The following is a 56,975-nucleotide window of genomic DNA, read 5'->3' as shown; positions in this document are numbered from 1 at the left end:
TGTTTCCGCTGCCGCGCTTCGTGTTCACGACCGCGCCGCTAGCGTTTCTGTTGTTCGGACAGAACCTGATCGCCGCCTCGCCGCTGGCCATCCTGGCTTATGCGGGGCCGCACATCGTTCATTCGGTCGGCACCAACAGCCGCCTGCAGGGCATGGTGCGGCACAGCTTCTGGTCCGAGATCTACGAGACCGTGCTGACCCTCTACCTGCTGCCGGTGGTGCTCGCGACGCTGTTTGATCCGCGCAAGGGCAAGTTCAACGTCACCGACAAGGGCGGCATCCTGGCCGAGGGCTATTTCGACTTCCGCGCCGTGGCCGCCAACTTCGTGCTGGCCGTGGTGCTGGGGATCGGCCTCATCTCCGGGGTGGTCGGCATGGTGGTCCATCCCTGGGGCAGCCTGGAATTCCAGGCCTACGCGCTGAACTCGTTCTGGGTGGTGCTGTCGCTGGCCATCGTGATGGTGGGCCTCGCCGTGGGCCGCGAGCGCCGCCAGGTCCGTGAGCGCCACCGGGTGCATGCGAAGCTTCCGGTCAGCGTGGCGCTGCCCGATGGCACCCGGCTGGACGGCGAAAGCCAGGACGTTTCCCTCGGCGGCGCCGCCGTGCTGCTGGCGGAGGCCTCGAGGCTCGCCATCGGACAGCGCGTGATGATGGAGTTCGATGTCGGGCCGGACCGGCTCGCCATCCCCTGCGAGGTGATGCGTGGGGAACATGAGCGGCTGCAGGTGCGCTTCACGCCCGAGGAGCTGATGGACGAAGGCAACATCGTGCGGGTCGTGCTGGGCCGCGCGGATTCTTGGCTGGATTGGGACCATGTGCGGCCGGATCGCCCGCTGCGTGCCCTTTGGGAGGTTGCAGTGAGCATCGGTGGCCTGTTCCGTGGCGACAGCCAGCTCTCGTTGCGTGGCCGGCGGGAGCGCAAGGCGCGGGCCCGCGCCGCCGCCACCGCAGCGGCCAAGGTGGCCGCCGCCGCCGTTCCGAAGCCGATGCCGGTAGGCGGCAAGAGCCGCCGGGCCGCGGGCTTCCTGCTGATGGCGGGCTCCGGCCTCGCCATGGCCACGCCGGCCCAAGCGCAGCGGCAGCAGGTGCCCGCCCTGCCGCCGGTGATCGCCGCGCAGGCCCCCCAGGCCATGCCCCTGGCCGCGCCGCCGGCCGCGCCCCTGCCGCCGGCGGCCCAGCCGGCGCTGGACCCGTTCGCGCCGCCGCCGGCCGCGCTGCCGGCCAGCACCGCGCGGGTCGAAAGCCGCACGCTGCGGCAACTCGGCCTCAGCGGCCCGATGCAGCTGCGCGGCACCGCCGACCTGCAGGGGGTGTTGTTCGGCATCCGCGGGGACGAGGTGGTGACCGGTGCCAAGCTGGTGTTGCAGGGCGCCACCAGCCCTTCGCTGATCCCCGATCTCAGCCAGATCGGCCTGACCATCAACGAGCAGTTCGTCGGCACCATCACGCCGGACCGCACGCGCCCGACCTTCGGGCCGCTCGAATTCCCGATCAACCCGGTCTACTTCGCCGATGCCAACCGGCTGAATTTCCGCTTCACCGGCCGCTACACGCAGGAATGCAACGACCCGATGTCGGGCCTGCTGTGGTCCACCATCTCGGACCTGTCCACGCTGCAGCTCACCGTCGAGCACCTGCCGCTGCCGCGCGACCTGGCCCGCCTGCCGGAGCCGTTCTTCGACCAGCGCCTGCGCAACGAGAAGCTGGTGCTGCCGGTGGTGCTGCCCGACAATCCCGGCAACGACCTGTTGCGGGCGGCCGCGGTCGCGTCGTCCTGGTTTGCGGTGCAGGCGGATTACCGCGGCTCGGATTTTCCGGTGAGCACCGCGGTGCCGCCGCGCGGCAACGCGATGGTGGTGCTGGCCGGCAATGAATCCGTGCCCGGCATCAGCCTGCCGCGCATCGAGGGCCCCACCTTGGCCGTGGTGCCCAACCCGGCCGATCCGCAGGCGGTGCTGCTGGTGGTGGCGGGCCGCACCGGCGCCGAGGCGACGGTGGCGGCGCAGGCGCTCGCGGCCGGCAAGCAGGCCCTGTCCGGCGAGATCGCGATGGTGCAGGCGCCCGAGCTTGCGCCGCGTCTACCCTACGACGCGCCGCGATGGATCCGCACTGACCGGCCCGTGCGCTTCGGCGAACTGATGGACCCGTCCGAGCTGCAGAGCTACGGCTTCGCGCCCGGCGCCATCTCGATCCCGTTCCGCACTGCCCCGGACCTGTACACCTGGCGCGACCGCGCGCTGCCGGTGGATGTGAAGTTCCGTGCCCCGCCGGGCCCGGTGACCGATGTGTCGGTGTCGCGCCTCGATGCGACGCTGAACAATGTTTACCTGAAATCCTTCCCGCTGCAGGCTTCCGAGCCGAGCTGGCCCTGGAACTGGGTCGCCCGCCAGACCGGCATCGGCACAGTGCCCGATGTGGGGGAAGGCGGGGTGGCGCTGCCGCCCTACCTGATCTTCGGCCAGAACGAGCTGGGGCTGCGCTTCGACATGCGGCCGCTGCACCGGGGTGACTGCGTCGCGATCCCCTCCGATGTGCGCGCCTCGATTGATCCCGACAGCACCATCGACCTGTCGCGCGGCTATCGCTTCGCCGAGTTGCCGAATTTGGCCTTCTTCGTCGGCTCCGGCTTTCCGTTCACCAAGATGGCGGATCTGTCGAGCACGGCGGCGGTGCTGCCGGACCGGCCGAACACGCTGGAGATCTCCAGCTTCCTGACGCTGCTCGGCCGGCTGTCCGCCAATGTCGGGCACGCCGCAACCGGCATCCAGGTGGTGCGCGCCGCGGCGCTGGAGCAGGTTGCCGACAAGGAATTGCTGGTGATCGGCGCGCTTGGCCGCCAGCCCGCCCTGGCGGCGCTGCTGGGGCGCGACGGCGCGCTGCGCATCGACGGCAACCGCGTCTCGCTCTCGGTGCCCGACACGCTGGGCGGCTTCCGCAACCTGTTCCTGAGCGACGATGTGCGCCAGGAGCGGCAGCGGGCCGAGGCGCTGCTGGCTTCCCCCGGGGAGGGCACCGGCATGCTGGCCGGCTTCGAGAGCCCGCTGCGCGCCGGCCGTTCGGTGCTGGCGCTGTCCGGCACCACGCCCCAGGGCATGGAGGCGATGCTGGCGGCGCTGCGGGATCGCGACCAGCAATCCCGCATCCAGGGCGATCTGGCGCTGCTCTCGGGCGGGCGGGTCGATGCCTTCAAGCTCGGCGAAACCTATACGGTCGGCTCGCTGCCGCTGCATCTGTGGCCGCAATACTGGTTCGGCAAGCGGCCCGACATGCTGCTGGCCCTGGCCATGCTGGCCGCGCTCTGTGTCGCCACCCCCGCTTACTGGCTGCTGCGCCGTCGCGCGGCGCTGCGCCTGAGGACCCGGACGCAATGATCCCGCTTCGCACCCGGCTGCTCGCCAGCGCGTTCTCGGCCGCGCTGCTGCCGTTGCTCAGTCCCGCTCCGGCAGTGGCGCAGGGCAGCGCGGTGTCCGTGCTGATGGAACAGGCGGGATATTGGCGCGCCCAGAACCGCCCGGACCGCGCATTGCAGACGCTGGAGCGCGTGCTGGCGGTGGAGCCGAACAACGTCGATGCCCTGGCCGCGGCGGCTCAGGCGCAGGCAGAGGCGGGCAACCGCACGGCCGCGGATGGCTATCTGGCGCGGCTGCGCCAGGTGGCGCCGGCCGATCCGCGGGTTACCACCGCTTCCCGCTCGGTGCGCGGCGCCACGGCGGATCCCGCCGCCCTGGCCGAGGCCCGCAGATTGGCGCAGGCCGGCCAGCAGGCGCAGGCTGTGGAGCGGTACCGGCAGATCTTCGGCAGCGACACGCCGCCGGACAACTACGCCATCGAGTATTACCAGACGCTGGCGGGCACCCAGCAGGGCTACAATGCCGCGCGCGACGCCATGGAGCGCCTGTCCGAGGCGAATCCGGGCAACCGCCGCCTGGCCCTGGCCTATGCGCAGATCCTGACCTATCGCGAAGCGTCCCGTGCCGAGGGCGTGCGGCGGCTGCAGAACCTGGCCGGCCAGCCCGACACGGCAAACAATGCGCGCGCCGCGCTGCGTGACGCGCTGCTGTGGGAAGGCCCCGACCCGTCGGCGGCCCCCGCCATCGAGCAGTACCTGCGCGACAACCCGAACGATTCCGCCCTGGCCCGGCGGCTGGAGGAGATCCGCAACCCGCCGGCGGGCCCCACCGACGCGGTCGGGCTGGCCCGCGTCCAGGGCTTCAACGCGCTGAACGCCGGCCGCCTGGGCGAGGCGGCGCAGCAATTCGAATCCGTGCTGCAGCAGCAGCCGGGCGATCCGGACGCCAAGGGCGGCCTCGGCCTGGTGCGGCTGCGCCAGGGCCGCACCGCCGATGCGCGCCGCCTTCTGGCCGAAGCGATCGCCGCCGATCCGCAGGAGGGCCGGCGCAAATGGGGCCGCGCGCTGGATGGCGCCAACTTCACCAGCGAGGTGACCCAGGCCCGCAACCTGATCCAGCGCGGCCAGGCCGATCAGGCGGAAGCCATTCTGCAGCGTGCCGCGCAGCGCGATGGCGGCGAGCGTGCCGATGCCGAGGCGCTGCTCGGCGACCTGGCGCTGCAGCGCAACGATCCGGCCGGCGCCGAGCAGCGCTACCGTTCCGCCCTGGCGCGCCGCCCGGACCTCGCCCCCGCCCTGGCGGGCTTGTACGACGCCCTGCAGCAGCAGGGCCGCTTCGCCGAGGCGGAACAGTTGGCCGAGCGCCGTGGCGGCCGCTTCGCCAGCACCGTCGGCGCCCGCCGTGCCGAGTCGCTGCGGGCCGAGGCCGCCCGCGCATCCGATCCGCAGACCGCCCTGGCGCTGCTGCGCGCGGCACAGGCCTCGGACCCCGAGAACCCGTGGATCCGGCTGGACCTGGCCCGCAGCCTGGCCCGGCAGGGGCAGGCCGCCGAAGGCAGCCTGCTGGTCAACGAACTGGCCGCCGGCGGCAAGGCTGAGGCGGTGCACGCCGCCGCGTTGTTCGCCTCGGAACAGGGCAACACCCAGCAGGCGGCGCAGCTGATCGAGCGCATCCCGGCGCGGCTGCGCAGCGCCGACCAGACGCGGCTGCTGCGGCAGGCGCAGATCCAGGCTCAGGTCGCCGCCGCCGCCGAGCCCGCCTCCTTCGGCCGCGCCGACGAGGCGCGGCGCCGCCTTCTGGCGCTGGCCGCGCGTCCCGATCCCAGCGGCGAAACGGCGGCGCAGGTGGTGCGTACCCTGGGCGAGCTGGGGGACACCGCCGGCGCCACCGAGGCGGCGCGGGTGGGCCTCGCGGTGAACCGCAACGCGCCGCCCTCCGGCCGCATCGTGCTGGCCAACGCCCTGCTGGCCGGCGGGCTGGAGCAGGAAGCGGCCACCGTCGCCAGCCAGCTCAGCCAGGACAGCCGCCTGTCCGCCGATGAGCGGCGGCAACTGGCCGGCCTGCGCGCCGGTGCCGCCATCCGCGCCAGCGACCGGTTGAACGACGAAGGCAACCAGGCGGCGGCCTATGATCGCCTGGCGCCCGCCCTGGCGCAGGATCCGCAGAACCCTGACGCCAATCTGGCGCTGGCCCGCCTTTACCAGGGCGCACGCGAGCCCCGGCAGGCGCAGCGCGTGGCCGAGGCGGTTCTGGGCCGCGACCCGCGCAACCTCGACGCGCGGGTCGGTGCCGCCGATGCCGCCATCGCCGCCGGCCAGCTGTTCCGCGCCGAGGCCCTGCTGGCGGAAGGCCGCAGCTTCGCGCCGAACGATCCGCGGCTGAGCCTGCTGGAAGCGCGGCTGGCCCGGGCGCGTGGCGATGGGCGCCGGGCGCGGCGGGCGCTGCTGCTGGCCGCCGAGCAGCGTCGTGGCCAGCTCGGCACCAGCGGGGCAGGCTTCGCGCCGGGCACCACGGCCTTTCCGCAGGGCGCCGCCGGTCCGGAGGCCGCGGTTTCGGGACAGGGAGGCAACCCGTTCCGCCGGGTGTCCCTGGCCGGGCCGGGCGCGGTCGGGCAGGGCCTCGGCGCGCCGGGCTTCGGCACCGGCACCAGCACCACCATGCTGCCGGCCGACCCGATGCTGGCGGAGATCAACCGGGAGCTGGCGGCGGTGCAGGACGAGGTGGCGCCCCGCGTCACCCCCGGCTTCGCCTTCCGCACCCGCTCGGGCGAGGCGGGGCTCGATCAGCTGACCGAGTTCGGCGCCGGGGCCGAGGTGTCGACCTCCATGCCCGGCGTCGGAGGACGGATCGCGCTGCGCGCCCAGGCAGTCAACATCGACGCCGGCAGCATCAGCCAGGATGCGGCCACGTTGCGGCGCTTCGGCAGCAACGCCCTCAGCCTTCCGGGCCAGAACACCGGCCTCACGCCCGCCCAGGCGCGCTCCCTGACGCCCTCCGACAACTCGGCCTCGGGCGTGAGCCTGGCGGCGGCCTATACGCGGGACAATTTTTCCCTCGATATCGGCTCCTCGCCCCTGGGCTTCCGCAAGCAGAACCTGCTGGGTGGCGTCGAGGTGGCGCCGGCCCTGAGCAGCAACCTGCGGGTCCGCGTCACCGCCGAGCGCCGCGCGATGACCGACACCATGCTGTCCTGGGCCGGGATGCGCGATCCGGTCACCGGGCAGCTCTGGGGCGGCGTGATGCGCAACACCGCGCGCGGCCAGCTCGAGATCGGCGCCGGCAACACCAATTTCTATATCGGTGGCGGCTACTCGACGATCGAGGGCGACGGCGTGGCCGACAACACCCGCATCGAGGCGGGTGCCGGGCTCAGCCACGCGCTGTTCCGCGATGCCGAATCCGAGCTCGTCACCGGGCTGGACCTCGTTTACCAGGCCTACGACAAGAACCTGCGCCTCTTCACCCTGGGCCATGGCGGCTATTACAGCCCGCAATCCTATGTCGGCGCGACCATTCCGCTGGATTACCGCGCCCGCAGCGGGCCGTTGTCCTATCGGGTCGGCGGCACGGTCGGCATCGCGTCCTGGCGCGAGGACCGGGCGCCGTTCTTTCCGACCGATGGCAGCCGCCAGTCGCAGCTGGAGGCCCTGGCGGCGGAGGATCCCACCCTCACCGCCTTCTACCCCGGGCAGTCGCAGACCGGCTTCACGGGCGGGCTGCGCGGCGACCTGGAATACCAGGTCACGCCGGTGCTGCGGCTCGGCGCCGCGCTGCGCTACGACAAATCGGCCGATTGGAGCGAGGCGCGCGGCCTGGTTTATGCGCGCTACCGGCTGGACCAGTGATGGGCGCGGGGGCGGAAAAAATCCGCATGGAGGCGAGTCCGATGACCGACCCGGCGGCCCTGGCCTATCTGGCCCGGCGGGATGTCAGCCCGCAATGGCGCGGCTTTCTGCAGGCCCTGATCGGCACGCTGGAAGCCAACATGGACCCGGCGGGGCGGGAAGCGCTGCTGCGGGTGGTGGGCGGCCGCATCGCGGCCGATGCGCCGCTGCGGACCGCGTCGACGCTGGAGGAACTGGAGGCGGCGATGAACGAGGCCCTAGCCGGCATGGCCTGGGGCTACGTCGCCTTGCAGCTCGACGCGGCGGATGGCGGCCTGCGCCTGGTGCATTCGCTGCTGCCCAGCCTGCCGACGGGCCAGGACCGGGAAGGCCGCTGGCTCGTGCTGGTGCTGGAAGGGCTGTACGGCGCCTGGCTGGCGGTGCAGCAGGGCGGCCAGACGGCCGATGCCCGGCTCATCCTGCTGCATGCCGCGCCCGGCCGGGTGGTGTTCCGCTTCGGCACCTAGGCTGCTTCACCCCCCGTCGAGCCACCTGGCGAGCCGCCCTGCGCTTCGTCGCCCCGGCAGGAATTGCTTGCCGTGAGCGCGGCGGGCCATCATCGTCCGCGACCAACAATTCAAGTCGTGGAGGATGGGGCGAATGCGCCTTGCGGTTCTGAGGGAGCGGCGCTCGGGTGAAACGCGAGTGGCGGCCACGCCGGAAACGGCCAAGAAGCTGATCGCTCTCGGCAACAGCGTCGCGGTGGAGGCGGGTGCGGGCTTGGCCTCCGGCTATCCCGATGCTGCCTACCGCGAGGCCGGCGCCGAGGTCGCCGCCGATGCCGCCGGCGCGCTGTCCGGCGCAGGCATCGTGCTGAAGGTGCGGGCGCCGCTGGCGCAGGGCGAAGGCGATCTGGACGAGCTGTCCTTGATCCCGCGCGGCGCCCTGCTGATCGGCACGCTCGACGCGGTGTCCGATCCCGCCCGCGCCGGTGCCTATGCCGCGGCCGGGATCGAGGCCTGCTCCATGGAGCTGCTGCCGCGCATCACCCGGGCGCAGAGCATGGACGTGCTGTCCTCCCAGGCCAACCTCGCCGGCTACCGCGCCGTGGTCGAGGGGGCAGGGGCGTTCGACAAGGGCTTTCCCATGCTGATGACGGCGGCGGGCACCATTCCGGCCGCCAACGTGTTCATCATGGGCGCCGGCGTCGCCGGGCTGCAGGCCATCGCGACGGGCCGGCGCCTGGGCGGGCGGGTTTCCGCCACCGATGTGCGCCCGGCGGCCAAGGAGGAGATCAAGTCGCTCGGCGCCAGCTTCGTCGGCTACGAGGACGAGGAAAGCCGCGCCGCCCAGACCACCGGCGGCTACGCCAAGCAGCTTTCGGCCGAGTTCTACGCCAAGCAGGCGGAGGTGGTGGCGGCGCATATCGCCAAGCAGGACGTGGTGGTGACCACCGCCCTGGTGCAGGGCCGCCGCGCGCCGACGCTGATCACCGCGCCCATGGTGGCCTCGATGAAGCCAGGCAGCGTGATCGTCGACATCGCCGCCGATGCGGGCGGCAATTGCGTCATGACCCGGCCCGGCGAAGCAATCGTCACCGAGAACGGCGTGAAGATCCTGGGCTACCGCAACTGGCCCGGCCGCATCGCCGGCGCCGCCAGCGCCTTGTATGCCCGCAACCTGCTGACCTTCCTGACCACCTTCTGGGACAAGGACGCCGGCGCGGCCAAGCTGCCACAGGAGGATGAGATCGTCCGCGGCGTCACCCTGACGCGCGGCGGCGCGGTGGTCCACCCGATGCTCGCCGCCCAGCCGGCTGCCTGAGGAGGAACTTTCCCGATGAACCCCACCGAACTCGCCAACCAGGCGAGCGCCACGGCGGAGCGCGCCCTCGCGCTGGCTGCCCAGGCGCGCATCATGGCCGAGAGCACCGCGCCGGCCGTGGTGCAGGCCGCCGGCCACGCCGAGCCGTTCCTGCTGTTGCTGACCATTTTCCTGCTGGCCTGCTTCGTCGGCTACCATGTGGTGTGGAACGTGACGCCGGCACTGCATTCGCCGCTGATGGGCGTCACCAACGCCATTTCCTCGGTGATCGTGGTGGGCGCCATCCTGGCCACCGGCCTCGGCGACTCCATCGCCGCCAAGGTGTTCGGCTTTCTCGCCGTGACGCTGGCCTCGGTGAACATCTTCGGCGGCTTCCTGGTGACGCGCCGGATGCTGGCCATGTTCAAGAAGAGGGGCTGACGCGGTGGCCCAGACCTTCTCCACCCTCGCCTATATCGTCGCCTCCGTCCTGTTCATTCTGGCGCTGCGCGGCCTGTCCCACCCCGAGACCAGCCGGCGCGGCAACCTCTACGGCATGGTCGGCATGGGCATCGCCATCCTGGCGACCTTGTTCCACGCCGGCATGGGGGTGGGCGGCTTCGGACTGATCATCGCCGGCCTCGCCATCGGTGGCGGCATCGGCGCCTATCTGGCCAACCGCATCCAGATGACGGCGCTGCCGCAACTGGTCGCCGCCTTCCATTCGCTGGTTGGCATGGCGGCGGTGCTCGTGGCGGCGGCCGCCTTCTACAACCCGGAATCCTTCGGCATCGGCCATCCAGGCGACATCCATGCCGGCTCGCTGGTGGAAATGTCGCTCGGCCTTGCCATCGGCGCCATCACCTTCTCCGGCTCGGTGATCGCCTTCGCCAAGCTGCAGGCGCTGATGTCGGGCGCGCCGATCACCTTCAAGGGGCAGCACTGGCTCAACCTGGGCCTCGGCGTGCTGTTGCTGGTGCTGGTGATCGCCTTTGTCGCCACCGGCAGCGCGGTGCTGTTCTGGCTGATCGCCCTGCTGGCCTTCGCGCTCGGCTTCCTGCTGATCATCCCGATCGGCGGCGCCGACATGCCGGTGGTCGTCTCGATGCTGAACAGCTACTCGGGCTGGGCGGCGGCGGGCATCGGCTTCACCCTCGGCAACCTGCTGCTGATCGTCACGGGCGCGCTGGTCGGCGCCTCGGGCGCGATCCTGTCCTACATCATGTGCAAGGGCATGAACCGCTCCATCGTCAACGTGCTGCTGGGCGGCTTCGGCTCCGACAGCGGCGTGGCCTCGCCCGCGGGCGGCGGTGGCGGACCGGCGCGGCCGGTGAAGTCCGGTTCCCCGGAAGACGCCGCCTACATCATGAAGAACGCGCAGAAGATCATCATCGTGCCCGGATACGGCATGGCGGTGGCGCAGGCGCAGCAGGTGCTGCGCGAGATGGCCGACCTGCTGAAAAAGGAAGGCGCCGAAGTGTCCTACGCTATCCACCCGGTGGCGGGCCGCATGCCCGGCCACATGAACGTGCTGCTGGCCGAGGCCAACGTGCCCTATGACGAGGTGCACGAGCTGGAGGAAATCAACCCGGAATTCGCCGAGGCCGACGTGGCCTTCGTGATCGGCGCCAATGACGTGACGAACCCGGCGGCCAAGACCGACAAATCATCGGCTATCTACGGCATGCCGATCCTCGATGTGGAGCGCGCCAAGACGGTGTTCTTCATCAAGCGCGGCATGGCCTCGGGCTATGCCGGCGTGGAGAACGAATTGTTCTTCCGCGACAACACCATGATGCTGTTCGGCGACGCCAAGAAGGTGACGCAGCAGGTGGTGCAGGCGCTGCAGCACTGACGGCATGGCCGGGGGAGGGTTCCCCCGGCCAGCTGACTCAATGCCGGCGCGGCGGCCCGGCCAGGAAGGCCAGCATTCCCACCGCCGTCAGCCCCACCATCATCAGGCCCAGCGTCGGCACCTTGTTCAGCGCCATCTGCGGGCTGAAGCGCAGCGACTCGCTGCCGAATGGCCCGTGCGTGCCGGACGGGCGGCTGGAGGGCTCGAACAGGCTTTCGTCCCGCTCGGCCCGCACCTCCTCCTTGTGCGAGGCCTGCATGGCAGGGCCGAACTTGCCGGCCGCCCAGTCCACCAGCCCCGGCGCCAGCGTGTTGGCGATGGCGAAGGCCACAGTCTCCCCAGTCACCTTCACCTCCCGGCGGCCGGTGGTGACCGCCAGGTAGATGGCATCGGCCACGATCTCCGGCTGGTAGACCGGCGGCGGCGGACGCGGCACGCCCTCCTTCAGCTTCGACAATGCATGGTTGAAGAACGGCGTGTTGGTGGAGGGCGGATGCACGATGCCGATCTGCACTGCGCTGTTTTCGTGGATCAGCTCCGAGCGGATCGCCTCGGTGAAGCCGGCCACAGCGTACTTTGCCGCGCAATAGGCCGATTGCAGCGGCATGGCGCGCATCGCCACGGCGGAGCCGACATTGACGATGTTGCCCTGGTTGCGCTGCCGCATCCGCTTCAGCGCAGAGCGCGTGCCGTGCACCTGACCGAGATAGGTGACAGCGGTGACGCGGGCATATTCCTCCTCGGTCATGTCGATGAAGCTGGCATAAACGCTGATGCCGGCGCCGTTCACCCAGGCGCGGATCGGGCCGAGCTTGCTCTCGATCTCGGCGGCGGCCTGTTCCAGCGCGGCGGGGCTGGCGACATCGGCCACGGCGTAGCAGCCGAGGGCGCCGGCGGCGCGCACCTGCTCCAGCGCCGATTGCAGGGCAGGTTCACCGCGGGCGATCAACCCGACGGACCAGCCCTCCCGGGCGAAGCGGAGGGCGGCGCAGAGGCCGATACCGGAAGAGCCTCCGGTGATCACGATGACGGGGCGGGACGATGTGTCGGCCAAGCGGAAACCTCCCTTGCCAGGAATCAAGGGGCCGCGAACACGGCCCTCGGCAGGAAAAGCCCGTGGCGGCGCCGCAAGTTGCCCACGCCCGGCCGGAAGCCGGCGCGGCCCGGGTGGCGCCTCGGGGACGGCATGATCACGATTGCGCCATGGCGTTCCGCCGCCCATGCGGCGCAGTCGCGTGGCACGGCGGAATGCCTTCGCATGCCATCTGCCCGCGCAGGCTCGGCCGCGCCTCTCGCCTTGAACGGGGTTCCTGCGCGGTGGAGCGGCATCCGGAAACGCAGGTCGTGACGACTGGCGCGGGAGATCAGGCCCGGGCCGTCCCGACCTTGCAGGGTCAGCCTGCGCTGGAAGCTGCCCTGGGAGTTACCCTGGGAGCTGCCGGTGTATCGTCCTGGCCAGGGACATGGCCGGGATGGCTCACTCTCCGGACAGGCGCGCCGCCGTCGCCAATTGGTCGGCACGCTCGTTCATCGGGTCGCCGGCATGGCCGCGCACCCAGAGCCATTCCACCTTGTGCGGCTTGGCGGCCGCCAGCAGCCGCTGCCACAGCTCGAAATTCGCCACCGGGTCCTTGGCCGCGTTGCGCCAGTTGTTGCGCACCCAGCCATGGATCCAGCGGCTGATGCCGTTGCGGACGTATTCGCTGTCGGTGTGCAGCGTCACGGTGCAGGGGCGCTTCAGCGCCTCCAGCGCCATGCAGGCGGCGGTCAGCTCCATGCGGTTATTGGTGGTGGCGGGGTCGTAGCCGGACAGCTCCTTCACCGCCTCGCCGAAGCGCAGGATGGCGGCCCAGCCGCCGGGGCCCGGGTTCGGCTTGCAGCCGCCATCGGTCCAGATTTCCACCACCCGCCCGGCGGCCTCGGGCGATCCCGAGTCGAATACATCAGAGGCCATAGGCGGCGACATCCCGTGCCTGGGCGTGGAAGCGCAGGCGCTTGAGGTATTCCAGAGGGTCCTTGCGGGTCACCAGCGCCCCGGGCGGCGTGTGCGTCCAGTCGTAGAGCCGGGTCAGCAGGAAGCGGATGGCGCTGCCGCGGCACAGCACCGGCAGCGCGTCCAGTTCTTCCGGCGTCAACGGGCGCAGCGCGTTGTAGGCGCTGATCATCGCCCGCGCCTTGGTGACGTTGAAGGCCAGGTCCGGCTCGAAGCACCAGGCATTGAGGCAGATCGCCAGGTCGTAGGCCAGAAAATCGGTGCAGGCGAAATAGAAGTCGATCAGCCCCGACACCACGGGGGAGCCGCGCCCGGTTCCCAGGAAAAACACGTTGTCCGGGAACAGGTCGGCATGGATGTGGCCGCGCGGCAGGCCGCAAGGCCAGTCGCGCAGGATGCCGCTCAGGTGTCCGTCCAGCTCGGCGATCAGGCCCGGTTGCAGGGCGTCGCCACCGCCGCGGCAGCGCTCCAGCAGCGGGGTCCAGGCGCGGGGGCCCAGGGTGTTGGGCCTCTCGGCCCGGAAGCCCTCGCCGGCGGCGTGCAGCGTGGCCAGCGCGGCGCCGAGCGGCGCGCAATGCTCCTGCCGCACGCGGCGCGGCCAGACGCCAGGCAGAAAGGTGCAGATCGCCGCCGGTCGCCCGGCCAGTTCGCGCAGCGCCACGCCGTCGCGCCCGGCCACCGGCAGCGGGCAGGACAATCCCTGCGCGCCCAGGTGTCGCATCAGCCCGAGGAACCAGGGCAACTCCGCCGGGTCCACGCGCTTCTCGTACAGCGTCAGGATGAAGTCGCCATTGCTGGTCTTCAGGGCGAAGTTGCTGTTCTCCACCCCTTCGGCAATGCCCCGGAAGGCCAGCAATTCGCCCAGATCGTATTCGGCCAGGAACAGGCGCAGCGCCTCGTCCGTGACCTCGGTATAGACGGCCATCCGCGTCCCGTGGTTGGAAGTTGCTGCCTCAGCGGTTCAGGAGCGCGGGCAGTTTGAAGGTGATGTTTTCTTCCGCCACCACGACTTCCTCAAGGGTCAGGGTGAAGCGTTCGCGCAGCCGGTCCAGCACTTCCTGCACCAGCAGCTCCGGGGCGCTGGCTCCGGCGGTGATGCCGATCATGGCCATGCCGTCGGCCAGCGACGGGTCCAGCTCGGCGCCGCGCTGCACCATCAGGGCGATCGGGCATCCGGCGCGCTCCGCCACCTCGCGCAGCCGCACCGAGTTGGAGGAGTTAGGCGCGCCCACCACCACCACCATCTCCGCCCGCTCGGCGATGGCGCGCACCGCGCCCTGCCGGTTGGTGGTGGCGTAGCAGATGCTGTCCTTGTGCGGCTCGGTCAGCTGGGGAAAGCGGCGGCGCAGCGCCGCGACGATGCCGGCAGTGTCTTCCACCGAAAGGGTGGTCTGCGTGGTGTAGGAGAGCGGCCCCTCGGGAACGGTGATGCGCTCGGCATCCTCCTCGGTTTCCACCAGAGTGAAGGAACCGGGCGGAAGCTGGCCCAGCGTGCCCACCACCTCGGGATGGCCGGCATGGCCGATCAGCAGGATGTGGCGCCCGGCCGCCGACTGGTGCTCGGCCTCGCGGTGCACCTTGCTGACCAGCGGACAGGTGGCGTCCAGATAGATCATCTGGCGCCGCTTGGCTTCCGCAGGCACCGCCTTGGGAACGCCATGGGCGGAAAACACCACCGGCGCGTCTTCCGGCACCTCGTCCAGCTCCTCGACGAACACGGCGCCCTGGGCCTTCAGGCTGTCCACCACGAATTTGTTGTGAACGATCTCGTGCCGCACATAGACCGGCGCGCCGAACTTGCGGATCGCCTCCTCGACGATCTTGATGGCGCGGTCCACGCCCGCGCAGAAGCCGCGCGGCCCGGCCATCAGCACATGCAGGGCGGGCTTGACGCTCGGGACGGCGTGGCCGAGAGGGGCGGTGTGGTTCATGGCGTCGTCCAAGTCGCAAGGGTTGCAGGCGCGGCGGCGGGGTGTCCTCCCGGAGATCCCGTCGGGCATCCGGCCAGGGCTTCCGGCCCGAACACAGGACGGCGCACTAAGGGGAAGACAGGCAGCATGGTCAAGGCGCGGAACCTCCGGGGAGCGAAAATGACGGGCGGCGCGGCCCTGGCGGCGCTGCTGGCCTTGTCCGGCTGCGGCGGCTCCGGCGCGCCGGCCGACCCGTTGCGCAACGCGCAGGCGCCCTGCCCGAACATCGGCATCCTGTCCGACGCGGCCGAGCTGACGCGGTTCCGCCAGGGCGGCGGGCAGGATCTCACGGCCATGGAGCTGAACGCCTCCCTAATCGGCTTCGAGGCCAAATGCGACTACGCGCCGGAGCGCGCCGGCCTCGACGTTACGCTGACGCCGCGCTTCACCGCGGAGCGCGGCCCGGCCGCCAGCGGCCGCGGGGCCAGCATTCCTTATATGGTGGCGGTGCTGGACGGGCAGCAACACATCCTGTCGCGCGAGGCCTATAACCTCCAGGTGGCGTTTCCCGCCAATGTTTCGCGCGCACAGAGCCAGGACGAGGAACTCAGCATCCGCATCCCTGGCACGCCGCAGGCTGCGGCCGGAAAGAACATCCTGCTGGGCTTCGTGCTGAGCCCGGAGGAGCTGGCGCTGAACCGCCGCCGCGGCCCCCGCTGAACTCCACGATAGCGCTTGCGCCTGGACCGGCACTGGGGCACAGAAGCGGCACCCGCTAGATCCCGCGCGGGAGAGAATGGCGCCATGCCATCGCCGAAGGCGCAACCGGCCCCCGGAAACGCTCAGGCAGACGAACCGCGTGGGAAAGGGACCTCTGGAAAGCCCGGCGCCTGGCAACAGGCACCGGCACCGACGGAGTAAGGCGCGCAACGCCCGCGCTGAATCTCTCAGGTTTTCGGGACAGAGGGGGGCCACAACCCTTGCCCCGCCACGCGCAAGCGCGGCGCTGGAGGTTCTGTGGCCGATACACTGCTCGAAACGCCGCTGGCGCCGCTGCACCGCGAACTGGGGGGCAAGATGGTGCCCTTCGCCGGGTACAGCATGCCGGTGCAATATCCCGCCGGCATCCTGGCCGAGCACCTGGCCACCCGCCGCGGCGCCGCCCTGTTCGATGTGTCCCACATGGGGCAGGCCGAACTGCGCGGCGAGGGCGCGGCCGCGGCGCTGGAACAGCTGACCCCGGCCGATGTGCGGATCCTGAAGCCGGGGCGGCAGAAATACGGCCTGCTGACCACCCCCTCGGGCGGCATCCTGGATGATTTCATGGTTGCCAATCTGGGGGACCGGCTGTTCCTGGTGCTGAACGCCAGCCGCAAGGATGTGGACTGCGCCGCCATCGAGGCGGTGCTGCCGGCCGGCGTGTCCCTGCACCGCCTGCCGGACCGTGCCCTGCTGGCCTTCCAGGGCCCGGCCGCCGTGCCGTCGCTGGCGACGCTGGCGCCGGCCGTGGCCGCGCTGCCCTTCATGGGCGTCCTGGCCACCGAGGTGCAGGGCATTCCCGTGCTGATCAGCCGCAGCGGCTATACCGGCGAGGACGGCGTCGAGATCGGCGTCGCCGGCGAACAGGCGGAACGCCTCGCCCGCGCCCTGCTGGCGCTGCCCAGCGCGAGCGCGGCGGGCCTCGGCGCCCGGGACTCGCTGCGGCTGGAGGCCGGGCTGTGCCTCTACGGCAACGACATCGACGAGACCACCAGCCCGGTCGAGGCCAACCTCACCTGGACGATCGGCAAGCGCCGCCGCACCGAATGGAACTTCCCCGGCGCCGAGCGTGTTCGGGAAGAGCTGGACAATGGCCCGAAGCGCCTCCGCGTCGGCCTCCTGCCGGAAGGTCGTCAGCCGGCCCGCGCCCACACCGTTATCGCGGCGGGCGGCGAATCGGTGGGGGAGGTGACCAGCGGCACCTTTGGCCCGTCGCTGAACGGACCCTGCGCCATGGGCTACGTGGCGCGCGAGCATGCCGCCGACGGCTCGGCGCTCGAGCTGATGGTGCGTGGCAAGGCGATCCCCGCCCGCGTCGCCGCCACCCCCTTCATTCCCCACCGCTACGCCCGATAAGGACCGCAAACAATGGCCGAGCTGAAATTCTCCAAGGATCATGAATGGGTGCGGCTGGAGGGCAATGTCGCCACGGTCGGCATCACCGATCATGCGCAAACCGCATTGGGCGACGTGGTGTTCGTTGACCTGCCGGAAGCCGGCCGCGAAGTGGCGGCGGGCGAATCGGTCGCGGTGGTGGAAAGCGTCAAGGCCGCGTCCGACGTGTACGCCCCGGTGGCCGGCACGATCACCGAAAGCAACGCCGCGCTGGCCGACGACCCGTCCCTGGTGAACGGCGCCGCGCAGTCCGAGGGCTGGTTCTTCAAGATCGAACTCGCCGACGCTTCCGAGCTGGACGGGCTGATGGACGCCGAGGCCTACCAGACCTTTGTGGACAGCCAGTCGTGACGGGCGCCTCCGTGAGCGCCGCCCTCGACGAGCTGAACGGGCTGGAGGACCACGCCGCCTTCGCCGCACGCCATATCGGCCCCTCCGAGGCCGAGGTGGCGGCGATGCTGAAGGTGGTGGGCGTGGACAGCCTGGACGCCCTGGCCGAGCGCACCGTGCCCGCCGCCATTCGCGGCCAGGATTTCTCGGCGCTGCCGGCCCCGGTGAACGAGGCGGAGGCGATCGCCGAGCTGCGGACGCTGTCCGAGCTGAATACCCGCATCCGCTCGCTGATCGGCATGGGCTATCACGGCACCCATGTGCCGCCGGTGATTCTGCGCAACGTGCTGGAGAACCCCGGCTGGTACACCGCCTACACCCCGTACCAGGCAGAGATCGCCCAGGGGCGGCTGGAGGCGCTGGTCAATTTCCAGACCATGGTGACGGATCTCACCGGCCTGCCGGTGGCCAACGCCTCGCTGCTCGACGAGGCCACCGCCGCGGCCGAGGCGATGGCCCTGGCGCTCGCCGCCACCAGGGCGAAGTCGCACACCCTGCTGGTGGCGTCCGACATACACCCGCAGACGCTGGCGGTGATCCGCACCCGGGCGGAGCCGCTGAAGCTGGAAGTCGCGGTGGTCGAGCCCGCCGGGATCCCGGCGGCCTGCGCCGCGCGGAAGCCCTTCGCCCTGGTGCTGCAATATCCCGGCACCAGCGGCGCGGTGCGCGACATCGCGCCCGAGATCGCCGCCGTGCAGGGGGTGGGCGGCCTCGCCATCGTCGCCGCCGACCCGCTGTCCCTGGTGCTGCTGACGCCGCCGGGCGAGATGGGCGCCGACGTGGTGATCGGCTCCTCCCAACGCTTCGGCGTGCCGATGGGCTATGGCGGCCCGCACGCCGCCTTCATGGCGGTCAAGGATGCCTATAAGCGCCTGATGCCGGGGCGTCTCGTCGGCGTCTCGGTGGATGCCGCCGGCCGGCCGGCCATGCGCCTGGCGCTGCAGACGCGCGAGCAGCATATCCGCCGCGAGAAGGCGACCTCCAACATCTGCACCGCGCAGGTGCTGCTGGCGGTGATGGCCGGCATGTACGCGGTGTGGCACGGGCCGGAGGGGCTGGCCCGCATTGCCAGGCGCGTCGCCCTGCAGGCCCGGCTGCTGGCCGACGCAGCCGTGCGGGCCGGCTTCGGCCTGCGCCATGACGGCTTCTTCGACACCATCGCCATCGAGGCCGGCGACAAGGCCGATGCGCTGATGCAGGGTGCCCTCGCCGACGGCTTCAACCTGCGCCGCATCGACGCCACCGGCATCGGCATCGCGCTGGACGAGACGGTGTCGCGGCGCGAGTTGGAAACCCTGGTGGCGTTGTTCGCCGCCGTGGGCGGGGGCAAGGCCACGCTGGAGGAGCTGGCGCCGCGCGGCGGCATCCCCGACGCGCTGGCCCGGCGCTCCGCCATCCTGACCGCCGCGGTGTTCAACACGCACCATGCCGAGCACAGCATGCTCCGCTACCTCAAATCGCTTGAGGACAAGGACGTGGCGCTGAACCGCAGCATGATCCCGCTCGGGTCCTGCACCATGAAGCTGAACGCCACGGCCGAGATGATCCCGGTCACCTTTCCGGGCTTCGGCGAGATCCATCCCTTCGCGCCGGCCGACCAGGCCAGCGGCTACATCGCGCTGATCCGCCGGCTGGAAACATGGCTCGCCGCCATCACCGGCTTCGCCGGCGTGTCGCTGCAGCCCAATGCCGGCAGCCAGGGCGAATATGCCGGGCTGCTGGCCATCCGCGCCTATCACCGCGCGCAGGGCCAGGATCAGCGCGACATCTGCCTGATCCCGTCCTCGGCGCACGGCACCAACCCCGCCTCGGCGGTGATGGCCGGGATGCGGGTCGTGGTGGTCGGCTGCGACCGCGACGGCAACGTGGACCTCGCGGATCTGGACGCCAAGGTCGCGCAGCATGCCGAGAAGCTGTCGGCGCTGATGATCACCTATCCCTCGACGCATGGCGTGTTCGAGGAAGAGATCATCCGCATCTGCGACGCGGTGCATCAGGCCGGCGGGCAGGTTTACATGGACGGCGCCAACATGAACGCGCAGGTGGGCCTCACCGCCCCCGGCCGGATCGGCGCCGATGTCTGCCACCTCAACCTGCACAAGACCTTTTGCATCCCGCATGGCGGCGGCGGGCCCGGGGTCGGCCCGATCGGGGTCGCGGCGCATCTGGTGCCGCATCTGCCGAACCATCCGCTGCTGAAGGAAGCGGGGCCGGCCACAGGTTACGGCCCGGTCTCGGCGGCGCCCTTCGGCAGCGCCTCGATCCTGCCGATCTCCTACGCCTACATCCGCATGATGGGCGGCGAGGCGCTGCGGCGTGCCACGCAGATCGCCATCCTCAACGCCAACTACATGGCGGCCCGCCTCGATGGGCACTTCCCGGTGCTGTACAAGGGCGCGCGCGGCATGGTGGCGCATGAGTGCATCCTGGACTGCCGCGGCTTCCAGCAGGGCGGCGGCGTGCTGGTCGAGGACATCGCCAAGCGTCTGCAGGATTACGGCTTCCACGCGCCCACCATGTCCTGGCCCGTCGCCGGCACGCTGATGGTGGAGCCCACCGAGAGCGAACCCAAGGCGGAGCTGGACCGGTTCTGCGACGCCATGATCGCCATCCGCGCCGAGATCCGCGCGGTGGAGCAGGGCCGCATGGACAAGGCCGACAACCCGCTGAAGAACGCGCCGCACACCGCCACCGAGATCGCGGCGACGGAGTGGGCGCATCCCTACAGCCGGCAGGAGGCCGCCTACCCGCTGCCCTTCGTCGCGGCCCACAAATACTGGCCGCCGGTGAAGCGCGTGGACAACGTGTATGGCGACCGGAACCTGGTCTGCACCTGCGCGCCGCTGGAGGAATACGCCCAGGCGGCGGAATGAACTGCCGGCGGCGGGCCACCGGAGTTGCCCGCCGCCGTCCTTTCGGACTTTTCCGGCCTTTCCCGCCGGGCGCGACGATGGGCGCCGCCTCAGGCTTCCAGCGCCAGCACCGCGAAGCTGGCCAGCCAGTGCTCGCCCATGTAGTCGCCGGCGACCTGATCCAGGCTCGCCTCCAGGTGCAGCGCGGCGACGCGCCGCATCAGGCCGCGGCGCGGATCATCCGCCGGCAGGCTGCGGGCCAGGGCGCGCCAGCACCAGGCGCGGCTCAGATTCAATCCGTCCAGATGCGCGATCTTGCCGTCGCTCCGGTCGCTCACCGTGACCGGGCGGAACAGGGTGGTCGGCTGCGCGGTGGCGAGGCGCGGCAGGAAACGCTCGAACCAGGGCACGAATTGTTCCGGCGGCAGCAGGCGGCGCATGCACTCCGCCTCGATCAGCGTGCCGGACAGGAAGTCATCGCCGCCCGGCTCGCCCCAGGCGGGGCAGTCCTGGTCCTCCCTGTACCAGCGCAGCGCCGTGGCCTGCAGCAGGTGCCGCAGGGTCTCGTCCGCGCTGTCATCCGCGTAATCGGCCGCCAGGCGCAGGGCGAAGGCGGTGTTGAAATGGATGCCGACGCGGATCGGATAGGTCGCCTTCGGCAGAAAGGCGCGGAAACGGTCGGCCACGGTCAGGGTCAGGGGCTGCAGGGTTCCGGCCCAGGCTGTTCCGGGATGGGCCGCCAGTTCGGCCGCCAGCTTCAGCAGCCAGCCCCAGCCATAGGGACGCTCGAAGCCGCGCGCCGTGGGCTGGTCGAAATAAGCGCATTCGCCCCCGATGGCGTCGGCGGTCAGGCGGCGGTCGAACAGGGCCCGGATCGCCGCCGCTTCCGGAATCCCGGGGAAGCGGCGCAGCAGGTGCGCCAGCATCCAGTAGCCATGCACGCAGGAATGCCAGTCGAGGCTGCCGAAGAACACCGGGTGCAGCGCCGCCGGGCCGCGCGCATCCTCGGGACCGGCCAGGCCGTGCGTCAGCTTGTTCGGATATTCGCGCTCCACATGACCCAGTGCGATTCCCGCGAAGCGGCTGGCCTGGGCTTCGGTCAGGCGAACCGTTTCGGTCGACCCTGCGGCCTCGGTCAGGGTGGCGGGCATGGCGGCATCCTCCTGCGGTGGGCGATCGGGTTTAGGCCCTGGCGGCGCGGCTGGTAAGGCCCGCGGACGGCGCCGGCCCTGGAATGTCATGCGGCGGCGATGGACGCCGCGGCGGTGGATGCCGCATGTTGCACCGCATGAACGACACGCCGACCGACCGCTTCGCACCCTGGGAGGTGCTGTCGAGCCGCACCGCGCTGCGCGACCGCTGGATCAACGTCACCGCCGATGCCTGCCGCGACGCGCGCGGCAACGTGCTCGACCCGTTCTACACCTTGTCCTACCCGGACTGGGTGAACGTGGTCGCCATCACGCCGCGCGACGAGCTGGTGCTGGTGCGGCAATACCGCCACGGCGCCCAGCGCCGCACGCTGGAACTGCCGGCGGGCGCGGTGGACCCGCAGGAAGCCGACCTCGCCGTTGCCGCGGCGCGGGAACTGCGGGAAGAAACCGGCTTCGTGGCGCCATCGCTGCGCATCACCTCCAGTCTGCATCCCAACACCGCCACCCACCGCAACCGCACCCACACCGTGCTGGCCCTGGATGCCGAGCGCACCGCCGAAACCGCCCATGAGGCGGGCGAGGATATTTCCGTCGAGCTGTGGCCGCTGGAGAAGGTGCTGCGCGGTCTTCCCGAGGGGCTGCTGCCGCAATCCATGCACGTGTCGGGCCTGCTGCTGGCGCTGCAGGCCGCCGGCCGGCTCGACCTCAGGCTTTCGCCGCCGCGCTGAGCCGGCGGCGCAGAAAGGCCAGCACCGCCGCTTCCTCGGGCTTCAGCACCGGAAGCTCCTCGCGCAGCTCTGCCTCGACCTCCCGCTTCACCTGCAGCGCCAGCTCGCCGGTGAGGTAGCTGCCCAGAACCTCGGGATGGACGTAGCATTGCCGGCAGATGGTGGGTGTGTTGCCGAGCCGCGCGGCGGTGTGCTCGATCGCCGCCTTCAGGTTGCGCTTGGCGGCCGCCTCGCTATCGAAGCGCTCGAACTCCGACAAGGCGAGGGCGGCCAGCACCGTGCCGGCCCAGGTGCGGAAATCCTTGGCGGTGATGTCCTCCCCGGTGGCCTCGCGCAGGTACTCGTTGACATCCGAGGAATCGATGCTGTGCCGCTCGCCGGCCTCGTCGAGGTACTGGAACAGGGCCTGGCCGGGCAGGTCCTGGCAGGCGCGCACCGTTCTGGCGACGCGGCGGTCCTGGATCGAGAGCCGCCATTCCTTGCCGCTCTTGCCACGGAAGTTGAAGCGCAGCGTCTGGCCCTTCACCGCCACATGGCCGTCCTTCAGCGTGGTCAGGCCGTAGGACTGGTTGGACTGGGCGTAATCATCGTTGCCGACTCGGATCAGCGTGGTGTCCAGCAGGTGGACCACCGTGGCCAGCACCTTGTCCCGCCCCAGCCCGCGCTGGGCCATGTCGTCCCGCACCCGGGCGCGCAGTGTCGGCAGGGCGCGGGCGAAGCGCATCACATGGTGGTATTTGTTGGCGTCGCGGTGGCTGCGCCAGTCGGGGTGGTAGCGGTACTGCTTGCGGCCGCGCGCGTCCCGCCCCGTCGCCTGCAGGTGGCCATTGGCCTGCGGACAGATCCAGACCTCCTGATAGGCGGGGGGGATCGCCAGCTTGTTCAGCCGCTCGATCTCCGCCTTGTCACGGATCGGCCGGCCGGAAGGATCGCGATAGGACCAGCCCTTGCCGCTGCGGCGGCGGGTGATGCCGGGCTCGGCATCCGAAACATAGCGCAGCCCGGCCGCCTTGGCCTCGGCAATCACGTCGGGCTCGGCGGATCTGGGAGAGGCGGGGCGGGGCGGGGCCTCGGCCCGTGTGGTCGCTTCGCGCAGCATGGCGGTTCCTGGATAGGATAGGGACGGGCCCGGAACCGGAGAACGCCGCAGCGGGGCGGGAGATGCCGCCCCGCCGCGAACGGTGCGTCACACCACGGCGGAAGCCGCGGCGGCGGCGGTGCTGCGGCGTGGCCGGCGCGGCATCACGCCGTTGAACAGCATCAGCAGCAGCTTGTGCCGGCGGATGATCAGGTGGACGCCGATCGACAGCAGCAGGCTGCTCGCCACCAGCAGCACGAACTGCACCAGGGCGGGAATGCCGCTGTTCCCTGTGGTTCGGCCGCGCTACATCGCGACGCTGCTGGGCAGCGCGCTGGGCGCGCTGGGCCTGTTCTATGCCGGGCTGTTCACGCTGGACGCCACGGGGAACCTGCCGCCGCCGGCCTTCACCAACTCGATCTGCGTGGATGAGAAGCTGGCCTTCCACCGCCAGCATCCGGCCCGCGATCCGAACCTGCTGGTGATCGGCTCCTCCGTCGCCTGGCGCCATTTCGACGGCGCGGCGCTGGTCGAGGAAGCGCCGCAGGTGAAGCCGCTGAATGCCGGCTTCTGCGGGCTGTCGGCGAGCCAGAGCACCTTCGCCGCCCAATGGTTCCTCGACCGCACGCCCAGCGTGCGCGACGTTCTGTTGATCACCTCGCCGCAGGATTTCGAGACCTGCGGACAGGCGGGCGTCCCGTTGTTCAACAGCGAGGATGTGGACCGCTACGTGGTCGGCCGCGCCTCGCCCTGGTTGTATTACCTGCGCTACTTCGACCCGTTCTCCCTGCTGCGCAACGCCACCAACATCGCGTCCAAGCGGCGCGGCGACAGCATCAACGACCCGATCGTGTTCGATGCCTATGGCAGCGGCCCGTTGCGGACCGACGATGTGCGCGACACGCAGATCTACGGCCTGGTGCGCAAGCTCGACGGCGCCTGCTTCGACGCGGTCAGGGCGCTGAACCTGCGCCTGAAGGGGGAAGGCCGGCGTCTCCTGGTGGCCACCACCCCCTTGCATCCCGACTGGAAGCACGGCACCGGCGCGGCGCCGCTGCTGGCCGAGTTCAACCAGCGCATGCAGGCGGCCCTGGCGGTCAATCCCGCCTCGGAGTTCTGGGACGGCGACGCGGCCGGCGTCGTCGGCCGGTCCGCCTTCTTCGACGCCATCCACCTGCGCTGGTCAGCAGCCCGCCAGTACACTCGGGCTTTGGGCAAGGCCCTGCCGCCGATCCTACCCGCTTTCCAGCTCCAGGCGGCGACGCCCTGACGCAGATCGACGAGGTGCCTGAACGATCCTGTTGCACCCCATCTCCGTCGCCGAACGTCCGGCTGAGCGAAGAAGCAGTGAGCATGAATCAATGACTGGCTTTGTCTGGCTGATGATCGTCCTGGCGCTCCTGCTGGTCATCTGGCTGTTCGAGTACCTCATTGCCGGCCCTCTGCGGCGGGCGGCGCTCGAACGGCATCGCTCAGCTGGATCGCCGGCAAAGGCCATCCGGTGCCGGGGAACAAAGCCCGGAGCCGCAACAGGCATGCTGCCCCGGTCCCACGGCATGAAAACGCGTAGGCAGCGCTCTCACTTGGGAGGCAATGGAGCGTTGCCTCGGCAAACCTGAAGGTGGAGGCAGGAATCGGACCGGGAACGTGACCGCGCCTCGGTTTGATCTCGGATTGCCTTCCAGGGTTACGCGGCGCGGGATCTGGGCGGCCGCATCACGCCGTTGAACAGCATCAGCAGCAGCTTGTGCCGGCGGATAATCAGGTGAACGCCGATCGACAGCAGCAGGCTGCTCGCCACCAGCAGCACGAACTGCACCAGGGCGGGAATGCCGCTGTTTTGCATCAGCAGCGCGCCGAACACGATGAACACCTGGTGGAACAGGTAGATGGTGAAGGCGCTGTCCACCGCGCCGCGCGTCAGCGGCGTGTCGCGGTCGAGCCAGCGACGCATGGCCGACATCAGCACATGCGACATCAGAATGCCGACCACCGGCACCAGGAAGTACTTGATGGCGCGGAACAGGTCCTCGTCGCGCCACTGCACGGCACAGAGCAGCAGCGTCAGGATGAACGCCGTCACCCAGCTCGGCCAGTGGATGCGGGTGAAGCGTTCCAGCCATGCCAGGTTGCAGGCCAGCAGGGCGCCGAACAGAAAGGCCGGGGCGTTGCTGGCGGTGCGGGCCAGCACCAGCATGCCGTAGGCGGCACTGTTGATGTCGAGCACCACCGTCGCCATCACCGCGCCCAGCGACAGGGTGCCGACCATCGCCAGGAAGACCCAGCCGCCGAGGATCGAGTGGTTGGCAAGACGGTACAACCGGTCGATCAGCCGCTTGCCGGCCGGCTGGGCCATGACGTTCCAGGCCAGCGCCAGGAGCGTGCAGTAGATCAGCAGGTCGAGCAGGAACCACAGATGCGCGACCCAGGGCTCGCCTGGCACGGAGAACCGCGCCCAGAACTCCGCAGCGACATTACCAGGGCTGCCCCGCTCAAGAGCGATGCCCAGCATCAGCATCGGGTTGAGCAGGATGGCGGCCGTCAGCATCGGGATGCCGACGCGCAGCATGCGGCTGCGCCACCAGGGCAGGGCGCCATCCCGCTGCAGCAACATCGCGGCGAAGATGCCGGCGAGGAGAAAGAAGGCGGGCATGCGGAATGTATGGCTGAACTGTGACGCCCAGCTCAGCAGCATGGATTTCTCATCTGAGGTGACCATCCAGCCCTGGATCACCGAGAAGGGAAGAGCCGCATGGTAGGGCACGCCCAGGAGCATCAGGAAGGCCCGCAGGTTGTCGAGATAGGCTTTCCTGCTGCTTGCCTGCCCCTGAGGTGCCGAGCCGGAAACCGTTAGTGTCTGCATCCGCAGCTCCTGTGGTGAGGACCTTGAAGTCACGACGATGAAGCGAGGAAATTTCCGGCTACCGGAAGACCAGCACCGGCACGCGGCACTCCCGCAGCAGGGTGGAGGTGACGCTGCCCAGGATCATGTTGCGCAAGGCGCCGTGGCCATAGGCGCCCATGACCAGCAGGTCGGCTCCGGCCGCAGCAACCACCTCGGCGATGACGTCCTCAGGACGACCGGGCAGGATCTGCAGCCGAACATTCAGGCCAGCCTGCTCCAGCTTGGAACGCGTCTCGGCCATTTCCTCGTTGATCGCGCCGGCGGCACCGACGTTGAGCAGATCGATGGCGATGCCATGGAGAAGCGGATGCCGCGCCAGATAATCGACCGCCTTGCGCGAGGCGGCCCGCCCGTCATGGGCGATGACCGCGCGCCTGATCGGCTTGAAGACGCGGGAGGTGACCAGGACGGGGCATAGGCTGGTGCGCAGCACGCGCTCCAGATTGCTGCCGAGATGGCCCTTGGCAAAATCCGCCGCCTCCCCCCGCTTGCCAACAACCACCCATTCGGCGGACGCCGCGAACTCCGGCAGCGTCTCGACCAGGGAGCCGTGCCGTTGCGTCAGGATCACGTCGGTGACGCCAGCATCCCGCAGCACCCGCGCGGCATCATCGAGAATGGCCCTGGAGCGTTGTTGCGCGAGCCGCCCCTGCGCTTCGTCCAGCTCGACCATGTTCTGGAGAAGTTCTTGAGAGGCATCGAAGCCGATAGCCCCGCTGAGATCCGAGCGTCTGGCCGCAGCAGGAGAGCGATCCAGCATGTGCAGGACCTCCACGGCCGTGTTCAGGCGGGTCGCCACCCAGGCGGCATGTTCGTAGATGCTCGGCGCGTAGATCGAGCCATCGGTGCAGGCGAGTATCGTCTTCATGGCTTCCTCCCTCAATGCGCCGACACGTGTTCCAGGGCATCCGGCTTGTCATGCACCGCCAGGCGATCCACCAGCGAGACGCTTTCCTCGTTCAGGCCGAGGATCTCGACATGTGTTCCCTCCCGGCGAAACTTCAGCACCACCCGGTCCAACGCGGCGATGCCGGTCAAGTCCCAGAAATGGCCTTGGGACACGTCGATGGTGACACGCTCCAGCACTTCGCGGAAATCGAAGGCATCCCCGAAGGCGCTGGCCGAGGCAAAGAAGATGTTGCCGCGGACATGGTAGGTGCGCGCCCTGCCGTCCGCCGCAAGCTTGGAGCGGACCCGGACGATCTGCGCCACCTTGCGGGCGAAGAAGAGACCGGAGAGCAGCACCCCGATGATGACGCCCTGCGCCAGATCATGCGTCAGCACCACGACGACCACGGTGGCCAGCATCACCGTGCTGGAACTCTTCGGGTGCACACGGAGGTTGGCGATGGAACGCCAGTTGAAGGTGCCGATCGACACCATGATCATCACCGCCACCAGCGCAGCCATTGGGATCTGCCGCACCCAGTGGCCGAGCACGAGGATCAGGAAAAGCAGGAAGGCGCCGGCGAACAGCGTCGACAAGCGCCCACGGCCGCCTGACTTCACGTTGATGACGGACTGGCCGATCATCGCGCATCCGGCCATGCCGCCGAAGAAGCCAGCAGCGATGTTGGCGATCCCCTGTCCCCAGCATTCCCGGTTCTTGTTGCTCGGCGTATCGGTGAAGTCGTCGATGATGGATGCCGTCATCAGTGATTCGAGCAGCCCCACCACCGTCAGCGTCAGGGCCGTCGGGAAGATGATCCGCAGGGTCTCAACATCAAACGGGATGTCGGGCAGCAGGAAGATCGGCAGTTCGGTGGGAAGTTCGCCCATATCGCCGACGGTGCGCAGCGGCATGCCGCTGAGGGTGGCGATGGCCGTCAGCACGATGATGGCGATCAGCGGCGATGGCACCGCCGTGGTCAGGCGCGGCAGCAGATAGATGATGGCCAGACCCAGCGCCGTCATGGCGTAGGTCTGCCAGCCATGGCCGATCAGTTCGGGAAGCTGCGCCATGAAGATCAGGATGGCCAGGGCGTTGACGAAGCCCGTCATCACCGACCGGGAAACAAAGCGCATCAGGTCGCCCAGCCGCAGCAGGCCTGCGGCGATCTGAAGTACGCCCGTCAGGATGGTGGCCGCCAGCAGGTATTGCAGCCCATGATCGCGGACCAGCGTGATCATGACCAGCGCCATGGCACCGGTGGCTGCGGAAATCATGGCCGGCCGGCCGCCGGTGAAGGCAATTACCACGGCGATGCAAAAGGAGGCGTAGAGGCCGACCTTGGGATCGACGCCCGCGATGATGGAGAAGGCGATGGCTTCCGGAATAAGCGCGAGGGCAACGACCATGCCCGCGAGGAGATCCCCACGGACATTACCCAGCCACTCGGCCCGGATATTGGCCAAATTCATGGCAACAATGCTCCAGAGCGGCGCCGCGGAGGCGCAGGATGATCCGGTAGCTCACAAGCTACAGGAGCGATTTTGAAATCTGGGAGATAGGCGCGCAGCCTGAACCGCGCGCTGAGGGCGGTTCAGTGTCTCGAAGCAAAGGTCTGGCCTTTGCGGTGGGTCCTAGGACCTACATTGGACCGGTGCGCTACCTTGGCTGTTGCCCGATGCAGGAATCATTCGAGCATCGGGACGGATTTCGCGGTGCGGCCGCGAGCTTATCCAACCGGTCTATCTGCGTGCGCCGTGCTGCACAAGCGATAAAAACAAGGTCGCATCTGTGCCAGCCGCTGACAATGGCGGGAGCATCCTGAGCGAAGACGGCCGACCATGTGGATGCGATGAGCGGTCAATGGACGGCTCCAGCATGCAAGATCGAACGATGTCGATGCTTCTATGGAACGGACAATGCTGGCTGGATGCCGTTCCATGTCGTCAGCAGCGGTGAGACGGCGGACTTGCCGGATCGTTATTCCGTGTCGGCGGCCCGCTTCGGGGCGGGACTGGTCCGCTTCACCGTGACCGTCAGGTCAGGAGGAGCACGACGCAGCATTGTCCGTGCTTCCGGGCAGCTCAACCAGCATGAACTGTCAGATCCCGCGCCATTCCAGCGCTTCTACGAGGCCCTTTCCCAGGCGCTCTTCCTGCAGGTCAACGAAATCGGCTGGGACCATTCTCGGCCAAGCGCGGGGAGGAAAGGCACGATCCGCCGGATCTGTGCCGGCACGAGGCAGAACAGGCCGGTTATGGTGGCCTCTCCCGCTGCCGGGGCCGCGCAGCAGGATCCGCGCGAGAGGGAGGTTCACCGATCGTGGATCGAGTGCGCGGCGGGCATTCCGGCCGGAAGGCTCAGCTGCACCATCAATCCTCCGGGATCAGCCTCCCGCAATGACAGCTCTCCGCCGTACAAGGCGACAAGATCGCGGGTAATCGCCAGACCCAGCCCGCTGCCGGGCTTGGCCTCGTCCAACCGGATGCCACGGGCGAGCACCATATCGTGCTCCTCGATCGCGACGCCGGGGCCGTCATCGGTCACGGTGATCAGGATGTGGCCGCCGCGGCGCGACACCTCCAGCGTGACCTGATGCCGCGCCCATTGGCAGGCGTTCTCCAGCACGTTGCCGAGCATCTCCGTGAGGTCCTGGCGCTCCACCCGGACGCAGAGGGTGGCGTCTCCTTTGACGTCCAGTTCCAGGTCCTTGTTGGCGAAGATCCGGCGCAGCGCCGTCGCCAGATTCTGGGCCACGTGGAGTGCCGAGGAGTCGACGGCGGCGGCGCCCAGCAGGGCGGCGCTGCGGGCCCGTGACAGATGATGCTGCAGCAGCATCTCCATGGCGCGGGTCTGCTCGCGCGCCAGGGAATAGTCGACCGATCCCGGCTCAAGCGCCATGCGCTGCACGGCCAGCGGGGTCTTCATGGCATGCGCCAGGTTGCCGACATGCGACCGCGCGCGCTCGACCGTGTCCCGGTTCTGCTTCACGAGCGCGTCGATCTCATTCAGCAGCGGAGCGATCTCGGACGGCGCCGTCGCATGCGACAAGGTGGCCTGCTGGCCGGCCCGCAACCCCGCCAGTTCGCGGCGTGCCTGTCGCAGGGGGCGCATCCCCCAGATCAGCTGGATGGTGCCTCCGGCAACCAGGCCGACGCCGATGATGGCGAAGGACGAGATGATCAGGATCCGGAAGGACGCGATCTGTTCATCGAGCGGTTTCCGGCTGAGCCCGACCCGGATCAGGATCGGAACCTCCTCACCGGCCGGAGTGATCTCCCGCTCCGCGATGCGCAGCGGCTCATTCCGCGGGCCCATTCCATCGCGCATCGCCGGCGAGCCAAACTCCCGGACGCTGCCCGCAGGCGAGATGCGGCCATCCCACAGGGAACGCGAGACCGCGCGGCCGGCGGAGGTTTCCATCTGCCAGTAATAGCCCGAGAAAGGCTGCTGGAACTCCGGAACCGGCACATCACTGTTCAGCTCGGGCTGGTGGTCGGAACCATAGCCGGCCGCGCCTGCGACCTTGCTGAGCAAGGCATGCGCCCGACCATCGAAGCTTTCGGTAAGCTGAACGGTGATCAAAGCCTGCACCATGCAGCCGGCGGCGCCGAGGCCGACGCTCACCCAGACGGCGGAAAGAACCGCGAGCCGAACGGTGAGGGAGCGGAAGACGCGCGGAAGACTAGCCATGGCTGATCTTGTAGCCTTGGCCCCGCACCGTTTCGATGAACTCCGCATCCAGCTTGCGGCGGATCCTGCCGATCACGACCTCCACCGTATTCGAGTCGCGGTCGAAATCCTGCGCATACAGGTGTTCCGTCAACTCGGTCTTGCTGATCAGCCTTCCGGCATGCTGCGCGAGGTAGGTCAGCGTCCGGAATTCGAGGCCGGTCAGCCGCACGGGAGCGCCGTGCCAGCTTACCGTGCCGGCGGCCGCATCCAGCGCCAGCGCGCCGACGATGATGTCGGATCGTGCGCGTCCGGCGGCCCGCCGGATCAAGGCATGCAGCCGCGCCAGAAGCTCATCCATGGCGAAGGGCTTGGCCAGATAGTCATCGGCTCCGGCATTCAGGCCCGTCACCTTCTCGGTCCAGGAGTCCCGCGCGGTGAGGATCAGGACCGGAACGATGAGGTTCTCCCGCCGCCATTGTCGGAGAACGGACAGGCCATCGAGTTGCGGCAGGCCGAGATCGAGAACAATGGCGTCATAGGCTTCAGTCTGCCCCAGGAACAGCGCCTCCTCCCCATCGGCGGCCCGATCGACCGCGAAACGGGCCTGGGTCAGCGCCGCCGAGAGCTGGGCAGACAGGTTCGAATGATCTTCAACCACCAGGACGCGCATCATGGATGCTCCTGCACGAGCCCGTGGGAGCCGACAACGGAACCGTCAACGGCGTCAACCTCCAGCTTGTAGAGGTGGCCGGAGCGGGGCATGAGGGTGAATTGATAAAGCCACCGGCCCTCCTGCTGCTGCAGGCGGGTATTGACGATCTGGCCGGCATAGCGTCGCTCGACCAATGCCATGAGCTCCGCCAGCGGCCGGATGCGGCCGGCCTGCACGGCTTCTCGGGCGGCGTCCTGATCCATCTCCGGCGCGGCCGCTGCCCTGCCCAGGAGAGCAAGAAGAACAACCGGCAGCATCATCTGGAGAGCGCGTTGGGCATCCATGGCCTCATTGTTCCAGATGGAAGCTGAACTGAAGCTGAATGGCCCCGGGGAGCCCTGCCCGCCGGGACGGGCTCCTCCAGGCTCATGCTTTCCTCTGCTCAGTTGAGCATGGAAAGCTGGCGGGCCGACAGGCCAGGGGGGAGGTAGACCACATCGCCGTTTCCGCCGCCGACCTGGTACGGGATGCCTGGACCGCGCTCCGCGAATTGAGGATCCTGATAGCTGAGGCTGAGATTCTCACCGCGCCCGATGGCAACCACCGTGCCGCCGCCGACGATGTTGCCGTCATCGGCGGGATCGCGGCTGACCGAGAAATTCTCGCCGCGGTTCGTCACCTCGATCTGTGCCTGGGCCGGCAGAGCAGACAGGGCGAGGATGCTGAGGATCGAGGCGAAACCGAGAGTCAGCTTGATGGACATGAGCCAGTTCCTTTTCGGAGCGGGTTTTCTGCGACAGGTCGGTTTCTAAGCGAGGCGGTCTGAACTCTCGCTGAACTGGCCATTCAGCTTCCATTCATGATCCGCAGCTGCGCTGCGGACGGTGGATCCTCGGTTCTCGAAGCTGGCAGGACCCGATCACGCGGCCGGGGCTTGGCCTTGACCGGATCAACATCCGCGTCGGGAAAAGCGCTGCGGGATCGCGGCAGGACGGCTGCCCGATCTGTTCGCTGCAACGCCGACATCCCGATTGACTTTGCATTCCTCGTAGGCGTCCATTGCAGACGAAGAGGAGACAGGCATGGCAACCACAGTCATCCTAAACGGCACCGAGCACCGCTTCGACGGCGACACGGAGATGCCGCTGCTCTGGTACCTGCGGGACGAGCTTGGCCTGACCGGCACCAAATTCGGATGCGGCATCGCTCAATGTGGCGCCTGCACGGTGCATATCGACGGTGCCCCGGCGCTGGCTTGTCAGACACCGGTTGCGGTTGCCGAAGGCCGGCAGATCACCACGATCGAGGGCCTGTCGCCCACAGGAGATCACCCACTGCAAGTTGCCTGGCGTGAGCTGAACGTGGCGCAGTGCGGCTACTGCCAGACAGGCCAGATCATGCGGGCGGCTGCTTTGTTGCAGGAGAATCCGCGTCCTTCCGACGCGGACATCGACGACGCGATGAACGGCAACCTTTGCCGGTGCGGCACCTATCCGCGCATCCGCGCCGCCATCAAGCAGGTTGTCAGCAAGGGAAGCCGTCCATGATCTCCCGCGAGATCGGCCGTGATGCCGGCGGCCTCGCCAATGTCAGCCGCCGCGGCCTGGTCGGCGGCCTTGGCGCGGGTGCCCTGGTGCTTGCTCTGGGGCTGCCGCGTCGCTCCGCGGCACAGGGGCAGGCCGAGAAGAAGTTCGGCGCCGCGGGAATGCCGAATGGCTGGCGCGACGATCCGAGGATTTTCATCGCCATCGCCGAGGACGGCACCGTCACCATCACCTGCCACCGCCAGGAAATGGGCCAGGGCGTACGCACCTCCATCGCCATGGTGATCGCCGACGAGCTGGAGGCGGACTGGGATCGGGTGCGCGTCGTCCAGGCGGATGGAGACGAGCCCCGCTACGGGAACCAGGACACGGATGGCTCCCGCAGCCTGCGCCACTTCTTTGTTCCGCTCCGCCGGGCCGGGGCCGGCGCGCGCGTGATGCTGGAGCAGGCGGCCGCTGCACGCTGGGGCGTGCCTGTCGCCGAAGTGCGTGCCACGGCTCATGCCGTGACGCACGGGCCCAGCGGCCGCAGCCTCGGCTATGGCGAGTTGGCCCGGGCGGCGTCCGAACTGCCCGTGCCGCAGCCCGATGCGGTACGGCTGAAGGATCCCGGGCAGTTCCGCTACATCGGCCGCGAAGATGTCGGGCTGGTGGACAACCAGGACATCACCACGGGCCGGGCGATCTACGGCATCGATGCGCGAATCGACGGCATGTACTATGCGGTGGTCGCACGCCCCCCGGTCTATGGTGGCAGGGTGACCAGCGTCGATGAGGCGGAGGCGCTGAAAGTTCCCGGCGTGGTGAGGGTGGTGCGGATCGACCCGCCCTCCATTCCGTCCGAGTTTCAGCCCGTCGGCGGTATCGCTGTGATCGCCCGCAACACCTGGGCCGCGATGCGCGGCCGGGAGGCGCTGAAGATCACCTGGGAGGATGGGCCGAACGCCGACTATTCGTCCGACACCTACCGGCAGAAGTTGCAGGCGGCGGTACGCCAGCCGGGCAAGCTGGTGCGCAGTGAAGGCGACCTGGACCGTGCCATGGCCGGTGCGGCGAAACGGGTGGAGGCGGAATACTACATCCCGCACCTGGCGCAATCGCCGATGGAGCCGCCGGCCGCGCTGGTCCGCATCCAGGGCGGGCGTTGCGAGGCCTGGGCCTGCACCCAGGCCCCGCAGGTCACCCGTGCGCGCCTGGCGCAGCGGCTCGGCCTTCCGGAGGAAGCGGTGACGGTGCATGTCACGCTGTTGGGCGGCGGCTTCGGACGGAAGTCAAAGCCGGATTTCGTGATCGAAGCCGGGCTGTGCAGCCAGGCGATGGACGGCGCACCGGTGAAGCTCACCTGGACGCGCGAGGATGACCTGAGCCACGGATATTACAGCACTGTTTCGATGGAGCGGCTGGAGGCCGGGCTGGATGGCAATGGCAGGCCGGTGGCGTGGCTGCACCGGAGCGCCGCACCCACCATTGCCGCGCTCTTCGCCCCCGACCCGAAGCACGAGATGCCGATCGAACTCGGAATGGGCTTCATCAACACGCCCTTCGCCATTCCGAACATCCGCATGGAGAACCCGGAAGCAGCGGCCCATGTCCGGGTGGGGTGGTACCGCTCCGTGTCCAACATCCCGCATGCATTCGCCATTCAGTCCTTCGTGGCCGAGCTGGCGCATGCCGCGGGACGGGACCCGAAGGACTACCTGCTGGAGCTGATCGGACCCGCCCGGACGATTGATCCGACGGATCTCGGCGATGCCTGGAACCATGGCGAGGACCCGAAGCTCTACCCGATCGACACCGGCCGCCTGCGGCGGGTGATCGAGACGGCGGCGACGGGCATCGGCTGGGGGCGGCCGATGCCGCGGGGCCGGGGTCTGGGCATCGCTGGCCATTACAGCTTCGTCAGCTATGTCGCCGTCGCGGTCGAGGTGGAGGTCGGTGAGGGTGGCGCCTTCTCGGTACCGAGGGTGGATATCGCGGTGGATTGCGGCCCGGTGGTGAACCCGGACCGCGTTCGCGCCCAGATGGAGGGCGCGGTGGTGATGGGCCACGGCCTCGCCACCTCCGCCGAAATCTCCTTCAAGGACGGCCGCGCGGAACAGCAGAATTTCGACGTGTATGAACTGACGCGCATCGCCACGACTCCGCGGGAGATCCGGGTGCACATCCTGCCCGGCGGCGACTACGACCGGCCGCTTGGCGGAGTGGGCGAGCCGGGACTGCCGCCGGTGGCGCCAGCCATTGCCAACGCGATCTTCGCCGCAACGGGCAAGCGCATCCGGCGCCTTCCGATCCGTGACCAGATCAATGCCTGAACGCGTGGCGCGGAGCCGAAACACGCGAGCCTCCGAGGCGCCCTCGGGTTCGCCCTTTTTCAGTCCGGCGCGGTCCAGGGTCGCTGTGATCGCGCATGGCAGCCGGAGATCAGCCATGATGGCTTCTCGTTTCATCATCGCCGCGGCAGGCGTTCTCTGCGCTGCGCTGCCTGCGCTTCCCGCCCTGGCCTCGCCTTGCGGGGATCGGATCGCTGCCCTGGAACGGCGCCTGGAAGAAGGCACAGCCCGTGCGGCCGCCACCTCGTCCGGCGGTCAGGCGGTGGCGGCGGCGCGGGAGGGACAGGCTTCCCAGCCCGGCAGCCGCAACGAGCCCACGATCCCCTTTCAGAAGCCGGCGCAGGAGGCGCAGGCCACGCGCCAGGCCGCCGAGGCAGGCGGAGGCGGGACCGCCTTCGCGGAGGCCAGGGCGACGCTGAACCAGGCGCGGACGCTCGACCAGCAGGGGAACGCCTCCGGCTGCCTGGAGGCAATCGGGCAGGCCGAGCGCCGGTCCGCGCTTCAACCCTGAAGGCCGTCCTGACGATCCGGCCGAGCAACTGCCCTGCGGCGTCACCGGCGGAGCGGAACGAACCGGCGCTGAATCCGCCCGCCATGCCGGCGGACTGACCCGGAAGGGCAGACAGTCGCGCTACAGGCCGAGGCCGAGCCGCTGTGGCTGCATCACGGCTCGGCGTCCGCCCACCTCAGCATCGTCGGTGGAACCGCTTGGCTGTGCTCGTCATCTCCGAAGCGCACGAGCACCTGAGCCGCGTCGAGGCCGGTGATGACGCCTCGTTCCAGATCTCCCTCGGGCCAGGTGCGGTAGAGCACGATGCGGCCGATGTCGGCCTCGGTCGGCGTGATCCCGGAGGCAGGGGCCGGACCCCCGTCTGTCTCGCTGGTCTGATCAGGCATGGCAGCTCCTCCATGGGCGAGGCGGGTGAGGCCGTGGCGTCCGTCCCACGAGACAGCCACCCTCGCCCCGCATCCTGTCGATCACAGTCTGGACGGCAGGACAAGCAGAGAGGCGCGGTGCGAGTGTGAACAGTGGCAACTTCTCCAGGCAAGCCTTGGCCTCAGGCCAAGGCCGAAACTGATCGCCGGAAAGGGTTGCCGAGGTGGAAGTGCCACTCGGCGTGGGGCAGGGACGCTCCTGGAGGCTTTCTGCGGCGGCCGAACCAGGAACGATGCGTCCCAATCCGCAAGCGCCACCATGACGCCGCCTCGCTGGCACTGGCTGCCAGCAAAGCTGGCTAACCGCTGTCCAGGGGCTTCCGGGCCGAGGTTCATCATACACTCCACCGGCGCCGGGCACGGCGTGATGATGTTGTTCCCATTCCCCTCGCCGGATTGTCCGCTCCCGCCTCTCCACGCGTCATGAGCACCGATACTGCCTCATCGCCAGATCACCGCCTGAGCCATGCCCTCGGTGAAAGGCGGCTGTTCATCGAACAGGTAGCGGACGAGCGTCGCCTGACGGATCGCTTCCTTTGACGGATCGTGCTGCTGCGGCAGGACATGGCTGTTGACGGTAGGCGATCCATCATCCGGCGCAGCATCGTGACATCCTGTTCCGAACGCGCCAGTACCGCGCCACATCGGCGGCGCGCACCGCGCCCACCAGGGCCAGGGCCAGTGCCACTGCGACGGCCGTGGTGGCGCGCTGCGTCGACATTCCGATCCGCAGCGTGGCGGCAAAGACCAGCAGCGCCATGGCGACGCGGCCGGCGTCGTCGGCCGGTCCGCCTTCTTCGACGCCATCCACCTGCGCTGGTCAGCAGCCCGCCAGTATACCGGGGCGCTGAGACAGGCCTTCTACCCGACCAGCATCCAGCTTCGCCTGCAGGCTGAGGTGCATTGATGCTATCCTCGGGCGGTGCGGTCGTCGCGCTGCCCGAGGCGGTTGCCCGCACGGCGGCCGCGCCCATGAGCGCGGAACGGCCCATGGTTGATCCGCCTTGCCGCCACTTCGCCGGGCATCGCGCCCGCTTCCGCGGATGTCCAGGAGAATTCAGGCGAAGTTGATGCCGAACTGACCGGGATCGTCGCTCATGATCCGCGGCGCGGTCAGGGCGATGTGCTCGGCGCTTTCCGAGAAGCCCAGCACGGCCTCCGCGCGGGTCATGGCATGGCCGTCGATCAAGGCGGACCAGTGGTCCTTGCCCAAAGGATCGGAGGAACGGTGCAGCGCATTGTTGTACAGCAGTTCAACGAAATCCATGGTGCTGGTGCCAGACCCGTATCGGGCGGCGAACTCCGCACTCTCGGTGAAGCCATCCGCCATCTGGGCGTAGGACAGCATCCCGTGGTCGAGCTGCTGCCGCCAGCCATGCAGCCCCGCCACATCCGGCAACCGCCCCAAGGTCGTGTCGTACAGGCGGGCAACAAAGGCGGCGTTCTCCGACAGGTCCCAGATCCCCTGCTGAACCAGATGTGCGGTCTGCAAGCGGTTCTCGGCACTTTCCGAGAAGCCCGCCAGGGCTTCGGCCCGGGTCAGAACCTGTGTGTCGAGCAGCCTGACCCAATGGGCCTTGCCTGCTGCGTCCGAGGCGCGCCCGAGCGCGTTGTTGTACAAGGCCTCCACGAAATCCGCGGTGTTCAACCCGGCGCCATAGCGATGGACGAATTCATCGCTGTTGATGAACCCTTCCGCCAGCGCCGAGAGGGGCCGGCCATGGTGGATCTGGTCGATCCAGAAATTCAGCCCGAGCTGGTCGGCTCCGCGTCCGAGCGCCGCCTGGTACAGCCGGACAACCTGCGCCGCAGGGTCGGAGGCGTCGAAGACCAGACGGCCATCGGTGAAGCGCAGTTCCTCGACGGATCGCAGCACATCCGTGCCGCTGCCGGAGGTGATGGCGGTGCTGCCATCCGGCAGCAGAGCCACCACCAGTCCAAACCGGCCTGCGACCCCCATGTCGAGGACGTCGAGGCCGGCGCCGCCATCATAGATGTGGCTGCCGGGACGATGAACCAGCATGTCGGCGCCGCTGGTGCCGGCGACGGTTTCGAGCAACTGGGGGTCGTCGTTGCGGATGATGGCGCCGGCGCTGGCAGTGCCCAGCACCGCGCCATTGCCGGGGGAGGCGAGCGTGACGGTGAAGCCTTCATCCGCCTCGACAATGGCATCACCGGCGACGGTGACGGTGATGGTTTTGCTGGTTTCACCGGCGGCGAAGCTGACCGTGCCGGAGGGCAGGATGCCGTTCGCGAAATCGGCGGCCGTGGCGGGGTGGGTGCCGCTGCCGGCGACAGACCAGCCGACGCTGTGGCTTCCTGATAGCTCGCCGGTGCGGGTGACGGTGAAGCTGAAGGGCGTGCCGCCCGCCTGGCCCTCGGCCCGGTCCGCCAGCAGGGCCGCGATGGATAGCCTCGCTGTCTGCGCACCGGGCGGCAGGCTGGCGCGGAGGAGGTCGGTAGCATTGTTGGTGTCGTTGGGGATGAGGTTTGTGGCGTTGCTGAGAAAGGCGACGCTGTTGTCGGCAAGAAAGGCGGGGCTGCCGGAGTTGTTGTTGGCGGGGCTGGTGACGCTGCTGCTGACCAGCCGGACTTCGCCGGTGGCCAGGGTCTTGAGGAAGATGTCGGCGGCGTTGTTGCTGTCGCCGGTGACCAGATTGGCGGCGGTGCTGGCGAAGGCGACCTGGCTCCCATCGCTGGAAAAGGCGGCGCGGCCGGAGAGGCCGGAGCCGGGGCTGCCGCCGCTGTTGCTGCTGGCCAGCATCAGGCTGCCGGTGAGCAGGTTCTTGACCCAGAGCTGCGGCGGCAGGGTGCCGCTGGCCTGCGTGGCGGCGGACAGGTTGGCGGCGCACTGACAAAGGCGATCTGGCTGCCGTCGGGGGAGAACACCGCGAGGCTGGACGCGGCGCTGGCGGCGTTGCCCCGGGCATCAGCGCTGGCCAGGATGACGCTGCCGGTAAGGAGGTTTCTGACAAAAAGCTGGGCAATGCCGCTGGTGGAGCCGGTCAGGGCCGGGTCACTGCTGGTGAAGGCGAGCTGGGTGCCGTCCCGCGACAGCGCCAGCTCGGCATAGGGGCCGGCCAGCGGATGGCCGGCAGCGTCGCGGCTGACCAGGGTGACGGCGCTGGTGGCGAGGTCGCGAATGAAGATCTGGGCGCCGCCGGGGGTGCTGCCGGGCACCAGGGTGCTGGCGGTGCTGACAAAGGCCAGCTTGCGGCCATCGGCCGACAAGGTCCAGGCCGGCACGGTCAGCCCGCTGGCGTCGATGCCGGCGCGCTGGACGGTGCCGGTGGTGAGGTCCTTGACGAACACGTCATAGGCAGGGCCCGAGGCGGTGAGCTGGCTGCCGAGAAAGGCGAGGGAGCGGCCGTCGGCGGAGAGCTGCGCGGCGGAGCCGGCCAGGGCGGCGCTCCAGCCCTGGCCAAGATCCTCGAAGGCGGTGACCGCGCGGGTGAAGCCGCCGCTGCCGCCGGTGCCGAGGATGAACAGGTCGGCGGCGTCGTTGCCGTCGCCGGCCACCAGGTTGCCGGCGGCGCTGAGCAGCACCAGGCGGGTGCCGTCCGCCGATACCGCGAAGCCCTGCACCCCGGCATCCGCCTGCACCCCGCCCGGGCCCAGGTTCAGCCGGTCCAGGGTGGCAGTCACGGGCGGGACGGCGGTCGCCATCGGCATGCAGCTCCGGTCATCGGCGGCTCCCGCGGCAAGCAGGCAGGCTTGCGGCGGGCCGCCGGTGGAACGCGACCTGTTAGGCGGAAAAAACCAGCAAACCCTTACCGAGGCACCGCATGCCGGCCACCGGGCGGCCGCGGCTGAGCCGGAGCCATGGGCAGCGATGCTGAAGCGGCTGGCGGGCGCCCCGGCGGCAGGCCCAGGACTGCGGAGGCCCGCCTGAATCCGGGGAATGGCGCGCGTGCCGGAGGCTAGCCATCTCGGCCGTGCCGGGGCAAACCGGGGGCAAGGGATTGAAACGGACCACACTGCCCATGACCACGCGTGAAGGATCCTCCGCCTTCGTCGCCCCGCTGCTGGCGCTCGCCTTCGGCCACATGATCTCCAACATGGTGCGCACGCTGCCGGCCATCTCGGCCGACGTGCTGTCGCGCGACTTGGCGGTAAGCACGGAGGAGCTGGCGGGCCTGACCGGCGCCTACCACTTCGCCTTTGCCGCCGGGCAGATCCCGCTGGGCGTCGCGCTCGACCGCTTCGGCGTCCGCCCGGTGGCCCTTGTTCTGCTGGCCACCGTCAGCCTCGGCGGCGTCCTGGCGGCGCTGACCGGCGGCGCGGCAGGGTTCCTGATGGCGCAGATCGTGCTCGGGCTGGGCTGCTGCGGCATGCTGCTCTGCCCGATGACGCTGGCGGCCAAGCTGCTCAGCCCCGCGCGGTTCGGCCTGTGGTCCGGGCTGATCCAGGGCGTGGGCAATGTCGGCATGCTGCTGTCCGCCAGCCCGCTGGCCTGGCTGGTGGAGCACCATGGGTGGCGGGCCGGCTTCTGGGCCACCGCGGTGATGGCCGTTGCCGTGGCGGCCCTGGTGGCCAGGCTGGTGCAGCCGCCGCAACCTCGGATCGATTTCGGGCCGCGGCCGCGCTTCCTCAGCGAGGCCGCCCAGGTGCTGCGCATTGGCGCGCGAAGCAGGCTGCGCCCCGTGGTGCTGCTCGCCTTCGCCTCCTTCGCGGTGGTGATCGGGGTGCGGGGATTGTGGGGCGGTCCCTGGCTGATGGAGGTCAAGGGGCTGTCGCGGATCGATGCCGGCGCGCTGATGCTGGTGGCGACGCTGGCCCTGATCGCCGGTCCCCTGTTGGCCGGCCTGCTGGACCGGCGGCTCGGGCACCGGCGGGGGCTGCTGGCGGCGGGGCACGGCTTGGCCGCGCTATTTCTGCTGCTGCTGGCGGGCGGCGGGCCGGGCGGGTGGCTGTCGCAGCTGTTCGGCCGGTCGATGCTGCCGACATCGGCGGACATGGCGCTTCTGTTCGCCTTCGGACTGGCGATCTCGATCCAGCCGCTGTTGTTCGCGATGACCCGCGCGGCCGTGCCGCCGGAGGATGCCGGCAAGGCGTTGTCCGCCGTGAACCTGTCGTTCTTTCTCGGCGCCGCGATGCTGCAGGCGGCGTCCGGCGCCGTCGGCTCGGCCGGGGGATCGGGTGCCGCCATCGCCTTTCTGGCACTGGTTCTGCTGGGTTGCAGCCTGGTGTTCCTGCGCATGACGCGGGGCGCCCCTTGAGCGGGGCCGCCGCATCGGCACGTCCGGCGTTCAGACCAGCGACTGCACCAGCGGCATGTTGTCGGCATCGCGCAGCACCCGCACCGTGACGCCGTAGATCTCGGACAGCAGCGGCGCCGACAACGCCTCCCGCGGGGGACCGATCGCCCGAAGCCGGCCTTCGGCCAGCACCGCGATGCGGTCGGCGTAGCGGGCGGCGAGGTTGAGGTCGTGCAACACCACCACGCTGATCAGTTGCCGCGCATCGGTCAGCCGGCGCAGCGCGCGCATCAGCGTCTGCTGGTGGCGCAGGTCCAGCGCGCTCACCGGCTCGTCCAGCAGCATCACCTCGGGCTCGCGCGCCAGGCATTGCGCGAAGAACACCAATTGCCGCTGCCCGCCGCTCAGCGTGGCCAGGCTCCGGCCCGCCAGTTCCAACAGGCCGAATTCCTGCAACAGCGTCGCAGCCGCGCGCAGCTCGGCATCGGGCAGATGAAACGCCAGCGTGCCGGCCCGGCCGAGCAGCACCGCCTCCAGCACCGTGACACCATCGCTGGCGCGGCTTTCCTGCGGCATGTAGCCGATGCGCGCCTGCCACCGGCGGCGCCCGGCATCGGTCAGCGCTAGGCCGTCCAAAGTGATGCGGCCGCCGCTGGGTCGGTGCCCACCTTGCAAGGCCCGCAGCAGGGTGGTCTTGCCGGCCCCGTTCGGCCCGACCAGCGCCGTGATGCCGCCGCGGGCGAAGTCGAGCGACAGCGATCGGCTGATCACCTGGCTGCCCTGGCGCAGGGTCAGCGATTCCGCACGTAGCATCAGCCGGGCAGCCGGCGGGCCAGGATCAGCCAGAAGAAGAACGGCACGCCGAGCACGGCCGTCACCACCCCCACCGGCACCAGCGCGCCCGGCAGGATCACCTTGGACAACACCGAGGCGCTGGACAGCATCAGCGCGCCCATCAGACCCGACATCGGCAACAGGAAGCGCTGGTCCTCGCCGATGCACAGCCGCGCCAGGTGCGGCGCCACCAGGCCGATGAAGCCGATGGTGCCGACAAACGCGATCGCCGTGGCCGTCATCAGCGACACCAGCAGCACCGCGCCCAGGCGCAGCGCGGCGACGGGCAGGCCCAGCGCCCGCGCCCGTGCCTCGCCGAGGCGCAGCGCCGTCAACGCCCAGCAATGCCGCATCAGCAGCGGCAGCGACACGGCCGTGACCGCGGCAGTGATGCCCAGATTCTGCCAGGTGGCGCGGTCCAGGCTGCCCAGCAGCCAGAACACGATCTGCTGGCCGACCTCCGGCGTGGCCCGGAATTGCATCAGGGATTGCAGCGAGTGGAACAGGAACAACAGGGCGATGCCGGCCAGCACCACGGTGTTGGCCGCCATGCCGCGCAGGCGGCCGACGCCCAGCACCACGGCACAGGCCAGGCTGGTGAACAGAAAGGCGGCGCCGGGCACTGCCAACACCGGCGGCAGCCCCCAGCCGCCCTGCTGCAGCGCCAGCGCGGCGCCGAAGCCGGCCGCCGCCGCCAGACCCAGCGTGTAGGGGCTGGCCAGCGGGTTATCCAGCAGCGTCTGCACCGTGGCGCCGCTGACGCCCAGCGCCACGCCGACCGTGAGCGCCATCAGCGCCATGGGCAGGCGCAGCGACCACAGAATGATCGACACGGTTTCATCGGCCGCCGGATCGCCGAGCAGCGACCGCAGCACCTCGACCGGCGGCAGCAGCGCCGGACCGGAGGCCAAGTCCAGCACCAGCGACAAGGCCAGTGCCAGCGCAACGGCGCCCAGCATGCCCAAGCGGCGGCGCTCGCGCCGCCGGTGCGCCGCCATGGCCGCTGCGATGGCGCCCGACATCTCAGCGGAGCCCGAGCATGAAGCTGCCCCGCGGCCGCACCGGCAGCCAGCGCTCATGCCAGTCCAGGTAATAAGCTTCGGGGTCCAGATCCGCGAACAGGTCCGGATGCAGCGCCTTGGCCAGGTATTGCACCGACGCGGCATCGGCCAGCGTCCGCGAGGCGCCCTGGTAGACCGCATGCACGCGCCCGTCCCGCACCGCCGGCAGGCCCGCCCAGCCGGGACGCTGCAGGAAGCCTCGCAGCCGGGCCCGCGCCTCGTCGGCGGAAACCCCCTGCCCCATCAGCTGCCCGCTGGCATGCTGGCGCCATTCCGATCCGGCGATCACGATCACCTCCGGACGCCGCGCCAGCACCATCTCCGCCGCCATGGGGCCCCAGCTGTTGATCACGCCGAGCCCGATATTGTCGCCGCCGGCGAGCGCGGCGAGGGCGCCCCACATGTGCGGGCCGTAGCTCGGCCCCTGCTCGGCCGGTCCCTTGCTTCCCAGCTCGATGTAGATGCGCGGCGGCCGGACCTCTGCCAGGCGGGAGCGCACCGCGGCGATGGCGGCCTCATACTCCGCGGCCAGCCGCGCCGCCCGTGCTTCCTCGCCCAGGATCTGGCCGAGCAGGCGGGTGCTGGCCAAGTGCCGCGCCGGTTCCTCGGCGTGGTAGTCGATCGCCAGCACCGGAATGCCCGCGGCGGCGAGCCGGTCCACCGTGGTGCCGAGCCCCTGCACCTGCCAGGTGCCGAGGATCGCCACATCCGGCCGCAGGGCGATGGCCTTTTCGGCCGAGAACGTGCCGAGCTCGACCTCGCCCACATCCGGCAGCTCCGCCAGCCTGGGCAACACCTTGACGTATTCGGCCCAATGCGCCGGTCGCCAGTCTTTCCACGCGCCGCGCGAGAGGCCGACCACGCGCGGCAGCGCGGCGGTTCCGCCCACCGCCAGGAATTCCTCGAAATAGAAGCCGAGCACGATCCGGCGGGCAGGTTGGTGCAGCACGGCGCCGCGCCCGTCGAGCCCTTCCAGGCGAAGCGGCGCGGCGCGGGATGGCGCGGGAAGCAGGCCGGCGGCGGCAGCCGCCAGCAGAACACGACGCGACACGGTCGCCATGGAGATCCTCGTGGCACAGCAATCCGTCACCACGAACGCGGCGGTGCGGCTGCGCCAGGGCGGCGCGGCCATCCTGCCACAGCCGGGGCACCCCGCCCGGTGTGTTCGCGCATGACCACGCGCGGCGGCAGGTCTCCTGGCTCACGGGTCATCGCGCCAGCCCTGCCTTCCCGATGCCAGAGCACCAGTGGCCAAGAACGGGATGGCACTCGCCGCTCACAGTTGCGGGGGCAGCCGCGGCTTCGCACCGCGTTCCCTTTTCATCCCCGGGAAGGGGGAACCGTCGCTGCGTCCTTATGCCGGCCGATCGGCGGAAGGGTCAAGGCAACGGGTGCCGGCCCAACAGCCGGGGAGCCGCTGGTCAGATGAACTGGCCGCGCAGGAAGCCCAGGGCCGGCAGCGGCCGCCAACTGCGCGGCAGGTCGGCACGGCGGATTGCCGCGACGCTGTAGCTCGGCATCGGCAGGCTGGAACTGCGGAGAAACCCCGCATAGGCGGAGACCTGCTGTTCTCGCCAGCTGCGATCCGCTTCGGCGGCAGCACGGCTGGGGAAGATCTCGGCGACGCGTCGCCGCCGACCGATCACGGCGACCACCGCCCAGAGCTTGTCGTCCCGCAGGCGGCTCAGGCTGATCACCGGGGCGGGGCGCGTGCCCTGGACCGGGTCGCTCATCGGCCCACCACCCTGCGGCGCGGACCCGGGATGCAGCGGGCTATAACAACCATCTGCCCGATCTGTGCCGAGATCGCGCCGCATGCAAGGGCGAAGTTGCGGGCGGCAAAGCAGGATGCGGCAGCCCGCCCGGCCGCCATGCCGCGGCCAGCTTCAGCGTCACGGCGCAGCTCCAACCCGGCATGGCCATCGGCCATGCCGGGCCGTCGGTCCCCTTCCATCCAGGCGCCGATGGGCTGAGCGCTCCGTTTGCGCTCTGACGCTGCGCGGCGAAGCACGCAATGCCCTGGCGGCAGGGCCGGTTTTCCGGGTGGACCTGCGGTTGCGGGGTGCCCGTCGCTGGAGCGCGGTTTCCGCCTGGAAGGGTGGTTGCGGCATGGCGCGGTGGCCGCGGCTGCGGTAGGGCTGCCGCCTTTCCTGGCAATCCCGGAGGCCGGACATGGCGCCCGACAACGAGAATCCCGCCGAGGCCGTTCGTCAGGCCGCTCGCCTCGTCGAGGAGCTGGCGCCCGACCTGCGGGTCGTGCTGCTGACCCATTTCCCGGATGCCGAGACCCTCGACCTGATGCGCCCCGGCGGTGTCACGCTGGAGGCGACGCGGGCGATCAACCGCGCCGTGGCGTCGGAGCTGCTGCGCCAGGGTGTGGTGGTGCTGGTGCAGCGTGCCGACCGCGCCGCCTTTCGCCGCTGGATGACGGACCAGCCCGATGAGGCGGAACGCCGCCTGGCCTGGCGCGACAGAACGCAGGTCCTGCGGGGCGAGGCAGCCCTTCGGCTGCTGGGGCTGGATGCAACGGCGCTGCCGCGGCCATTGGCGGACAAGGCGGCGGGCACCCCGGCAGACCGGCTGGTGCGGTTGTTCGCCGGCGATGATGGCGCCGCCTTCGACGCCTTTGCCGAAACGCTGATCGCCGCCGGGCGCGACGGGGTCCTGGAGCAGGCGGTGCGCAAGGTGGCGCAGCGCCATGGCGAGGAGGCGGCGCAGGACCTGATGCAGGACCTGCTCGCCCTGGCGGAGACCGCGGCGGCGGGGCCGTCCGGCTGGGCCTCCCTGGTCGCGCTGCCGGTGGCCCTGCCGCCCGGGCCGCTGCCGGACGCCACGGCGCTGGAACAGTCGCTGCTGGCCTCCGGCGCCCTGCCGGAAGGGCTGGAACTGCGCCTGCTGCCGGGCTGGTACCGGCAGGACGCCATCGCCGCCCTGACACCGGGCGCGCTGCGGCAGGTGCTGCTGGACCTGGCCGACGGCCGCAGCCCGGCGCTATTGGCGCCGGTCGAGAGCGGTGCGCCGCCGGAGGAAGATTTCGCGGTGCTCGCCGGCGTCCAGCTGGACTGGACCGTGCCGCAATGGGAGGAGCTGGCGCTGAACGGCCTGCCCGAGGCATCCCCCGATGACGCTCCCACCCCCGAGGACGCCGCGCAGGATGCGGCGTTCGAGCGGTGGCAGAGCGCCGCCTTCCAGGCGCATGGCGGCTGCGTTCCGCTGGCGCTGGTGCCGTTCTCCGAGGTGGAGGCGGAGATCGCCGAGTTCCTGGAAGAAGCCGAGGGCCAGAGCGGCGCCTGGCCGGAGATCCGCGACTTCATCGAGATGGCGCAGCAGGAAGCGCCGGGCGAGGCCGTGGTCTGCCTGCCGCGGGCCGAAGGCGAGCATTTCCACCTGACGCTCTACACCCGATCCGGACGGCTGCTGGATCGCATCACCCTGGAGGTGGCGCGCCTTCCCGTGCCGGTGGCCGAGATGCCGGAGCTGCTGGAAAGCCTGGTGCCGGTGGTGAACGCGCCGCCCGCCTGAGCAAGCGTTATTCGCCGAACATGTAGGTCTGCACGAAGCGAATATGCGCGCGCATGGTGGAGCGTGCGGCATCCTGGTCGCGCCGTCGCACCGCCTCCACCATGGCGTGGTGCTGCGCCTGCAGCGTGGCGCGGCGTTCGGGCGTGTTGCCGCGCGCCTTCAACTGCCCCCAATCCGTCCGTTCCCGCACCCGCGCCAGGGAGCGGCTCATGGCGATCACCGCACGGTTATGCGTGGCCAGCGCCAGGGCGTCGTGCAATGCCGCGTCCCAATGCTCGAAGGTGGGCAGGTCGGCCGCCGCATCGGTGCCGCGCAGGCATTCCTCCAGCCGTGCCAGATCGGCGGCGGCGGCGCGGGCCACCGCCAGGGCGATCATGTCGGGCTCCAGGATCAGGCGGCATTCCACCACGTCGGCCGGGCTGAGCGCCTCCTCCTCCGACGGTGCCGGAGCGGGCGGTGCCGTGCGGAAGGTACCGCGGCCGACCTGCCGCTGGATCAATCCCTGCTGCTCCAGCGTATCCAGGGCGCGGCGCACCGTGTTGCGCGCCACGCCGTGCCGCGCGCCCAGTTCGCGCTCGGTCGGCAGCTTCTCCCCGTGCCGCCAGCGGCCGTCCTGCAGATCGCGGTGCAAGGCTTGCAACAGGCCTGCGGCGCCGCTGGGCGTGCGGGATCCGGAGCGATCTTGGGCATTGACTGGATCAACCATTCCGTGGACCATACTCGCCAATTGGTTCAGTTCAAGGTAAAATTTGGTATAGGGAGTGCGGAATGCGCCTGGCAATGGTCAGCATCGGCGGCATGCCCCGCCTGGCACGGGTGGATGCGGCGGGACAGCGCTTCTGGCCTTTGGCGACGCTGGCGCCGGAGCTTCCGGAGGACATGACGGCACTGATCGACGCTCTGTCGCGCGGTGCCCAACTGCCGGAGCCTTCCGGCGATGGGGACAGGCTGGAGGAGGCCATGTTGCTCGCGCCCCTGCCCAGGCCGCCGCGCAACATCTTCTGCGTCGGCAAGAACTATTACGCCCACGCGCGGGAGTTCGCCGGCAGCGGCTATGATTCGTCCTCGACCGGTGCGGCCGACGCGATCCCCCAGGCGCCGATCATCTTCAGCAAGCCGTTCACCGCGATCAGCGGGCCGTGGGATGACATCCCGCTCTGGCCCGGCCTGGACGAAGGCGTCGATTACGAGGCGGAACTGGCGGTGGTGATCGGGCGCGGCGGGCGGAACATCGCCCGCGCGGATGCCATGGCGCATGTGTTCGGCTACACCGTGGTCAACGACGTCACGGCGCGCGATCTGCAGGGCACCCACAAGCAGTGGCTGCTGGGCAAGGGCATCGACGGCTTCTGCCCCATGGGCCCCTGGATCGTCACCGCCGATGAGCTGGATCCGGCCAGCATGCGGGTGTCTTGCACGGTGAACGGCGAGAAGCGGCAGGATGCCTCCACCGCCGACCTGATCTTCGATGTGCCGACGCTGATCGAGACGATCTCGCGCAGCATGGCGCTGCTGCCGGGCGACGTCATCGCCACGGGCACGCCGGAAGGCGTCGGCATCGGCTTCAAGCCGCCGCGCTTCCTGCGCGACGGCGACGTGGTGGAATGCGCCATCGAGGGCATCGGCCGCATCCGTAACACGTTGCGGCGGCAGCCGGCCGGCTGAACCGGCGCGGCGGCCCCCGGCGGGCCGGCGCGACGTCACACAGGGAGCGGAACGGAGGCGCGGCGAGCAGATCGCACCCCGCACCGCGGAAAGTCCAGAAAGGTCGGGCGGACCAATCGCCCGCGGGAGGATGTTAAGTGCTGCCTCGTCGAGGGCTGGTCGCGGCGCTGGGCGCCACGGGGATGCTGCCGTTCGCGGCCCATGCGCAGGACAACAAGGCACAGGAGCGCTGGCCGAGCCGCGCGGCGCAGATGATCGTCGCCTTCCCACCGGGCGGACAGGCAGATGTCGCCGCCCGCCCGACGGCGGCGGCGCTGGAGCGGGTGTTCGGACAGGCGGTGCCGGTGGTCAACCGGCCCGGCGCGGGCGGCATCCTGGGCAGCGCCAGCGTCGCCCGCGCGGCGCCCGACGGCTACACCGCGCTGATGGCCCTGTCCTCGCTCGGCGTGCTGCCGGAAAGCGAGCGCATCATGGGCCGCGCGCCGGCCTACACGGTGGACCAGTTGGCGCCGGTCGCGCGGATCACCGCCGACCCCACCGTGCTGGTGGTGCCGACCGGTGCCCCGTGGCGCACGCTGGAGGAGTTCATCGCCGATGCGAAGCGGCGGCCGGGCGCCATCACCTTCGGCTCTGCCGGCAATTATTCCACCTTGCACGTGGCCATGGCGATGCTGACCGGCTCGGCTGGAATCGACCTGCTGCACGTGCCATTTCAGGGCGGTGGCCCGGCGCTGACCGGGCTGCTGTCCGGCACGCTGGATTCGCTCGCCTCCGGTCCCGGCCCGGCGCTGCCGCATGTGCGGGAAGGCCGGCTGCGGGCGCTGGGCTGCTGGGGGCGGGAGCGCATTCCCGGCTTCGAGACGGTGCCCACCTTCATCGAGCAGGGGCACCCGGATGTGGAGTTCTACATCTGGTCGGGGGTGTTCCTGCCGGCGGCGACCCCCGCTGCCATCCAGGAGCGCTGGCGAGAGGCGTTGCGGCAAGTCTGCGCCGGGGACGAGGCGCTGAGGCGCGCGCTCGACGCCGCCGGCAGCCCCGTCGCCTACCAAGATGGCGAGGAATTCCAACGGTTCTTCCGCGACGACACGGCCCGTCTGGTGCGGGCCGTGCAGCGGATCGGCAAGGTCGATTAACGGAGGCGATGCAGCCCATGAGCCCGGTGATCACGCGGCGCGGCCTCGGCCTGCTGGCCGCCGCCACCCTTCCCCTTCCGGCCCTGGCGCAGGAGGCGACCTGGCCGTCGCGCCCGGTGCGCATCATCGTGCCGTTCGGCGCCGGCGGTTCCGCCGACCTGGCGGCGCGCAACCTGGCGGAAGCCTTCTCGCAGGATCTCGGCCAGCCCTTCGTGGTGGAGAACCGGCCCGGCGCCGGCGCCTCGATCGGCACCGAGGCGGCGGCCAAGTCCGCACCGGACGGCCATACCCTGCTGATGATGTCCAACACCCACACGGCGAATGAGACGCTGCTGCCGAACCGGCCCTACGTGCTGATGCGGGACCTGGCCGCCGCGGCGCCGGTCAACATCGCGCACCACGTGCTGGCGGTGCATCCCTCGCTCGGCGTCAACAGCGTCGCGGAGCTGGTGGCGGCGGCCAAGGCGGCGCCGGGGCGCATCAACTACGCCTCGTCGGGCCCCGGCACCCCCTACCACATCGCCGGCGAGGTGTTCCGTGCCATGGCCGGCATCGAGATCCAGCACGTGCCGTTCCGCTCCTCCGGCGAGGCGCGCACGGCGCTGATCTCCGGCACGGTGCCGATGATGTTCGATGCGATCCCGACCATGCAGCCGCACGTCGCCGGCGACCGGGCCCGCGCGCTGGCCACCACCGGACCGCGGCGCGATCCCCTGCTGCCGGAACTGCCCACCGTCGCCGAGGCGGGACTCGAGGGCTACGAGGCGTCGATCTGGCTCGGGCTGATGGTGCCGGCCCGAACGCCGGCGACGGTGGTGGAGCGGCTGAATCGGGCCACCACCGAGTGGTTGTCCCGCCCCGCGACGCGGGACAACTTGGCGAAGCAGGGGGCGCAACCGATGCCGATGACACCTGCCGAGTTCGAGGCGTTTCTGCGGCGGGACATCGAGACGCAGCGCCGCTACGTCCAGATGGCGCGCATCGAGGTGAACTGAATGGCGGTGGCCTTCACCCTGAACGGCGCGCCGGTTGCGCTGGAGGCGCCGGAGGGCATGACCCTGCTGCAGGCCCTGCGCGGGCCGCTGGCGCTGAGCGGCCCGCGGTTCGGCTGCGGCGCCGAAGCCTGCGGCTGCTGCATGGTGACTCTGGATGGCGATCCCCGCCCGTCCTGCACCCTGCCGCTGGACGCGGCGCAAGGGCGTGACGTGGGCACGGTGGAGGGCCTGGGCACGCCGGAGGCGCCGCATCCCCTGCAGCAAGCCTTCCTGGACGAGCAGGCCGGGCAGTGCGGCTGGTGCCTTTCCGGCATCCTGGTCAGCGCCGAGGCGCTGCTGCGCCGCGAGCCCGACCCGGACGAGGCGGCGGTGCGCGCCGCGCTGGAGCCGCATCTGTGCCGCTGCGGCGCACAGAACCGCATGCTGCGCGCCGTGCTGCGGGCGGCGCGGGCGATGCGGGCGTGAACCTGGCCTTTCATGCCGGCGCCGCGGGCAATGCGCCCGCGCTGCCCGGCAGCCTGCGGGCCGAGCCGCTCCTGTCGCGCTGGCTGCGCTTCTCCGCCGAGGGCCATGTGACGGTGATGCCGGGCAAGGTGGAGATCGGCCAGGGCATCCTGACGGCGCTGGCCCAGATCGCCGCCGACGAGCTGGATGTCGCGCCCGGCCGGGTCCGGGTGGCGGCCGCCTCCACCCCGGGCAGCCCGAATGAGGGCGTCACCTCCGGCAGCCTGTCGGTGCAGGAAAGCGGCATCGCGATCCGGCACGCCTGCGCCGAGGCCCGTGCCCTGCATCTCGCCGCCGCCGCCGGCCGTGCCGGGCTGCGGCCGGAGCAATTCGTGGTGCAGGATGGCCGCTTCCTCGGCCCCGGCGGCATTGAGATCGGCTCCTACTGGGCCCAGGCAGAGGCGGTGCCGCTGGAGATGGAAGCGCGCGGCGACGTGGCGCCGAAGCCCAGGGCCGGCCGGCAGGTGGCAGGCCGATCCGCGCCACGCCTCGACCTGCCCGACAAGCTGTTCGGCCGCGCCCGCTTTCTGCACGACCTCCGCTGGCCGGGCCTGCTGCACGCCCGCGCGGTGCGCCCGCCGGGGCGCGATGCCACCTTGCTGGAACTGCCAGGTGCCGCCCTGCCGGGCGATGCCGTGCCGGTGCGCCACGGCAACTTCCTGTGCGTGGTGGCCGCCGACGAATGGGCGGCCGAGGCCGCCGCCGCGCTGCTGGCCCGCCGCATCCGCTGGGCAGTGCGGGACAGCCTGCCGGAGGGGACCGATCTCCGCGGCTGGCTCGACGCCGCCCCGGCCGAGGCGAGCGTGGTGGCCGAGCGGCAGGAGCCCGCGGCGCCGGCCGCCCACCAGCTATCCGCCTGCTTCACCCGCCCTTTCCTGACGCACGCCTCGATCGGAACGTGCTGCGCCGTGGCGCTGTGGCAGGAGGAGGCGCTGGAGGTCTGGACCCACAGCCAGGGCATCTACAACCTTCGCGCCGACCTCGCGCTGACCCTGGGCCTGTCGCCGGAGCGGATCGTGCTGCATCACGTCGAGGGGGCCGGCTGCTACGGCCACAACGGTGCCGACGACGTGGCGCTGGATGCGGCGCTCGCCGCTCGCGCCCATCCCGGCCGCCCGGTGCGTGTCGTGTGGAGCCGGGCCGAGGAGCTGGGCTGGGGGCCGCTCTCCCCCGCCGGGCTGATCCGCATCGACGCGGCGGTGGATGCCGATGGTAGGCTGTGCCGCTGGGATGCGGAACTGCGTGGCAACGGCCATTCCTCCCGCCCGGGCCGCGCCGCGCATCCGACGCTGCTCGCCGCCGCGCATCTGGACCCGCCCTTTCCGCTGCCGGTGGCTATCGATGCGCCGCTGGCAGGGGGCGGCGGCGCGCAGCGCAATGCGGTGCCGGGCTACGCGGTGCCGGCCCTGCGCGTCACCCTGCACCGGCTGCGCGAGATGCCGCTCCGCAGCTCGGCCTTGCGCGGGCTGGGTGCCCTGCTGAACGTGTTCGCCATCGAGTCCGTCATGGAGGAGCTGGCGGCGGCGAGCGGCCAGGATGCGGTGGATTTCCGGCTGCGCCACTTGGCGCACGATGCGCGGGCGCAGGCGGTGCTGCGGGAGGCGGCGGCGCTGTGCGGCTGGCCGCGGCGTCCGGCCGGCGACGGCACCGGCACCGGCATCGCCGTGGCGCGCTACAAGAACAGCGGCGCCTGGTGCGCCGTTGCCGCCGAGGTCGAGGCCGCCGAGGTGGTGCGCTGCCGCCGGCTGTGGATCGCCGCCGATCTGGGCGAGGTCATCAATCCCGATGGCGCGGCCAACCAGCTGGAAGGCGGCGCCATCCAGGCCACCTCCATCGCCCTGAAGGAAGCCGTGCGCTTCGATCGCCAGGGCGTCACCAGCGACAGCTGGGAAGCCTATCCGGTGCTGCGCTTCTCCGAGGTGCCGGCGGTTGAGCTGCGGCTGCTGCCGCGGCCGGACGAGCCGCCGCTCGGTGCCGGGGAAGCCTCGCTCGGCCCGACCATCGCGGCCATCGCCGGCGGCATCCACGCAGCGCTCGGCCTCCGGCCGCGCCAGCTGCCGTTCACGCCCGACACCCTCGCCGCTGCCATGGAGTAGGCGCTTGCCCGAACCTCTTCGCCTGTCGCTCGCCTGCACCCTGTCCGACCGCACCCGGCCGATCCTGGATGGCCGCGTCGCCATTCCCGGCGTCAGCCTGATGGCGCTGCCCGGTGAGCCGGAGGACATCTTCCGCCGCGCGCTGCGCGACCGCGCCTTCGACATCACCGAATTGTCGATGGGCAGCCACATCGTCACTACGGCGCGCGGCGACGCGCCTTATGTCGGCGTTCCGGTGTTTCCGTCGCGCGCCTTCCGCCATTCCGCGATCTATGTCCGCGCCGATCGCGGCATCCGGGGCGCGGCCGACCTGGCCGGGCGGCGCATCGGCCTGCCGGAATACCAGCAAACGGCGGCGCTCTGGGTGCGCGGCATTCTGCGCGAGCATTACGGCGTTGACACCGCTGGCATCGCCTGGCGGACCGGCGGCATGGAGGAGCCCGGCAGTGGCGAGCGCGTGGCGCTGTCCCTGCCGCCGGGCCTCGATGTGCAGCCCATCGGTGCGGGGGAAACGCTGAACGGCCTGCTGGCCGAGGGCGCGCTGGACGCCGTGGTCAGCCCGCGCCCGCCTTCCTGCTTCGCGGCAGGGGCGGCGCCGGTGCAGCGCCTCTACCCCGATTACCGGTCGGAGGAGGAGGCGTATTTCCGGGCCACCGGCTTCTTTCCGATCATGCACTGCATCGCCCTGCGCAAGGAACTGGCCGCGGCGCATCCCTGGCTGCCGCTGGAACTGTTCCGCGCCTTCGCCGCGGCCCGCCGGCTGGCGCTGGAGGAGCTGCGCCTCGTCAACGTGCTGCGCGCCTCGTTGCCCTGGATCGCCGCCGAGGCGGAAGCGCAGACCCGCATCATGGGCGGCGATCCCTGGCCCTATGGCTTCCGCCGCAATCGGGAGGAGGTGGCCGCCATGATCCGCTTCGCCGTGGCGGACGGCCTGGCGGCGCCGGCGATCACCCCCGAGGACCTGTTCCATTCCAGCGTGCTGGATGCCGCCGCCTGAAGCCTTGGGCGGCGGCGGGGCACACCGGTTCCTGCCGCTTGCCCGCGCCGACCGCCGTGGCGCTCCGGCCTTCTGTGCGTCGAAGCCTGCGGGGCGGAGCCCCTGGCCCGCGGCGCCTCGCTGGCCGGTTGGCCGCTTCGTCCGCCGATGGGAGGATGGCAGTGCCGTGGCCGGACTTGGGTTGGAGGATCTGCTCGCGATTCCCTGCCGTTGCTCAATCCATCCTCAAACCTATCCACCGCTCTGTCCCCATGATCTGGGGATAAGTCGCTCCTCCGGCTGCGTTCACGGGATGTTCCCCGGACATCGGAGTTTGGCAGCGCCTGTTGCACCGGCTGCGCCGTCCGGATCATCCCCGCGATCCCCAGCAATCCCCGCTTTGCCCGGATGGCACCGGCCGATCCGGCGGGACACAGTGACCCCGCGACCAGGAAAGGGTGCGGCGATGGCTGTTGAACGGGGTATCAGGATCACGCTGTCCGGCGAAGACGAGGCGGCGGTGGAAATGGCGGCGGACGAGCTCAAGCACCGGCTCGGCGCCCGCTTCGCGGTGACGCGGCGGCGGCGAGAGGGTGGCCGGCTCCGGCTGGTCGGGGCGATGCTCACCGGATCGGCCGCGCATGTGGATGCGGCGGCGAGCGACCTGCTGGACCGGCTTTACGCCGGACGCGCGGCGGGGGAGCATGTCGGCGCGTCCTGAACCCTGAACCGCACGGTGCCGTTTCACCGGCGGGAAGTGGCTGCCGGCACCCCGGCGGGGCGCCGGGGCATGGCAGCAGACGATCCGGCTGCCATCCGCAGGAACCGGCGTTGCGCGGGCGGACCCCAGCGTGCCCGGGCCGGATCGATGTTCGTTTTCGCGGAGGTGCGAGCCCATGAAGGTTTTCCTGTCCCACACGGAGGCCACCTTTCCCGCCTATTTCGGCGATCGGGCGCTGTCGGCGCTGCGGCAGCACGCCGAAGTGGTGCGCAACCGCACCGGGCGCGACCTTCGCGACGCGGAACTGGCCGAGGCGGCAGCCGGATGCCACGCCATCATCGCCTATCGCGGCAGCCCGGGAAGCGCCGCCACCTTCGACGCGGCCCCGGAGCTGGTGGCCTTTCTGCGCTGCGCGGTGGACATCAGCACGGTGGATGTGCCGGCCGCTTCGGCCCGAGGCATCCTGGTCACCCGCGCCACGCCCGGCTTCGTCAATTCGGTCGCGGAGCTGGGCCTCGGCATGATTTTGGATCTGGCCCGTGGCGTCACCCGCATGGCGTCGCTTTACCACCGCGGCGAGGTTCCGGCCGCCGGTCCCGGGATCGAGGTGTCCTCGGCCCGTCTCGGCCTGATTGGCTATGGCCGGATCGCGCAGCGGCTGACCGGGCTGGCCCGCGCCCTCGGGATGGGTGTCGTGGCGTATGATCCGCACCAGCCGCCTTCCGACGGCGTGGCGGAGGCCGTCGGCTTCACGACCGCCCTGGACGCCGACTTCGTGGTCTGCCTGGCTGCGTCGACGCCCGAAACGGCCGGGCTGTTCGATGCGCGCGCCTTCGCCGCGATGCGACGCGGCAGCTTCTTCATCAACCTCGCGCGGGGCGAGGTGGTGGATGAGAGTGCCCTGGAAGCCGCCCTGGATTCCGGCCAGCTGGGCGGTGCGGCCATGGATGTGGGCACCGCGCCGGACCAGATGCCGTCCCCGCGCCTCGCCCGCCGTCCGGATGTGATCGCCACGCCGCATATCGGCGGGCTGACGCCGCAGGCGGCGGAGCATCAGGCCATGGACACGGTGCGGCAGGTGGCGGCGCTGGCGCAGGGGCATCTGCCGGATGGCGCCGTCAACGCGGCGCAGGCGCACCGTCTGGCGCGCCTCGGCGTCACGCCGCCAACGAATGGGTGACACCGCCGGCCGGCGGCGCGCCGTGTCCTTTGACACGGCGTTCGCCGGAGCCCTGAGCCGCCCCGCGCTGCTTCCCGCCCGGCGACGGTGAAGCACGCCACGCCGGACTGGCGCCCGGGATGGCTGCTCCGGGTGTTGGCCCCGGAAGGCGGCGCCGGAACGCCGGCGGCTCAGCCCATCTTGAGGCCGAGGCGCTGGATCATCTCGCCATCCTGCTTGTATTGCTGCCGGACTGCCGCGGCGTAATCCTCGCTGTTCAGGTAGGCGACGGACATGTCGTAGCGCTCCAGCACCGCGACATGCGCGGGGTCCAATAGCGCCTCATGGAAGGCGTCGTGCAGCACGCGCACCACCTCGGGCGCCATGCCGGCGGGTCCGGCCACGCCATAGGAGGATTCGGAGATGATGTTGATGCCGAGGTCCCGCAATGTCGGCACGTCCTGGAACCGCTTGGCGCGCTCCGCCCCCCAGGTGCAGAGCAGCCGCAGCCGCCCGTCGCGGACCAGTTCGGCCCAGGCGCTGGAATCCGCCGAAGCGCTGATCTGGCCGCCCAGCAGGGCCTGCATGTTCTCCGCGACGCCGCGGAACGGAACATGCGTCCATTCGATGCCGCGCGGCTTGGAGATCTGTTCCATAGTGATGTGCAGCGACGTGCCGGCCCCGGGCGTGCCGTAGCTCACCCGGCCTGGATTGGCCTTTGCGTAAGCCAGGAACTCGTCGAAGCTGCGCCACGGGGCATCGGCCTTGACCACGACCCCGAACAGGTAGCCGGTCAGCTGCAGCAGCCAGGTGAAGTCGGCCATCGGGTTGAAGGGCGGCTTCTCGACCATTTGCGGATAGCGGAACACCGAGACCGGCATCTGCGCCAGGGTGTAGCCGTCCGGGCGGGTGCCGCTCGCCAGGGCCTGGGCGCCCAGGATGCCGCCGGCACCGGATTTGTTTTCCACCACCACCGGCTGCCGCAGCCGCCGCGACGCCGCCTCGCAAAGGGCACGCATCTGCACGTCGGTGGAGCCGCCGGGCGCCCAGGGAACGAGCATGCGCAGCGGCTTGCTAGGGAACGGGTCC

49 protein-coding genes and 3 riboswitches (2 of these 52 cut by a window edge) are annotated in these 56,975 nt (G+C 70.2%); of the genes, 25 read left to right on the top strand and 24 right to left on the bottom strand.

All coding sequences use genetic code 11. The features are described 5' to 3' along the window. The 6 genes from bcsA to D2K64_RS02870 all read left to right on the top strand — a co-directional run. Window positions 1-3,371: the 3' portion of a UDP-forming cellulose synthase catalytic subunit gene (bcsA, locus tag D2K64_RS02895; protein WP_120006439.1), read on the top strand. It extends 1,183 nt beyond the left edge of the window; the window shows 3,371 of its 4,554 coding nt (coding positions 1,184-4,554); its start codon lies beyond the left edge, outside the window; the stop codon is at window positions 3,369-3,371. After that, window positions 3,368-7,195 (top strand): cellulose biosynthesis protein BcsC, encoded by a 3,828-nt coding sequence (locus tag D2K64_RS02890; RefSeq protein WP_120006437.1) that lies wholly within the window; start codon window positions 3,368-3,370, stop codon window positions 7,193-7,195. Before bcsA ends, D2K64_RS02890 begins: the two co-directional genes overlap by 4 nt. Before the next feature lie 41 nt (window positions 7,196-7,236). Continuing rightward, window positions 7,237-7,701: a cellulose biosynthesis protein BcsD gene (gene bcsD, locus D2K64_RS02885; protein WP_157985693.1), complete on the top strand. Its 465-nt coding sequence runs from the start codon at window positions 7,237-7,239 to the stop codon at window positions 7,699-7,701. Window positions 7,702-7,834: 133 nt separating this feature from the next. After that, entirely contained in the window at window positions 7,835-8,998 is a 1,164-nt protein-coding gene (locus tag D2K64_RS02880; protein WP_120006433.1) for a Re/Si-specific NAD(P)(+) transhydrogenase subunit alpha, read from the top strand. 15 nt (window positions 8,999-9,013) lie between these two features. Then, window positions 9,014-9,418 (top strand): NAD(P) transhydrogenase subunit alpha, encoded by a 405-nt coding sequence (locus tag D2K64_RS02875; protein WP_120006431.1) that lies wholly within the window; start codon window positions 9,014-9,016, stop codon window positions 9,416-9,418. A gap of 4 nt (window positions 9,419-9,422) precedes the next feature. After that, entirely contained in the window at window positions 9,423-10,832 is a 1,410-nt protein-coding gene (locus D2K64_RS02870; protein ID WP_120006429.1) for an NAD(P)(+) transhydrogenase (Re/Si-specific) subunit beta, read from the top strand. 37 nt (window positions 10,833-10,869) lie between these two features. On the opposite strand, the gene D2K64_RS02865 is transcribed toward D2K64_RS02870, so the two are convergent. From D2K64_RS02865 to ispH, 4 genes are all read right to left on the bottom strand, one after another. Beyond that, complete coding sequence (locus D2K64_RS02865; protein ID WP_157985692.1) at window positions 10,870-11,886, bottom strand: SDR family oxidoreductase; 1,017 nt, start codon at window positions 11,884-11,886, stop codon at window positions 10,870-10,872. A gap of 423 nt (window positions 11,887-12,309) precedes the next feature. Beyond that, window positions 12,310-12,786 (bottom strand): ribonuclease HI, encoded by a 477-nt coding sequence (rnhA, locus tag D2K64_RS02860; RefSeq protein WP_120006425.1) that lies wholly within the window; start codon window positions 12,784-12,786, stop codon window positions 12,310-12,312. Beyond that, the gene (locus D2K64_RS02855) at window positions 12,776-13,750 is read right to left on the bottom strand and encodes a homoserine kinase (RefSeq protein ID WP_120006423.1); all 975 of its coding nucleotides are present in this window, start codon (window positions 13,748-13,750) and stop codon (window positions 12,776-12,778) included. Before D2K64_RS02855 ends, rnhA begins: the two co-directional genes overlap by 11 nt. A 28-nt stretch (window positions 13,751-13,778) precedes the next feature. Next, window positions 13,779-14,756, bottom strand: coding sequence for a 4-hydroxy-3-methylbut-2-enyl diphosphate reductase (gene ispH / locus D2K64_RS02850; RefSeq protein WP_120006805.1), 978 nt, complete (start codon window positions 14,754-14,756; stop codon window positions 13,779-13,781). Between the two features lie 159 nt (window positions 14,757-14,915). Between ispH and D2K64_RS02845 the strand changes: the two genes are divergently transcribed. From D2K64_RS02845 to gcvP, 4 genes are all read left to right on the top strand, one after another. Beyond that, window positions 14,916-15,455, top strand: coding sequence for a hypothetical protein (locus D2K64_RS02845; protein ID WP_120006421.1), 540 nt, complete (start codon window positions 14,916-14,918; stop codon window positions 15,453-15,455). A gap of 57 nt (window positions 15,456-15,512) precedes the next feature. Next, a riboswitch (glycine riboswitch) is annotated at window positions 15,513-15,603 on the top strand. Between the two features lie 3 nt (window positions 15,604-15,606). Continuing rightward, a riboswitch (glycine riboswitch) is annotated at window positions 15,607-15,702 on the top strand. Between the two features lie 50 nt (window positions 15,703-15,752). Continuing rightward, the gene (gene gcvT, locus D2K64_RS02840; RefSeq protein ID WP_120006419.1) at window positions 15,753-16,850 is read left to right on the top strand and encodes a glycine cleavage system aminomethyltransferase GcvT; all 1,098 of its coding nucleotides are present in this window, start codon (window positions 15,753-15,755) and stop codon (window positions 16,848-16,850) included. 12 nt (window positions 16,851-16,862) lie between these two features. Continuing rightward, entirely contained in the window at window positions 16,863-17,240 is a 378-nt protein-coding gene (gene gcvH, locus D2K64_RS02835; protein ID WP_120006417.1) for a glycine cleavage system protein GcvH, read from the top strand. An 11-nt stretch (window positions 17,241-17,251) separates the two neighbouring features. Then, entirely contained in the window at window positions 17,252-20,152 is a 2,901-nt protein-coding gene (gene gcvP / locus D2K64_RS02830; protein WP_120006803.1) for an aminomethyl-transferring glycine dehydrogenase, read from the top strand. A gap of 89 nt (window positions 20,153-20,241) precedes the next feature. Here the strand turns inward: gcvP and D2K64_RS02825 are convergent, their stop codons facing one another. Further along, window positions 20,242-21,282 (bottom strand): DUF2891 domain-containing protein, encoded by a 1,041-nt coding sequence (locus D2K64_RS02825; protein ID WP_120006415.1) that lies wholly within the window; start codon window positions 21,280-21,282, stop codon window positions 20,242-20,244. Window positions 21,283-21,407: 125 nt separating this feature from the next. Here D2K64_RS02825 and D2K64_RS02820 point away from each other — a divergent pair, with 125 nt between their 5' ends. Next, window positions 21,408-22,013 carry an NUDIX hydrolase gene (locus D2K64_RS02820; RefSeq protein WP_238383966.1) on the top strand — a complete coding sequence of 202 codons (606 nt, stop codon included), beginning with the start codon at window positions 21,408-21,410 and terminating at the stop codon, window positions 22,011-22,013. On the opposite strand, the gene D2K64_RS02815 is transcribed toward D2K64_RS02820, so the two are convergent. Continuing rightward, window positions 21,991-23,112 (bottom strand): DNA topoisomerase IB, encoded by a 1,122-nt coding sequence (locus tag D2K64_RS02815; RefSeq protein ID WP_120006413.1) that lies wholly within the window; start codon window positions 23,110-23,112, stop codon window positions 21,991-21,993. The genes D2K64_RS02820 and D2K64_RS02815 overlap by 23 nt on opposite strands. Before the next feature lie 87 nt (window positions 23,113-23,199). Next, the gene (locus D2K64_RS24170) at window positions 23,200-23,358 is read right to left on the bottom strand and encodes a hypothetical protein (protein ID WP_157985691.1); all 159 of its coding nucleotides are present in this window, start codon (window positions 23,356-23,358) and stop codon (window positions 23,200-23,202) included. 10 nt (window positions 23,359-23,368) lie between these two features. Between D2K64_RS24170 and D2K64_RS02810 the strand changes: the two genes are divergently transcribed. Beyond that, complete coding sequence (locus D2K64_RS02810; RefSeq protein ID WP_120006411.1) at window positions 23,369-24,361, top strand: hypothetical protein; 993 nt, start codon at window positions 23,369-23,371, stop codon at window positions 24,359-24,361. A 417-nt stretch (window positions 24,362-24,778) separates the two neighbouring features. On the opposite strand, the gene D2K64_RS02805 is transcribed toward D2K64_RS02810, so the two are convergent. From D2K64_RS02805 to D2K64_RS02775, 7 genes are all read right to left on the bottom strand, one after another. Continuing rightward, on the bottom strand, window positions 24,779-25,954 hold the full coding sequence (locus tag D2K64_RS02805; RefSeq protein ID WP_120006409.1) for an acyltransferase family protein: 1,176 nt from the start codon (window positions 25,952-25,954) through the stop codon (window positions 24,779-24,781). A 58-nt stretch (window positions 25,955-26,012) separates the two neighbouring features. Continuing rightward, on the bottom strand, window positions 26,013-26,864 hold the full coding sequence (locus tag D2K64_RS02800) for a universal stress protein (RefSeq protein WP_120006407.1): 852 nt from the start codon (window positions 26,862-26,864) through the stop codon (window positions 26,013-26,015). 11 nt (window positions 26,865-26,875) lie between these two features. Next, the gene (locus D2K64_RS02795; RefSeq protein WP_120006405.1) at window positions 26,876-28,357 is read right to left on the bottom strand and encodes a SulP family inorganic anion transporter; all 1,482 of its coding nucleotides are present in this window, start codon (window positions 28,355-28,357) and stop codon (window positions 26,876-26,878) included. 841 nt (window positions 28,358-29,198) lie between these two features. Next, the gene (locus D2K64_RS02790; RefSeq protein ID WP_157985690.1) at window positions 29,199-30,578 is read right to left on the bottom strand and encodes a sensor histidine kinase; all 1,380 of its coding nucleotides are present in this window, start codon (window positions 30,576-30,578) and stop codon (window positions 29,199-29,201) included. Beyond that, window positions 30,571-31,233 carry a response regulator transcription factor gene (locus D2K64_RS02785; protein WP_456316360.1) on the bottom strand — a complete coding sequence of 221 codons (663 nt, stop codon included), beginning with the start codon at window positions 31,231-31,233 and terminating at the stop codon, window positions 30,571-30,573. Before D2K64_RS02785 ends, D2K64_RS02790 begins: the two co-directional genes overlap by 8 nt. Next, window positions 31,230-31,556: a PepSY domain-containing protein gene (locus tag D2K64_RS02780; RefSeq protein ID WP_120006399.1), complete on the bottom strand. Its 327-nt coding sequence runs from the start codon at window positions 31,554-31,556 to the stop codon at window positions 31,230-31,232. Before D2K64_RS02780 ends, D2K64_RS02785 begins: the two co-directional genes overlap by 4 nt. A 98-nt stretch (window positions 31,557-31,654) precedes the next feature. Next, entirely contained in the window at window positions 31,655-31,975 is a 321-nt protein-coding gene (locus D2K64_RS02775) for a hypothetical protein (RefSeq protein WP_120006397.1), read from the bottom strand. A 319-nt stretch (window positions 31,976-32,294) separates the two neighbouring features. Here D2K64_RS02775 and D2K64_RS02770 point away from each other — a divergent pair, with 319 nt between their 5' ends. From D2K64_RS02770 to D2K64_RS02760, 3 genes are all read left to right on the top strand, one after another. Further along, entirely contained in the window at window positions 32,295-32,759 is a 465-nt protein-coding gene (locus D2K64_RS02770; RefSeq protein WP_120006395.1) for a (2Fe-2S)-binding protein, read from the top strand. Beyond that, window positions 32,756-35,068, top strand: a complete 2,313-nt coding sequence (locus D2K64_RS02765; protein WP_120006393.1) for a xanthine dehydrogenase family protein molybdopterin-binding subunit — start codon at window positions 32,756-32,758, stop codon at window positions 35,066-35,068. Before D2K64_RS02770 ends, D2K64_RS02765 begins: the two co-directional genes overlap by 4 nt. A 115-nt stretch (window positions 35,069-35,183) precedes the next feature. Continuing rightward, on the top strand, window positions 35,184-35,597 hold the full coding sequence (locus D2K64_RS02760) for a hypothetical protein (RefSeq protein ID WP_120006391.1): 414 nt from the start codon (window positions 35,184-35,186) through the stop codon (window positions 35,595-35,597). A gap of 152 nt (window positions 35,598-35,749) precedes the next feature. Here D2K64_RS02760 and D2K64_RS02755 read toward each other — a convergent pair whose 3' ends face one another. The 4 genes from D2K64_RS02755 to D2K64_RS02740 form a co-directional block, all read right to left on the bottom strand. Next, window positions 35,750-35,983, bottom strand: a complete 234-nt coding sequence (locus D2K64_RS02755; protein ID WP_120006389.1) for a hypothetical protein — start codon at window positions 35,981-35,983, stop codon at window positions 35,750-35,752. A gap of 628 nt (window positions 35,984-36,611) precedes the next feature. After that, window positions 36,612-36,833, bottom strand: a complete 222-nt coding sequence (locus D2K64_RS02750; RefSeq protein WP_120006386.1) for a hypothetical protein — start codon at window positions 36,831-36,833, stop codon at window positions 36,612-36,614. Window positions 36,834-37,079: 246 nt separating this feature from the next. Continuing rightward, a complete protein-coding gene (locus D2K64_RS02745) occupies window positions 37,080-38,786 on the bottom strand; it encodes a DUF4214 domain-containing protein (RefSeq protein WP_120006384.1) in 1,707 nt (568 codons plus the stop codon). After that, window positions 38,786-39,688, bottom strand: coding sequence for a TolB family protein (locus D2K64_RS02740; RefSeq protein WP_120006381.1), 903 nt, complete (start codon window positions 39,686-39,688; stop codon window positions 38,786-38,788). Before D2K64_RS02740 ends, D2K64_RS02745 begins: the two co-directional genes overlap by 1 nt. A gap of 317 nt (window positions 39,689-40,005) precedes the next feature. Between D2K64_RS02740 and D2K64_RS02735 the strand changes: the two genes are divergently transcribed. Next, window positions 40,006-41,241, top strand: a complete 1,236-nt coding sequence (locus tag D2K64_RS02735) for an MFS transporter (RefSeq protein ID WP_120006379.1) — start codon at window positions 40,006-40,008, stop codon at window positions 41,239-41,241. A 30-nt stretch (window positions 41,242-41,271) separates the two neighbouring features. On the opposite strand, the gene D2K64_RS02730 is transcribed toward D2K64_RS02735, so the two are convergent. From D2K64_RS02730 to D2K64_RS02715, 4 genes are all read right to left on the bottom strand, one after another. Beyond that, the gene (locus D2K64_RS02730; protein WP_120006377.1) at window positions 41,272-42,033 is read right to left on the bottom strand and encodes an ABC transporter ATP-binding protein; all 762 of its coding nucleotides are present in this window, start codon (window positions 42,031-42,033) and stop codon (window positions 41,272-41,274) included. Beyond that, window positions 42,033-43,076, bottom strand: coding sequence for a FecCD family ABC transporter permease (locus D2K64_RS02725; RefSeq protein WP_202910441.1), 1,044 nt, complete (start codon window positions 43,074-43,076; stop codon window positions 42,033-42,035). The genes D2K64_RS02730 and D2K64_RS02725 overlap by 1 nt, the downstream gene beginning before the upstream one ends. A 1-nt stretch (window position 43,077) precedes the next feature. Beyond that, a complete protein-coding gene (locus tag D2K64_RS02720; RefSeq protein ID WP_202910439.1) occupies window positions 43,078-44,247 on the bottom strand; it encodes an ABC transporter substrate-binding protein in 1,170 nt (389 codons plus the stop codon). Between the two features lie 37 nt (window positions 44,248-44,284). Continuing rightward, window positions 44,285-44,475: riboswitch (cobalamin riboswitch) on the bottom strand. 61 nt (window positions 44,476-44,536) lie between these two features. Then, window positions 44,537-44,848, bottom strand: a complete 312-nt coding sequence (locus D2K64_RS02715) for a hypothetical protein (protein ID WP_120006375.1) — start codon at window positions 44,846-44,848, stop codon at window positions 44,537-44,539. 439 nt (window positions 44,849-45,287) lie between these two features. Between D2K64_RS02715 and D2K64_RS02705 the strand changes: the two genes are divergently transcribed. Then, window positions 45,288-46,637 (top strand): hypothetical protein, encoded by a 1,350-nt coding sequence (locus D2K64_RS02705; protein WP_120006371.1) that lies wholly within the window; start codon window positions 45,288-45,290, stop codon window positions 46,635-46,637. Window positions 46,638-46,644: 7 nt separating this feature from the next. Here the strand turns inward: D2K64_RS02705 and D2K64_RS02700 are convergent, their stop codons facing one another. Further along, window positions 46,645-47,268: a FadR/GntR family transcriptional regulator gene (locus D2K64_RS02700; RefSeq protein ID WP_238383965.1), complete on the bottom strand. Its 624-nt coding sequence runs from the start codon at window positions 47,266-47,268 to the stop codon at window positions 46,645-46,647. A 137-nt stretch (window positions 47,269-47,405) separates the two neighbouring features. Between D2K64_RS02700 and D2K64_RS02695 the strand changes: the two genes are divergently transcribed. The 8 genes from D2K64_RS02695 (at window position 47,406) to D2K64_RS02660 (ending at window position 55,907) form a co-directional block, all read left to right on the top strand. After that, window positions 47,406-48,302: a fumarylacetoacetate hydrolase family protein gene (locus D2K64_RS02695; protein WP_120006367.1), complete on the top strand. Its 897-nt coding sequence runs from the start codon at window positions 47,406-47,408 to the stop codon at window positions 48,300-48,302. Window positions 48,303-48,439: 137 nt separating this feature from the next. After that, complete coding sequence (locus D2K64_RS02690) at window positions 48,440-49,435, top strand: tripartite tricarboxylate transporter substrate binding protein (protein ID WP_238383964.1); 996 nt, start codon at window positions 48,440-48,442, stop codon at window positions 49,433-49,435. Window positions 49,436-49,452: 17 nt separating this feature from the next. Then, a complete protein-coding gene (locus tag D2K64_RS02685) occupies window positions 49,453-50,430 on the top strand; it encodes a Bug family tripartite tricarboxylate transporter substrate binding protein (protein WP_120006795.1) in 978 nt (325 codons plus the stop codon). Next, on the top strand, window positions 50,431-50,895 hold the full coding sequence (locus D2K64_RS02680) for a (2Fe-2S)-binding protein (RefSeq protein ID WP_120006365.1): 465 nt from the start codon (window positions 50,431-50,433) through the stop codon (window positions 50,893-50,895). It abuts the gene before it with no gap. Further along, a complete protein-coding gene (locus tag D2K64_RS02675; RefSeq protein WP_202910437.1) occupies window positions 50,892-53,030 on the top strand; it encodes a molybdopterin cofactor-binding domain-containing protein in 2,139 nt (712 codons plus the stop codon). Before D2K64_RS02680 ends, D2K64_RS02675 begins: the two co-directional genes overlap by 4 nt. Window positions 53,031-53,034: 4 nt before the next feature. Then, entirely contained in the window at window positions 53,035-54,027 is a 993-nt protein-coding gene (locus tag D2K64_RS02670) for a substrate-binding domain-containing protein (RefSeq protein ID WP_120006363.1), read from the top strand. Between the two features lie 445 nt (window positions 54,028-54,472). Continuing rightward, window positions 54,473-54,727, top strand: a complete 255-nt coding sequence (locus tag D2K64_RS02665; protein WP_120006361.1) for a hypothetical protein — start codon at window positions 54,473-54,475, stop codon at window positions 54,725-54,727. A 175-nt stretch (window positions 54,728-54,902) separates the two neighbouring features. Next, window positions 54,903-55,907, top strand: coding sequence for an NAD(P)-dependent oxidoreductase (locus tag D2K64_RS02660; RefSeq protein WP_120006359.1), 1,005 nt, complete (start codon window positions 54,903-54,905; stop codon window positions 55,905-55,907). A gap of 170 nt (window positions 55,908-56,077) precedes the next feature. Here D2K64_RS02660 and D2K64_RS02655 read toward each other — a convergent pair whose 3' ends face one another. Beyond that, on the bottom strand, window positions 56,078-56,975 hold the 3' portion of the coding sequence (locus D2K64_RS02655) for a tripartite tricarboxylate transporter substrate binding protein (RefSeq protein WP_120006357.1). The gene runs 89 nt beyond the window's last position; only the last 898 of its 987 coding nucleotides appear in the window; its start codon lies beyond the right edge, outside the window; its stop codon occupies window positions 56,078-56,080.

Source organism: Teichococcus vastitatis (genome assembly GCF_003604215.1).
GTDB lineage: Bacteria > Pseudomonadota > Alphaproteobacteria > Acetobacterales > Acetobacteraceae > Pseudoroseomonas > Pseudoroseomonas vastitatis.
Note: the sequence above shows the minus strand (reverse complement) of the source record. Positions and strands in the feature narration are given on the sequence as shown.

Bases quoted from the DNA above. Each gene is read 5' to 3' on its own strand.
- D2K64_RS02715 (WP_120006375.1), bottom strand. From the start codon at position 44,848: ATGAGCGACCCGGTCCAGGGCACGCGCCCCGCCCCGGTGATCAGCCTG.
- D2K64_RS02705 (WP_120006371.1), top strand. From the start codon at position 45,288: ATGGCGCCCGACAACGAGAATCCCGCCGAGGCCGTTCGTCAGGCCGCT.
- D2K64_RS02725 (WP_202910441.1), bottom strand. From the start codon at position 43,076: ATGTCGGGCGCCATCGCAGCGGCCATGGCGGCGCACCGGCGGCGCGAG.
- D2K64_RS02730 (WP_120006377.1), bottom strand. From the start codon at position 42,033: ATGCTACGTGCGGAATCGCTGACCCTGCGCCAGGGCAGCCAGGTGATC.
- D2K64_RS02800 (WP_120006407.1), bottom strand. From the start codon at position 26,864: ATGAAGACGATACTCGCCTGCACCGATGGCTCGATCTACGCGCCGAGC.
- D2K64_RS02780 (WP_120006399.1), bottom strand. From the start codon at position 31,556: ATGGATGCCCAACGCGCTCTCCAGATGATGCTGCCGGTTGTTCTTCTT.
- bcsD (WP_157985693.1), top strand. From the start codon at position 7,237: ATGACCGACCCGGCGGCCCTGGCCTATCTGGCCCGGCGGGATGTCAGC.
- D2K64_RS02660 (WP_120006359.1), top strand. From the start codon at position 54,903: ATGAAGGTTTTCCTGTCCCACACGGAGGCCACCTTTCCCGCCTATTTC.
- D2K64_RS02720 (WP_202910439.1), bottom strand. From the start codon at position 44,247: ATGGCCGCGCCGCCCTGGCGCAGCCGCACCGCCGCGTTCGTGGTGACG.
- D2K64_RS02735 (WP_120006379.1), top strand. From the start codon at position 40,006: ATGACCACGCGTGAAGGATCCTCCGCCTTCGTCGCCCCGCTGCTGGCG.
- D2K64_RS02745 (WP_120006384.1), bottom strand. From the start codon at position 38,786: ATGCTGGCCAGCAGCAACAGCGGCGGCAGCCCCGGCTCCGGCCTCTCC.
- D2K64_RS02890 (WP_120006437.1), top strand. From the start codon at position 3,368: ATGATCCCGCTTCGCACCCGGCTGCTCGCCAGCGCGTTCTCGGCCGCG.
- D2K64_RS02775 (WP_120006397.1), bottom strand. From the start codon at position 31,975: ATGTCCATCAAGCTGACTCTCGGTTTCGCCTCGATCCTCAGCATCCTC.
- D2K64_RS02845 (WP_120006421.1), top strand. From the start codon at position 14,916: ATGACGGGCGGCGCGGCCCTGGCGGCGCTGCTGGCCTTGTCCGGCTGC.
- D2K64_RS02760 (WP_120006391.1), top strand. From the start codon at position 35,184: ATGATGGCTTCTCGTTTCATCATCGCCGCGGCAGGCGTTCTCTGCGCT.
- D2K64_RS02695 (WP_120006367.1), top strand. From the start codon at position 47,406: ATGCGCCTGGCAATGGTCAGCATCGGCGGCATGCCCCGCCTGGCACGG.
- D2K64_RS02820 (WP_238383966.1), top strand. From the start codon at position 21,408: ATGTTGCACCGCATGAACGACACGCCGACCGACCGCTTCGCACCCTGG.
- D2K64_RS02805 (WP_120006409.1), bottom strand. From the start codon at position 25,954: ATGCAGACACTAACGGTTTCCGGCTCGGCACCTCAGGGGCAGGCAAGC.
- D2K64_RS02880 (WP_120006433.1), top strand. From the start codon at position 7,835: ATGCGCCTTGCGGTTCTGAGGGAGCGGCGCTCGGGTGAAACGCGAGTG.
- D2K64_RS02815 (WP_120006413.1), bottom strand. From the start codon at position 23,112: ATGCTGCGCGAAGCGACCACACGGGCCGAGGCCCCGCCCCGCCCCGCC.
- D2K64_RS02740 (WP_120006381.1), bottom strand. From the start codon at position 39,688: ATGGCGACCGCCGTCCCGCCCGTGACTGCCACCCTGGACCGGCTGAAC.
- D2K64_RS02810 (WP_120006411.1), top strand. From the start codon at position 23,369: ATGCCGCTGTTCCCTGTGGTTCGGCCGCGCTACATCGCGACGCTGCTG.
- D2K64_RS02825 (WP_120006415.1), bottom strand. From the start codon at position 21,282: ATGCCCGCCACCCTGACCGAGGCCGCAGGGTCGACCGAAACGGTTCGC.
- D2K64_RS02765 (WP_120006393.1), top strand. From the start codon at position 32,756: ATGATCTCCCGCGAGATCGGCCGTGATGCCGGCGGCCTCGCCAATGTC.
- ispH (WP_120006805.1), bottom strand. From the start codon at position 14,756: ATGAACCACACCGCCCCTCTCGGCCACGCCGTCCCGAGCGTCAAGCCC.
- D2K64_RS02790 (WP_157985690.1), bottom strand. From the start codon at position 30,578: ATGGCTAGTCTTCCGCGCGTCTTCCGCTCCCTCACCGTTCGGCTCGCG.
- D2K64_RS02680 (WP_120006365.1), top strand. From the start codon at position 50,431: ATGGCGGTGGCCTTCACCCTGAACGGCGCGCCGGTTGCGCTGGAGGCG.
- D2K64_RS02755 (WP_120006389.1), bottom strand. From the start codon at position 35,983: ATGCCTGATCAGACCAGCGAGACAGACGGGGGTCCGGCCCCTGCCTCC.
- D2K64_RS02785 (WP_456316360.1), bottom strand. From the start codon at position 31,233: ATGATGCGCGTCCTGGTGGTTGAAGATCATTCGAACCTGTCTGCCCAG.
- D2K64_RS02875 (WP_120006431.1), top strand. From the start codon at position 9,014: ATGAACCCCACCGAACTCGCCAACCAGGCGAGCGCCACGGCGGAGCGC.
- D2K64_RS02855 (WP_120006423.1), bottom strand. From the start codon at position 13,750: ATGGCCGTCTATACCGAGGTCACGGACGAGGCGCTGCGCCTGTTCCTG.
- D2K64_RS02770 (WP_120006395.1), top strand. From the start codon at position 32,295: ATGGCAACCACAGTCATCCTAAACGGCACCGAGCACCGCTTCGACGGC.
- D2K64_RS02795 (WP_120006405.1), bottom strand. From the start codon at position 28,357: ATGAATTTGGCCAATATCCGGGCCGAGTGGCTGGGTAATGTCCGTGGG.
- gcvH (WP_120006417.1), top strand. From the start codon at position 16,863: ATGGCCGAGCTGAAATTCTCCAAGGATCATGAATGGGTGCGGCTGGAG.
- D2K64_RS02685 (WP_120006795.1), top strand. From the start codon at position 49,453: ATGAGCCCGGTGATCACGCGGCGCGGCCTCGGCCTGCTGGCCGCCGCC.
- D2K64_RS02665 (WP_120006361.1), top strand. From the start codon at position 54,473: ATGGCTGTTGAACGGGGTATCAGGATCACGCTGTCCGGCGAAGACGAG.
- rnhA (WP_120006425.1), bottom strand. From the start codon at position 12,786: ATGGCCTCTGATGTATTCGACTCGGGATCGCCCGAGGCCGCCGGGCGG.